General features: G+C 65.9%; 56 protein-coding genes and 4 pseudogenes (2 of these 60 only partly in view). 23 read left to right on the top strand and 37 right to left on the bottom strand.

The window, feature by feature from the left end:
- On the top strand, window positions 1-1,290 hold the 3' portion of the coding sequence (locus NP3_RS24935) for a GMC oxidoreductase (protein ID WP_063044025.1). 405 nt of this gene lie to the left of the window's left edge; 1,290 of the gene's 1,695 nt are visible here — the last part of the coding sequence; its start codon lies off the left edge, out of view; it ends in the stop codon at window positions 1,288-1,290.
- On the opposite strand, the pseudogene NP3_RS50645 reads toward NP3_RS24935, so the two are convergent.
- The 12 genes and pseudogenes from NP3_RS50645 to NP3_RS24880 all read right to left on the bottom strand — a co-directional run.
- Window positions 1,277-1,603, bottom strand: a pseudogene (locus tag NP3_RS50645) (acyl-CoA dehydrogenase family protein); the annotation flags it as partial. The gene NP3_RS24935 and the pseudogene NP3_RS50645 sit on opposite strands and share 14 nt — an antisense overlap.
- 15 nt (window positions 1,604-1,618) lie before the next feature.
- Window positions 1,619-2,164 (bottom strand): annotated as a pseudogene (locus tag NP3_RS50640) (phosphotransferase); the annotation flags it as partial.
- A 56-nt stretch (window positions 2,165-2,220) separates the two neighbouring features.
- Window positions 2,221-2,517, bottom strand: a complete 297-nt coding sequence (locus NP3_RS24925; protein WP_063044023.1) for a DUF6285 domain-containing protein — start codon at window positions 2,515-2,517, stop codon at window positions 2,221-2,223.
- A 126-nt stretch (window positions 2,518-2,643) separates the two neighbouring features.
- The gene (locus NP3_RS24920; protein ID WP_063044022.1) at window positions 2,644-3,864 is read right to left on the bottom strand and encodes a vWA domain-containing protein; all 1,221 of its coding nucleotides are present in this window, start codon (window positions 3,862-3,864) and stop codon (window positions 2,644-2,646) included.
- Window positions 3,861-4,505 carry an SRPBCC family protein gene (locus NP3_RS24915; RefSeq protein ID WP_063044021.1) on the bottom strand — a complete coding sequence of 215 codons (645 nt, stop codon included), beginning with the start codon at window positions 4,503-4,505 and terminating at the stop codon, window positions 3,861-3,863. Before NP3_RS24915 ends, NP3_RS24920 begins: the two co-directional genes overlap by 4 nt.
- A gap of 13 nt (window positions 4,506-4,518) precedes the next feature.
- The gene (locus tag NP3_RS24910) at window positions 4,519-5,406 is read right to left on the bottom strand and encodes an AAA family ATPase (protein WP_063044020.1); all 888 of its coding nucleotides are present in this window, start codon (window positions 5,404-5,406) and stop codon (window positions 4,519-4,521) included.
- Complete coding sequence (locus NP3_RS24905) at window positions 5,403-5,996, bottom strand: nucleotidyltransferase family protein (protein ID WP_063044019.1); 594 nt, start codon at window positions 5,994-5,996, stop codon at window positions 5,403-5,405. Before NP3_RS24905 ends, NP3_RS24910 begins: the two co-directional genes overlap by 4 nt.
- On the bottom strand, window positions 5,993-6,880 hold the full coding sequence (locus tag NP3_RS24900) for an XdhC family protein (protein ID WP_063044018.1): 888 nt from the start codon (window positions 6,878-6,880) through the stop codon (window positions 5,993-5,995). Before NP3_RS24900 ends, NP3_RS24905 begins: the two co-directional genes overlap by 4 nt.
- A 14-nt stretch (window positions 6,881-6,894) precedes the next feature.
- Window positions 6,895-9,285 carry an aerobic carbon-monoxide dehydrogenase large subunit gene (locus NP3_RS24895; RefSeq protein WP_063044017.1) on the bottom strand — a complete coding sequence of 797 codons (2,391 nt, stop codon included), beginning with the start codon at window positions 9,283-9,285 and terminating at the stop codon, window positions 6,895-6,897.
- Window positions 9,282-9,800, bottom strand: a complete 519-nt coding sequence (locus NP3_RS24890; RefSeq protein ID WP_063044016.1) for a (2Fe-2S)-binding protein — start codon at window positions 9,798-9,800, stop codon at window positions 9,282-9,284. Before NP3_RS24890 ends, NP3_RS24895 begins: the two co-directional genes overlap by 4 nt.
- Before the next feature lie 2 nt (window positions 9,801-9,802).
- Window positions 9,803-10,693 carry an FAD binding domain-containing protein gene (locus NP3_RS24885; protein ID WP_063044015.1) on the bottom strand — a complete coding sequence of 297 codons (891 nt, stop codon included), beginning with the start codon at window positions 10,691-10,693 and terminating at the stop codon, window positions 9,803-9,805.
- Between the two features lie 57 nt (window positions 10,694-10,750).
- A complete protein-coding gene (locus NP3_RS24880; RefSeq protein ID WP_063044014.1) occupies window positions 10,751-11,911 on the bottom strand; it encodes an XdhC family protein in 1,161 nt (386 codons plus the stop codon).
- A 64-nt stretch (window positions 11,912-11,975) separates the two neighbouring features.
- Between NP3_RS24880 and NP3_RS24875 the strand changes: the two genes are divergently transcribed.
- Window positions 11,976-12,932, top strand: coding sequence for a LysR family transcriptional regulator (locus NP3_RS24875; protein WP_063044013.1), 957 nt, complete (start codon window positions 11,976-11,978; stop codon window positions 12,930-12,932).
- Between the two features lie 9 nt (window positions 12,933-12,941).
- Here NP3_RS24875 and NP3_RS24870 read toward each other — a convergent pair whose 3' ends face one another.
- Both NP3_RS24870 and NP3_RS24865 read right to left on the bottom strand, forming a co-directional pair.
- Window positions 12,942-13,673, bottom strand: coding sequence for a cache domain-containing protein (locus tag NP3_RS24870; protein WP_063044012.1), 732 nt, complete (start codon window positions 13,671-13,673; stop codon window positions 12,942-12,944).
- A complete protein-coding gene (locus NP3_RS24865; protein ID WP_063044011.1) occupies window positions 13,657-14,391 on the bottom strand; it encodes a FadR/GntR family transcriptional regulator in 735 nt (244 codons plus the stop codon). Before NP3_RS24865 ends, NP3_RS24870 begins: the two co-directional genes overlap by 17 nt.
- A 200-nt stretch (window positions 14,392-14,591) precedes the next feature.
- Between NP3_RS24865 and NP3_RS24860 the strand changes: the two genes are divergently transcribed.
- A complete protein-coding gene (locus tag NP3_RS24860; protein WP_063044010.1) occupies window positions 14,592-14,858 on the top strand; it encodes a hypothetical protein in 267 nt (88 codons plus the stop codon).
- 174 nt (window positions 14,859-15,032) lie between these two features.
- Window positions 15,033-16,979: a glycoside hydrolase family 15 protein gene (locus NP3_RS24855; protein WP_063824895.1), complete on the top strand. Its 1,947-nt coding sequence runs from the start codon at window positions 15,033-15,035 to the stop codon at window positions 16,977-16,979.
- Between the two features lie 259 nt (window positions 16,980-17,238).
- Here NP3_RS24855 and NP3_RS51595 read toward each other — a convergent pair whose 3' ends face one another.
- The 4 genes from NP3_RS51595 to NP3_RS24840 all read right to left on the bottom strand — a co-directional run bounded on the left by NP3_RS51595 (window position 17,239) and on the right by NP3_RS24840 (window position 18,464).
- Window positions 17,239-17,403 (bottom strand): GNAT family N-acetyltransferase, encoded by a 165-nt coding sequence (locus NP3_RS51595; protein ID WP_084508931.1) that lies wholly within the window; start codon window positions 17,401-17,403, stop codon window positions 17,239-17,241.
- Window positions 17,404-17,421: 18 nt separating this feature from the next.
- A complete protein-coding gene (locus NP3_RS48225) occupies window positions 17,422-17,643 on the bottom strand; it encodes a hypothetical protein (protein ID WP_157124531.1) in 222 nt (73 codons plus the stop codon).
- A gap of 174 nt (window positions 17,644-17,817) precedes the next feature.
- Window positions 17,818-18,051, bottom strand: a complete 234-nt coding sequence (locus tag NP3_RS24845) for a hypothetical protein (RefSeq protein ID WP_157124530.1) — start codon at window positions 18,049-18,051, stop codon at window positions 17,818-17,820.
- A gap of 131 nt (window positions 18,052-18,182) precedes the next feature.
- Window positions 18,183-18,464, bottom strand: a complete 282-nt coding sequence (locus NP3_RS24840; protein ID WP_245721096.1) for a universal stress protein — start codon at window positions 18,462-18,464, stop codon at window positions 18,183-18,185.
- Window positions 18,465-18,559: 95 nt separating this feature from the next.
- On the opposite strand from NP3_RS24840, the pseudogene NP3_RS50635 reads away from it, so the two are divergent.
- A pseudogene (locus tag NP3_RS50635) lies at window positions 18,560-18,736 on the top strand (cbb3-type cytochrome c oxidase subunit I); the annotation flags it as partial.
- Window positions 18,737-18,777: 41 nt separating this feature from the next.
- Entirely contained in the window at window positions 18,778-19,104 is a 327-nt protein-coding gene (locus NP3_RS24835; RefSeq protein WP_063044006.1) for a cupin domain-containing protein, read from the top strand.
- Between the two features lie 85 nt (window positions 19,105-19,189).
- Here NP3_RS24835 and NP3_RS51590 read toward each other — a convergent pair whose 3' ends face one another.
- Window positions 19,190-19,438 carry a TraR/DksA C4-type zinc finger protein gene (locus tag NP3_RS51590; protein ID WP_373864785.1) on the bottom strand — a complete coding sequence of 83 codons (249 nt, stop codon included), beginning with the start codon at window positions 19,436-19,438 and terminating at the stop codon, window positions 19,190-19,192.
- Here NP3_RS51590 and NP3_RS24830 point away from each other — a divergent pair.
- The 3 genes from NP3_RS24830 (at window position 19,352) to NP3_RS24820 (ending at window position 22,770) form a co-directional block, all read left to right on the top strand.
- Window positions 19,352-19,600, top strand: a complete 249-nt coding sequence (locus NP3_RS24830) for a hypothetical protein (RefSeq protein ID WP_063044005.1) — start codon at window positions 19,352-19,354, stop codon at window positions 19,598-19,600. The two genes, NP3_RS51590 and NP3_RS24830, sit on opposite strands and share 87 nt — an antisense overlap.
- A gap of 484 nt (window positions 19,601-20,084) precedes the next feature.
- On the top strand, window positions 20,085-21,257 hold the full coding sequence (locus tag NP3_RS24825) for an aminoglycoside phosphotransferase family protein (RefSeq protein ID WP_063044004.1): 1,173 nt from the start codon (window positions 20,085-20,087) through the stop codon (window positions 21,255-21,257).
- 241 nt (window positions 21,258-21,498) lie between these two features.
- Window positions 21,499-22,770, top strand: a complete 1,272-nt coding sequence (locus NP3_RS24820; protein ID WP_063044003.1) for a cytochrome P450 family protein — start codon at window positions 21,499-21,501, stop codon at window positions 22,768-22,770.
- Between the two features lie 341 nt (window positions 22,771-23,111).
- On the opposite strand, the gene NP3_RS24815 is transcribed toward NP3_RS24820, so the two are convergent.
- Window positions 23,112-24,632 carry an alpha/beta fold hydrolase gene (locus tag NP3_RS24815; RefSeq protein ID WP_063044002.1) on the bottom strand — a complete coding sequence of 507 codons (1,521 nt, stop codon included), beginning with the start codon at window positions 24,630-24,632 and terminating at the stop codon, window positions 23,112-23,114.
- Between the two features lie 453 nt (window positions 24,633-25,085).
- Between NP3_RS24815 and NP3_RS24810 the strand changes: the two genes are divergently transcribed.
- Together NP3_RS24810 and NP3_RS51900 are read left to right on the top strand one after the other, a co-directional pair.
- Window positions 25,086-26,411, top strand: coding sequence for a lipase family protein (locus NP3_RS24810; protein ID WP_084508927.1), 1,326 nt, complete (start codon window positions 25,086-25,088; stop codon window positions 26,409-26,411).
- 604 nt (window positions 26,412-27,015) lie between these two features.
- A pseudogene (locus NP3_RS51900) lies at window positions 27,016-27,282 on the top strand (SNIPE associated domain-containing protein); the annotation flags it as partial.
- Here the strand turns inward: NP3_RS51900 and NP3_RS49260 are convergent.
- From NP3_RS49260 to NP3_RS24785, 4 genes are all read right to left on the bottom strand, one after another.
- Window positions 27,205-27,381: a hypothetical protein gene (locus tag NP3_RS49260; RefSeq protein ID WP_169814573.1), complete on the bottom strand. Its 177-nt coding sequence runs from the start codon at window positions 27,379-27,381 to the stop codon at window positions 27,205-27,207. The pseudogene NP3_RS51900 and the gene NP3_RS49260 overlap by 78 nt on opposite strands.
- Before the next feature lie 175 nt (window positions 27,382-27,556).
- A complete protein-coding gene (locus NP3_RS24795; protein ID WP_084508923.1) occupies window positions 27,557-29,185 on the bottom strand; it encodes a phospholipase D-like domain-containing protein in 1,629 nt (542 codons plus the stop codon).
- Window positions 29,186-29,195: 10 nt separating this feature from the next.
- A complete protein-coding gene (locus tag NP3_RS24790; protein WP_063044045.1) occupies window positions 29,196-31,841 on the bottom strand; it encodes a hypothetical protein in 2,646 nt (881 codons plus the stop codon).
- Between the two features lie 36 nt (window positions 31,842-31,877).
- Window positions 31,878-32,702, bottom strand: coding sequence for a hypothetical protein (locus NP3_RS24785; RefSeq protein WP_063043997.1), 825 nt, complete (start codon window positions 32,700-32,702; stop codon window positions 31,878-31,880).
- A 394-nt stretch (window positions 32,703-33,096) separates the two neighbouring features.
- Here NP3_RS24785 and NP3_RS24780 point away from each other — a divergent pair, with 394 nt between their 5' ends.
- The 6 genes from NP3_RS24780 to NP3_RS24755 all read left to right on the top strand — a co-directional run bounded on the left by NP3_RS24780 (window position 33,097) and on the right by NP3_RS24755 (window position 38,803).
- Window positions 33,097-33,330 (top strand): hypothetical protein, encoded by a 234-nt coding sequence (locus NP3_RS24780; RefSeq protein ID WP_063043996.1) that lies wholly within the window; start codon window positions 33,097-33,099, stop codon window positions 33,328-33,330.
- 453 nt (window positions 33,331-33,783) lie between these two features.
- A complete protein-coding gene (locus NP3_RS24775; protein WP_063043995.1) occupies window positions 33,784-35,937 on the top strand; it encodes a molybdopterin-dependent oxidoreductase in 2,154 nt (717 codons plus the stop codon).
- A gap of 617 nt (window positions 35,938-36,554) precedes the next feature.
- Window positions 36,555-37,466 (top strand): LysR family transcriptional regulator, encoded by a 912-nt coding sequence (locus NP3_RS24770; RefSeq protein ID WP_063043994.1) that lies wholly within the window; start codon window positions 36,555-36,557, stop codon window positions 37,464-37,466.
- A gap of 131 nt (window positions 37,467-37,597) precedes the next feature.
- Window positions 37,598-37,852: a hypothetical protein gene (locus tag NP3_RS24765; protein WP_063043993.1), complete on the top strand. Its 255-nt coding sequence runs from the start codon at window positions 37,598-37,600 to the stop codon at window positions 37,850-37,852.
- A 5-nt stretch (window positions 37,853-37,857) separates the two neighbouring features.
- Window positions 37,858-38,292: a hexameric tyrosine-coordinated heme protein gene (locus tag NP3_RS50630; protein ID WP_245721094.1), complete on the top strand. Its 435-nt coding sequence runs from the start codon at window positions 37,858-37,860 to the stop codon at window positions 38,290-38,292.
- Window positions 38,293-38,398: 106 nt separating this feature from the next.
- Window positions 38,399-38,803, top strand: a complete 405-nt coding sequence (locus NP3_RS24755; RefSeq protein ID WP_063043992.1) for a tautomerase family protein — start codon at window positions 38,399-38,401, stop codon at window positions 38,801-38,803.
- A gap of 177 nt (window positions 38,804-38,980) precedes the next feature.
- Here the strand turns inward: NP3_RS24755 and NP3_RS24750 are convergent, their stop codons facing one another.
- The 11 genes from NP3_RS24750 to NP3_RS24700 all read right to left on the bottom strand — a co-directional run bounded on the left by NP3_RS24750 (window position 38,981) and on the right by NP3_RS24700 (window position 48,102).
- On the bottom strand, window positions 38,981-39,259 hold the full coding sequence (locus NP3_RS24750) for a hypothetical protein (RefSeq protein WP_063043991.1): 279 nt from the start codon (window positions 39,257-39,259) through the stop codon (window positions 38,981-38,983).
- Between the two features lie 87 nt (window positions 39,260-39,346).
- On the bottom strand, window positions 39,347-39,499 hold the full coding sequence (locus NP3_RS48220; RefSeq protein WP_157124528.1) for a hypothetical protein: 153 nt from the start codon (window positions 39,497-39,499) through the stop codon (window positions 39,347-39,349).
- Between the two features lie 55 nt (window positions 39,500-39,554).
- Window positions 39,555-40,529 carry an adenylate/guanylate cyclase domain-containing protein gene (locus NP3_RS24745; protein WP_063043990.1) on the bottom strand — a complete coding sequence of 325 codons (975 nt, stop codon included), beginning with the start codon at window positions 40,527-40,529 and terminating at the stop codon, window positions 39,555-39,557.
- Window positions 40,530-40,668: 139 nt separating this feature from the next.
- Window positions 40,669-40,848, bottom strand: a complete 180-nt coding sequence (locus NP3_RS24740; RefSeq protein ID WP_063043989.1) for a hypothetical protein — start codon at window positions 40,846-40,848, stop codon at window positions 40,669-40,671.
- A 30-nt stretch (window positions 40,849-40,878) separates the two neighbouring features.
- Entirely contained in the window at window positions 40,879-41,379 is a 501-nt protein-coding gene (locus tag NP3_RS24735; protein ID WP_063043988.1) for a hypothetical protein, read from the bottom strand.
- Window positions 41,376-41,996 carry a TetR/AcrR family transcriptional regulator gene (locus NP3_RS24730; protein ID WP_063043987.1) on the bottom strand — a complete coding sequence of 207 codons (621 nt, stop codon included), beginning with the start codon at window positions 41,994-41,996 and terminating at the stop codon, window positions 41,376-41,378. Before NP3_RS24730 ends, NP3_RS24735 begins: the two co-directional genes overlap by 4 nt.
- 455 nt (window positions 41,997-42,451) lie before the next feature.
- Entirely contained in the window at window positions 42,452-42,838 is a 387-nt protein-coding gene (locus NP3_RS24720) for a hypothetical protein (protein ID WP_063043985.1), read from the bottom strand.
- Between the two features lie 188 nt (window positions 42,839-43,026).
- Window positions 43,027-45,315 carry a molybdopterin-dependent oxidoreductase gene (locus NP3_RS24715; RefSeq protein WP_084508917.1) on the bottom strand — a complete coding sequence of 763 codons (2,289 nt, stop codon included), beginning with the start codon at window positions 45,313-45,315 and terminating at the stop codon, window positions 43,027-43,029.
- A gap of 58 nt (window positions 45,316-45,373) precedes the next feature.
- Window positions 45,374-46,345 (bottom strand): enoyl-CoA hydratase/isomerase family protein, encoded by a 972-nt coding sequence (locus NP3_RS51185; protein ID WP_063824900.1) that lies wholly within the window; start codon window positions 46,343-46,345, stop codon window positions 45,374-45,376.
- 199 nt (window positions 46,346-46,544) lie between these two features.
- Window positions 46,545-47,168 (bottom strand): TetR/AcrR family transcriptional regulator, encoded by a 624-nt coding sequence (locus NP3_RS24705; protein ID WP_245721093.1) that lies wholly within the window; start codon window positions 47,166-47,168, stop codon window positions 46,545-46,547.
- A gap of 43 nt (window positions 47,169-47,211) precedes the next feature.
- Complete coding sequence (locus NP3_RS24700; protein WP_063043982.1) at window positions 47,212-48,102, bottom strand: alpha/beta fold hydrolase; 891 nt, start codon at window positions 48,100-48,102, stop codon at window positions 47,212-47,214.
- Window positions 48,103-48,239: 137 nt separating this feature from the next.
- On the opposite strand from NP3_RS24700, the gene NP3_RS24695 reads away from it, so the two are divergent.
- Window positions 48,240-50,099 carry a Na+/H+ antiporter gene (locus NP3_RS24695; protein WP_063043981.1) on the top strand — a complete coding sequence of 620 codons (1,860 nt, stop codon included), beginning with the start codon at window positions 48,240-48,242 and terminating at the stop codon, window positions 50,097-50,099.
- Here the strand turns inward: NP3_RS24695 and NP3_RS24690 are convergent.
- Window positions 50,088-50,645 (bottom strand): TetR/AcrR family transcriptional regulator, encoded by a 558-nt coding sequence (locus NP3_RS24690; protein ID WP_063043980.1) that lies wholly within the window; start codon window positions 50,643-50,645, stop codon window positions 50,088-50,090. The genes NP3_RS24695 and NP3_RS24690 overlap by 12 nt on opposite strands.
- Before the next feature lie 219 nt (window positions 50,646-50,864).
- Between NP3_RS24690 and NP3_RS24685 the strand changes: the two genes are divergently transcribed.
- The 3 genes from NP3_RS24685 to NP3_RS24675 are packed head-to-tail and all read left to right on the top strand — an operon-like array spanning window position 50,865 to window position 52,979.
- Window positions 50,865-51,479, top strand: coding sequence for a TetR/AcrR family transcriptional regulator (locus NP3_RS24685; protein WP_063043979.1), 615 nt, complete (start codon window positions 50,865-50,867; stop codon window positions 51,477-51,479).
- Window positions 51,480-51,499: 20 nt separating this feature from the next.
- Complete coding sequence (locus NP3_RS24680; protein ID WP_063043978.1) at window positions 51,500-52,159, top strand: enoyl-CoA hydratase-related protein; 660 nt, start codon at window positions 51,500-51,502, stop codon at window positions 52,157-52,159.
- A gap of 37 nt (window positions 52,160-52,196) precedes the next feature.
- Complete coding sequence (locus NP3_RS24675; RefSeq protein WP_063043977.1) at window positions 52,197-52,979, top strand: crotonase/enoyl-CoA hydratase family protein; 783 nt, start codon at window positions 52,197-52,199, stop codon at window positions 52,977-52,979.
- A 91-nt stretch (window positions 52,980-53,070) separates the two neighbouring features.
- On the opposite strand, the gene NP3_RS24670 is transcribed toward NP3_RS24675, so the two are convergent.
- Window positions 53,071-53,796, bottom strand: a complete 726-nt coding sequence (locus NP3_RS24670; protein ID WP_063043976.1) for a dienelactone hydrolase family protein — start codon at window positions 53,794-53,796, stop codon at window positions 53,071-53,073.
- Window positions 53,797-53,974: 178 nt separating this feature from the next.
- Between NP3_RS24670 and NP3_RS24665 the strand changes: the two genes are divergently transcribed.
- Together NP3_RS24665 and NP3_RS24660 are read left to right on the top strand one after the other, a co-directional pair.
- Window positions 53,975-55,144 (top strand): lipase family protein, encoded by a 1,170-nt coding sequence (locus NP3_RS24665; protein WP_063043975.1) that lies wholly within the window; start codon window positions 53,975-53,977, stop codon window positions 55,142-55,144.
- Window positions 55,145-55,802: 658 nt separating this feature from the next.
- Window positions 55,803-56,656 carry the 5' portion of a methyltransferase gene (locus NP3_RS24660; protein WP_063043974.1) on the top strand. 301 nt of this gene lie beyond the right edge of the window, so 854 of the gene's 1,155 nt are visible here — the first part of the coding sequence; the start codon lies at window positions 55,803-55,805; the stop codon falls past the right edge of the window.

The raw sequence follows: 56,656 nt of genomic DNA, 5'->3' as shown, positions 1-56,656 counted from the left end.
CCGTCGGATCGGGTGCTGCGGGAGGTCGCCGAGGATATGGGTATCGGCGATACCTACCGTCGTACGCCGGTCGGGGTGTTGTTCGCGGATAAGGACACTCGGCCCGGAGCCGCGGTGGCGGATCCGTTCTTCGGTGGTATCGGACCTGAGCGGCGCTCGTGTACGCATTGTGGTGAGTGCATGACCGGGTGTCGGCATGGCGCGAAGAACACCTTGGTGAAGAACTATCTGTATCTGGCGGAGCAGGCGGGCGCGACCGTGCATCCGTTGACGACCGCGGTGTCGGTGCGGCCACTGTCCGGTGGCGGGTATGCGGTCGATACCGTGCGCACCGGGCGCTGGGTTCGCAAGGCGAAGCAGACCTTCACCGCAGATCAGGTGGTGTTCTCCGCGGCCGCGCTCGGCACCCAGCAGCTGCTGCACAATCTGCGGGATCGCGGTGTGCTGCCGAATATTTCGCTGCGCCTGGGCCATCTGGCGCGAACGAATTCCGAGGCGGTACTGGCGGCGCGAACACGAGACAAGGATTCGGATTTCACCAAGGGTGTCGCTATCACCTCCTCGATCCATCCCAACGCCTACACCCATGTGGAGCCGGTGCGTTACGGCAAGGGCAGTAACTTCATGGGTCTGTTGACGACGGTGCTGGTCGATGGGCAGGAGGGTAAGCGGCGCTGGGTGCTCGGTCTGCGGGAGATGGTGCGGTATCGGCGGGATCTGCTGCGCATGCACAATCCGGCGCACTGGTCCGAGCGGATGATCGGGCTGCTGGTCATGCAGAACGTCGACAATTCGATCATCACCTACAACAAGCGTGGTCTGTTCGGTAAGCGGATGACCACCAAACCCGGTGCGGGACAAGCGCCTCCGGCGTGGATTCCGGAGGGCAACGAGGTCACCCGGCGGGTGGCCGAGAAGATCAACGGCATTGCGCAGGGCTCGTGGACCGAGATGGCCAATATCCCGATCACCGGCCACTTCATCGGTGGCTGCGCGATCGGCGACTCCCCCGATACCGGTGTGGTCGACCCGTATCAGCGGCTCTACGGCTACGAGGGCCTGCACATCGTGGACGGTTCGACGATTTCGGCGAATCTCGGGGTGAACCCGTCGCTGACCATTACCGCGCAGGCCGAGCGCGCGATGTCGTTGTGGCCGAACAAGGGTGAACAGGATCAGCGTCCGCCGTTGGGTGCGCCGTATCGGCGGATCGATGCGATCGTGCCGAAGAATCCGGTGGTGCCGGAGTCGGCGCCGGGCGCGCTTCGGTTGCCGATTACTCCGGTCTGACGCCTTTGGGTTCGCGTTGGCGCATGAATCCGAAGAGATAGCCCGCGATGCGGCGCATCTGGATTTCTTCGGTGCCCTCGGTGATGCGGTAGCGGCGGTGGTGGCGGTAGATGTGTTCGAACGGGGTGTGGCGGGAGTAGCCGAGGCCGCCGTGGATCTGCATGGCGCGGTCGGCGGCTTCGCAGCACAGCCGGTTGGCCCAGTAGTTGCACATGGAGACTTGTTCGGAGACGGCGAAGGTGCCGTAGCGATCCATGGACCAGGCGGTTTTGTGGATGAGGGCGCGCAGCATTTCGCATTGGGTGTGCAGTTCGTTGCGCAGGTCGGTGTGCAGCAGGCTGCGGTGTTCGGGTGTTGACGGCAGGCGGTTGACCAGCCAGCGCAGGGCCAGGGTGAATACGGGGCGGTCACCGCGCAGGGTGCGCACGCCGGTGATGAGTTCGGTGAGCAGCTGTTCGGCCGGATTTCCGGTCGGCGCGCCGGGCAACTCGGGTGGGGCGAGTTGCGGGTCGATGGTGTGCGGGGTGGCCATGGCCGCACCGACCTGTTCGGCTACCCGGTCGCCGATTGCTTCGGCGTGTACCAGTCGTAAGACCTTGCGTGGCACGGTCTCTCCGTCGATGCGTTCGGACACCAGAAACGGTGCGTCGGTGTATCCGGCGTCGGTGCAGACCGCGACCACCGGCGGTACCGGTACGCCGTGCGCGCGGGCCAGTTCGCGCACCGCGGCCTCGACGGTGACCGGTGCCAGTTCGATCGCGTTCGGCACGAAGGTGGCGACCAAACGCAGGGTGTGAGTGCTTGTTTCGGCATCGAATGCGACGTTGGTTCGACGGGCGCCGGTCGATAACCCGCTGATATTCGAAACCTGCACCGGTTGGCCGAATTCCGTGCGCAGGAAGCGGGCGAGCCCCGCCGCCGGATCCGAGGTCACGCGTCCTCCCAAGCGTCGTATCCGGGTTTGGCGATCCGCAGATCCGCCCGTGCGACCTCGACCAGGGCCTGCCGGAGCGCCGCATCGTCGCCGTCGGGTACCGCTGCCAGCAGATCCCGCTCCTGTTGCGCGCCGTCGTCACCGAGTTCGAGCTCCCGTTGCACGATCCGCGCGATATTGGCGCCGACTCGCGCCTGGTGCCGCAATGCCGGATCGAGGGCGGGCAGCAGTGTGTCTTCGAGGAGTTCGGCGAGTGCTGCCAGCAGCTCGGCGGCCGAGGGTCGATATTGCATCGTTACGAAATCCGTTCGTGCATAACAACTTCCGAAGTCTCGATCGAGGCCGTCCGCCCGCCACGTACCGGGCTGAAGCCGGGTCCGGCGGCGTGGAGGAAGACTATCGCTGTTTCTTCCGCCGTGTCACCGATGCGTGTGCGTGGACAGGTTGTCATTCGCTGATGCCAGGGCTTGCAGGAACTCGTGCATGCCCGCCAGCGTGTGCGCGGGCATCATGATGTCGCAGTAGGGCAGGGCCGCTGCCATCGCACCGGTGGTCGGCTGGAATCGGGAGTCGCCCGCACGGGGATTGAGCCAGATCACGCGCCAGGCCCGGCGTCGGATCCGGGCCATCGCCCGGGCGAGGACATCGGGGGTGTCGCTGTCCCAGCCGTCCGATGCGATGACGACGACGGCGCCGCGCACCGCGTTGCCGGACGGATTCGCGAGCAGCGTGCCGAGGCACTGTCCGATATGTGTGCCGCCGTAGCGGTCGACCACCTTGTCGTTGGCCCTGGCCACCGCGACCTCCGGGGAACGGTGCGCCAACACCGAGGTCAGCCTGGTCAGCGAGGTGGAGAAGGCGAACACCTCGGGGCGATCGGGTGTGCGGTGCTGCATCGCGGCTCGCATCAGGTGTAGGTAGATCGTCGAATACGGTCGCATGGAGCGGCTGACGTCGCAGATCATGACGATTCGGCGTGGGCGGCGACGGGGACGGGTGCGGACCAGGACCGCAGACTCCCAGCCGGTGCGGCGGGAGTTGTGCATCGTCGCCCGGAAGTCGATCCGCTTGCCGTGTGGATGGTTTTCATACCGCCTGCTGCGGCGCCGCGGCCAGTGCGCCGACGCCTGCTCGAGCCAGGCACCGACCGTGCGCAGATCGTCCGGGTCGAAGTGGTCGAACGGTTCCTGTGCTCGTGCCGCGAATCTGCTCGGCAGTACGTCGGGCAGCGTCACATCCGTGTCGGTCGATCGGTCGGCGCCGGTCGCTGATTGCAGTGTCGCCCAAGGGACTGCACCGCCTTGCCGACTCTGTCCCCGACCGCTCGTACCCGGCGCCGACATGTGTTCGGTCGGCAATCCGTGTGTTCGGCTCGGCGGGTCCACACCCAGCACCGCGTCGGCGAATACCGTGGCGAAGACCGCGTCGAAGGCGGCGAGATCCTGCATGCGATCGACGAGTGTGAGTCGCGCGGCCCAGTAGAGTTCGGTGCGCGACCACGGCGGCATGCGGCGCAAGGCCTGTACGAACAGCGCGGGCCCGCTCGGTGCGACCGCGACGCCGCCACTGCGCAGCCGGGCGACCACGGCGACGGCGAATGCGGCCAGATCGACCCCGCGCAGCATGACTGCGCGTGTCATCGCTTCCCGCGTATCTGTCTGCGTACCAGGATGATTGCGAGCACGGCCGCGAGTCCGAGCGCGATCGCGGGCGCATATTTCTTGAGCATCGTGGGCCCGACGAGATCGACGAGGTCCAGTGGTGCCGGTTCGGGTTGTGTGACCGGCTGCGGCCGCGTCTCTGCGCTGTCCGGTCCGACTACCGCGGCGGCCGAATCGCTCGCCGCGAGTTTCGCTTCGAGGGATGTCACGAATTGACCGAGGAGTTTCTCGGATACCTGCTGCAGCACCCCGCTGCCGAGTTGGGCGAGCTTGCCGACGATCTTGAGGTCGGTGTCCACGGTGACGCGGGTCTTGCCGCCGTCTTCGCGCAGTTGTGTGGTGATGGTCGCCGCCGCGTTTCCGGATCCGCGTGAATCGCGGCCGGTGCCGTTGATGACGGCGCGATGGTCGTGTTCGTCGCGCTCGACGAAATTCGCTTTCCCGGTGAATTCGCTGGTCACCGGGCCGACTTTGACCTTCAGTTTGCCGAGGAACTCCTCGCCCTGCCAGCCGACCATTTGGGCGCCGGGCATGAGCGGGACCACTTGTTCGAGGTCGGTCAGCACCTGCCATGCCTGCTCGACGGGTGCGTTGACGGTGAATTCGTTGGCGATCTTCATCGCGGTGTCCCTCTCATCCGGTGGCCAGGCTTCGGGTGTATTCGACGAATGCCGTGTGGACGGTGGCGCGGTCGTCGGGTGTCTTCGCCAGTGCGCTGAGCGCGGCGACCGCCTCCGGTGCGGTGAGATCGGCGACGTCGAGTGTTGCCAGCGCGGCGATCCAGTCGATGGTTTCGGCCACGCCGGGCGGCTTGTCGAGGTCGAGTTCGCGGGCGCGGCCCACGAATCCGGTGGCGTGTTCGATCAGCGCGTCGGTTGCCCCGGGCACGGTGCGTCGCACGATCGCCACCGCGCGAGTCGGCTCCGGGTAGTCGATCCAGTGGTAGAGGCAGCGCCGCCGCAGCGCATCGTGCAGGTCGCGACTGCGGTTGGAGGTCAGCACCGCCAGTGGCGGGTGTTCGGCGACGAAGGTCCCGAGTTCGGGAACGGTCACCGTGGCCTCACCGAGGAATTCGAGTAGCAGCGCTTCGAATTCGTCATCGGCACGGTCGATTTCGTCGATCAACAGCACCGGGGGCGTCGGACCGCGATATCGGGCACAGCGCAGGATCGGGCGGTCGACCAGGAATGCCTCGGTGAACAGGTCGGCTTCGGTGAGGTCGGCGCCGCGCGCCTCGGCGAGCCGGATGCTGAGCAGTTGACGCTGGTAGTTCCAGTCGTACAGTGCTTCGCTCACGGTGAGTCCCTCGTAGCACTGCAGGCGGATCAATGGTGCTCCGAGCACGGTGGCCAGGGTCTTGGCCGCCGTCGTCTTGCCGACTCCCGGTTCGCCTTCCAGCAGCAGCGGCCGACCCAACGTGGTGGCCAGATAGAAGGCGGCGGCGGTTCCGGTGTCGAGCAGGTAGTCGTCGGCGTCGAATCGCCGGACCACGTCCTCGATATCGTCGAACGGCGACATCATGGCGATGTGGCGGCGCGCAGGCGCTCGTAGTCGTCCCAGGTGTCCACATCCAAGGGCATCGGCGCGTCGACGTCGAGTGCAGACACCGGGACGCGCCCGGACTCGATGATCTTCCACACGGCTTTGTCGCCGTGCAATCGGGCCAACTCCCCGAATACGCGGCGATTCAGCCAGAATGGATGCCCGACACCGTCGCGGTAGCGACAGACCGTTATCGCCGTGGACGTTGCCTCGGCGACCAGTCGCTCGACGGTCGCCGCCGACACACCCGGTTGATCCCCGAGCATCAGCACCATTCCGGCAGCATCGGGGTGTACCACGTTCAGGGCCGAACGCAACGACGACGAACAGCCCGAACCGAAGTCCTCTGCCATGACCACCTGCAGCCCGGCGAGATCGAGTTGCTGCCGGATCGCCGCGGCCGCGCCGCCGAGGGTGACGATGATCTGGTCGAAAGCACAGGAACGCACCACCTCGAGGGTGGCGCCGAGAACCGTCGTATTCCGGTACGGCAGTAGCTGTTTCGCAGTGCCGAGGCGCCGTGAGGCTCCCGCGGCGAGTACGACTCCGGTGACGGACCCGATTGTCATGAGCCCGTCTTCGCGAAGGAGGTGCGGCAGCCGGAGCTGCAGAACCAGTGCTCGACATCGCCGATGGTGAGATGCGGTGTGTCCGGTCCGACCGTCACGGTCATGCCGCACACCGGATCGAGCGCCTCGACCGCGACAGCCACCGTGCGGGGTGTCACGGCCAAACCGTCTTTGCGGATCGCCTGGATTACTTGCGCGACAATCGAGACGGCGATTTCCGCGGAGGTCTTGGCGCCGATCGGCAAACCCACCGGGGTGCGCACCCGCGCTCGCTCGGCGTCGGTCAATTCGAGTTCGTCGAGAATCGATGCCCCCCGAACCCTGCTGGCCACCAACCCGACATAGCCCAGACCCGCATCGAGCGCGGCACGGATCAGCTCGGCTTCGGGGCCACCGTGACTGGCGATCACCATCGCCGTCGTATCGGCCAGCGACTCCGGCGAGTCGGCTCCGGCGACACTGCGCTGCACCCCGAATCCGACCAGTTCGCACATCTCGGCCAGGGCGTCGGCGATGGGTGTCGCGCCGCAGATGCGCACCAACGGCGCCGGGATCTGCGGCTCGAGGAATATCTCCAACGCTCCGCCGGACAGGCACGGATTCACCACGACCGCCGCGCCGGGCGCTTCGGGAAACTGCAGATCGCCGTCGGGCAGTACGCGCAGCAGCACACTCTCGTGCGACTGCAGGGCACCCAGCGCCGCCTTGCGGACCGAGTTCTGGGCGCACTGGCCGCCGACGAACCCTTCGATCGTCCCGTCCTGCAACAGGATCGCCTCGTCCCCGGCGTGCGCCGAGGTCGGTTGCTGCGCGCGCACGACGGTCGCGTGCACGAACGGAGTCCGGGTGCGGACCAGCTGCTGTGCGCGCGCGCTCATCTTCATCGGTGATCACCCACTCAGATAGGCGGTGTGGCCCGCCCCTGCATCGCTTCCCACACCCGCGACGGCGTCAACGGCATGTCGGCGTGGCGAACTCCGAACGGCGCCAACGCATCCACCACGGCGTTGACCACCGCCGCGGGCGATCCGACCGTGGCCGATTCGCCGATGCCTTTCGCGCCGATCGGGTGATGCGGCGATGGGGTGACGGTGTAGCCGGTCTCCAGATGCGGAACTTCGAGTGCGGTCGGGATGAGGTAGTCCATCAGGGATCCGCTCAGGCAGTTGCCGTCCTCGTCGAAGGCCATGATCTGCATCAGCGCCATGCCGATGCCCTCGGTGATGCCGCCGTGCACCTGACCCTCGATGATCATCGGATTGATCCGGGTGCCGCAGTCGTCGACGGCGAGGAAGCGCCGCACCTTTACCACGGCTGTTCCCGGGTCGATGTCGACGACGCAGAAGTACGCACCATACGGGTAGGTGAGATTCTCCGGGTTGTAGCAGATCTGCGCGTCGAGTCCGCCCTCGATGCCTTCGGGCAGATCTCCGGCGCCGTGTGCTCGCATCGCGATCTGCTGGATCGTGACCGCCGCGGACGGATCACCCTTGACGTGGAAGGAGCCCTTCTCCCACTCGAGGTCGGCGATGGAGACCTCGAGCATGCCGGATGCGATGATCCGCGCCTTGTCGCGCACCTTGCGCGCCACCAGTGCGGCAGCGGCGCCCGAGACCGGTGTCGACCGGCTGCCGTAGGTGCCCAGGCCGAACGGAGTCTGATCGGTATCGCCGTGCACCACGTCGATATCCTCGGGCGGGATGCCGAGTTCTTCGGCGACGATCTGGGCGAAGGTCGTCTCGTGGCCCTGCCCCTGGGTCTGCACCGCGATGCGCACAACGGCTTTGCCGGTTGGGTGGATGCGCAGCTCGCACCCGTCGGCCATCCCGAGTCCGAGGATGTCCATATCCTTGCGCGGACCCGCGCCGACGGCCTCGGTGAAGAAGGACATTCCGATGCCCATCAGCTCGCCGCGGGCGCGCTTGTCCTGCTGCTCCTTTCGCAAGGTGTCGTAGCCGATCATCTCCATCGCCAGGCGCATGGTCTTCTCGTAGTCGCCGGAGTCATAGACCCAGCCGGTCTTGGAGGTGTACGGGAACTGTTCGGGGCGAAGGAGATTGCGCAGCCGCAGCTCGGCCGGATCCATCTTCAGTTCGCAGGCGAGGCAATCGACCAGCCGCTCGACGAAGTAGACGGCCTCGGTGATCCGGAACGAGCACGCGTAGGCGACGCCGCCGGGGGCCTTGTTCGTGTAGACCGCGGTCATCTTGCAGTAGGCGGCCTCGATGTCGTAGCTACCGGTGAAGACGCCGAAGAAACCGGCCGGATACTTCAATGGCGCGGCGGTGCCGTTGAAGGCGCCGTGATCGGCGAGCACGGTCGAGCGGATGGCCAGGATCTTGCCTTCGGCGGTGGCGGCGATCTCGCCGACCATGATGTAGTCGCGAGCGAATCCGGTGCTGGTGAGGTTCTCGCTGCGATCCTCCATCCACTTCACCGGTTTGCCCAGCAACAGCGACCCGACGATGGCGCACACGTATCCCGGATAGATGGGCACTTTGTTGCCGAACCCGCCGCCGATATCGGGTGAGATCACCCGGATCTTGTGCTCGGGCAGCCCGGCCACCAACGCGTAGAGCGTGCGGTGGGCATGCGGCGCCTGGCTGGTCGACCACAGGGTGAGCTTGCCCGTCACGGGATCGAGATCCGCGACGGCGCCGCAGGTTTCCATCGGAGCGGGATGCACGCGCGGATAGACGATCTCCTGTTTTACGACGACGTCGGCGCGCGCGAACACCGCCTCGGTCGCGGCGGCGTCGCCGGTCTCCCAGTCGAAGCAGTGGTTGTCGCGCTTGCCCTCGAGATCGTCGCGGATCACCGGCATCCCGGGCGCCAACGCGGTCCGGGCGTCGATCACCGGATCGAGCATCTCGTACTCGACGTTGATGAGCTCCAACGCATCACGGGCGGAGTAGCGGTCCTCGGCGACGACGAAGGCCACCTCCTGGCCCTGGAACCGGACCTTGTCGGTCGCCAGCACCGCCTGCACATCGTTGGACAGCGTCGGCATCCAGGCCAGTCCCTTCGCCGCCAGATCCGCACCCGTGACCACCGCCCTGACCTTCGGATGTGCCTGCGCCGCGGAGACATCGACGCTCACGATCCGCGCGTGCGCGAACGGGGAACGCAGGATCGCCAAATGCAGCATGCCGGGCAGTGAGACGTCGTCGACGTAATTGCCGTGTCCGCGAATGAACCGCGGATCCTCCTTGCGCAGCATCCTGCCGTGACCGCACGGCTTGTGGTCGTTGTCGACACGGTCTTCGGGCCGGGACTCGACGGCGGTCATGACGTGCTCGCTACCGGTGTCGGCGCGGCGGCGGGTTCGGGCTCGACCGCTTCGCCGCGTTGTTCGGCCGCGGCCCACTGGATCGACCGCACGATGGTGGTGTATCCGGTGCAGCGGCAGATCTGGCCCGAGATCGCCTCGCGGATGGTCTGCTCGTCGGGATCCGGGTTGCGGTCGAGCAGGGCGCGGGCGGTGATCATCATGGCGGGCGTGCAGAATCCGCACTGCAACCCGTGGCACTGCATGAATCCTTCTTGTACGGGATCGAGTCGGCCGTCCACCTCGAGCCCCTCGACGGTGCGCACCGCACGACCACCGGCCATGACGGCCAGCATCGTGCACGACTTCACCGGTTCGCCGTCGACCTGCACTACACAGGCGCCGCAGTTGCTGGTGTCACAGCCCCAGTGGGTTCCGGTGAGCCGCAACTGATCTCGCAGGAAATGCACGAGCAGGGTGCGTGGCTCGACCTGCGCGGTCACCGGTTCGCCGTTGACGGTCATGGTTACCTGCATAGCTAATTCCCTTCCGGTGCAGGGTGATTCAGTACGCGCTCGACCGCGGTGCGCAGCACGCGAATCGTCAGTTCGGACGCGAGATGGCGTTTGTAGTCCGCGCTGCCACGCGCATCGGAGACGGGTGAGCACGCCGCGCCCGCCCGGCGGCCCACCTCGGCGAAGACCTCCTCGGTGGGCGGCTCACCGATGAGCACGTCCACCGAGGAGGCCAGCGCCGCCGGATCGGGGTCGACCGCGGTCAGACCGATCCGTGCGGCCGCTATCGCCTCCCCGCGCAGGGTCACCGTCGCGCCGGCCGCGGCGATCGCCCAGTCGCCGACGCGACGCGCCACCTTCGCGTAGGCGCTCGATGTCCGATGTCGCAGCGGGATTCGGATCTCGATCAGCAGTTCGTTGTGCGACATGGCGGGTTCATACGGGCCGACCAGGAAGTCGTCCATCGCGATTTCCCGGTCGCCGGACGGTCCGCGCACCAGGCAGGTGGCGCCGAGGACCGTGCAGACCGTGCACAGATCTTCGGCGGGATCGGCCTGGCACAGCGAGCCACCGATCGTGCCGCGGTTGCGTACGATCGGGTCGGCGATCACGCGCTCGGCGTCACGGAAGATCGGGCACACCGTGGCGAGGTCGTCGGATTCCAGTACATGCCGATGCCGGACCATCGCGCCGATGCGCACCAGGGTCGGATCTGTGACGATGTAACCGAGTTCGGCGGCCAGGTCGTTGATGTCGATGAGATATTCCGGATTGGCCAGGCGCAGCTTCATCATCGGCAGCAGGCTGTGCCCGCCCGCGACGATGCGCGCCTCCTCGCCGAGCCGGTCCAGTAGTCCGATGGCGTGATCCACGCCCGTTGCGCGCTCGTATTCGAATGGCCCAGGAACTTGCATGTGATCGACCTCACATCAGTGGGAATGAGCCAAGCCTCGGCCCCGCTGATGCAGCCGTCAAGACCGATTTAAGGAATCACTTAATTCGCTGTTCGCGCTGGTCGTGTGGTGGATCCGGCCGCCGGTTCCGCTCAGTGCGCCGCCGTGTCCGCCCCAGCGTCGCGCGATGATCTCGGCCGCGATGGACACGGCCGTCTCTTCCGGTGTCCGCCCACCCAGATCCAGTCCGATCGGGCTGGCGAGGCGGGTGAGTTGTTCGTCGGTGAGTCCTGCCTGCCGCAACCGGCCCAGCCGCTCGTCGTGCGTTCGGCGCGACCCCATGGCACCGACATAGCCGATCTGCGGCGCGCGCAGTGCCACCTCGAGCAGCGGCACGTCGAACTTGGGATCGTGGGTCAGTACGCAGACGACGGTTCGCGAGTCGACCGCGCCCGCCGCGATCTGCGCGGCCAGATAGCGGTGCGGCCAGTCGACGACGACCTCGTCGGCGGTCGGGAACCGGGCGGAGGTGGCGAAGACCGGTCGCGCGTCGCATACCGTCACCCGGTAGCCGAGGAATGATCCCTGCTGGGCGACGGCGGCGGCGAAATCGATCGCCCCGAACACCAGCATCCGCGGTTGCCGGGCATAACTGGCGACGAAAACACCCATGCCCTCGCCGCGGCGCTGCCCGTCCGGACCATAGGACAGCACTTCGGTGCGGCCCGCCGCGAGCAGCCCGCGCGCGTCATCGATGACCGCATCGTCTGCGCGCGCCGACCCCAGCGTGCCGTGCGCATCACTCGGCCGGATCAGGAGCCGACGCCCTACCCGGGCGGTGTCGGGGTGTTCGATGACGGTCGCGATCGCGACCGGCCGGTGCTCGGCGACGTCCGCGGCGACCGCACCGAGTTCCGGGAACGTCTGCCGCGAGATCGCTTCGACGAAGATATCGATGATGCCGCCGCAGGTGAGACCGACAGCGAATGCGTCCTCGTCGGACAGGCCGTACCGCTGCAGCACCGGAGAACCGGTGCGGATGACGTCGGTGGCGAGTTCGTAGACCGCGCCTTCGACACAGCCACCGGAAACCGAACCGCCGACCGTTCCGTCCGGGGCGACGACCATGGCCGCACCAGGCGGTCGCGGCGACGAACGGAAGGTCCGCACGACCGTCGCGACCCCAGCCGTGCCCCCGGCGTTCCATGTTGTCATCAGATCCGTGAGCACGTCCTGCATAATGCGTCCTCCAGACGCGATGCAGCCGTCGGCGCTGCGTACACCTCCAAAGTAGACTCGGATTGTGACACCCGCCCAGCTTCGGGCCTACTCGACCGTGGTGCGGCTCGGCTCGGTCCGTGCGGCGGCCACCGAGCTGGGGATGTCGGATGCCGGTGTCTCGACCCACATCGCCCAGCTGCGCAAGGAACTCGACGACCCGCTGTTCACCCGCGTGGCATCGGGTCTGGCCTTCACCCCCGGCGGGCTGCGCTTGGCCAGCCGGGCGATCGAGATTCTCGGACTGCAACGCCAGACCGCCATCGAGGTGAGCGAGGCGGCGCACGGTCGGCGGCTGCTGCGTATCGCGGCATCGAGCGCGTTCGCCGAACATGCCGCGCCCGGCCTCATCGACCTGTTCGCGGCGCGGGCGAAGGATCTGTCGGTGGAGCTGAGTGTGCATCCCACCAGCCGGTTCCGCAGCCTGATCGAGACCCGTGCGGTGGATATCGCGCTGGGGCCCGGGCACCACGGCACCGACTCGACCATCACCGCACGGCCGTTCCTGAAGTATCAGATCATTGCGGTCGCGCGCCCCGACAGCCCACTGGCCGACATCGCACCGCATCCGGCGCTGCTGCGGGAACAGCAGTGGATGCTGGGCCCCAGCGCAGGCAATGTCGACGGGCACATCGCGACGATGCTGCGCGAATTGGCCATTCCCGAATCACACCAGCGGATCTTCCAGAGCGACGCCGCCGCCCTCGAAGAGGTCCGCTGCACCGGGGGCGTCACCCTGACGATCGGCTTCGCCGTCTCCTCCGACCTCGCGACCGGTCGGTTGCGCCACATCAAGGGGCCCGGTCTTCAGGTATCCGATGAGTGGTGCGCGACCACCCTGCCACCCGACACCCGCCACCCCGCTGTGTCGGAGCTGCTGCGGTTCATCACCACCCCCCGATGCACCCAGGCGATGATCCGCGGGTCCGGTGTCGGGGTCACCCGGTTCCGCCCGAAAGTGCATGTGACGCTGTGGAGTTGAACGCGGGGGTCAGTGGGATCCCGTGGATCCGAGCGGCCGCAACGACCACGGCATCGCCTCGATCGGGACTGTCGCAGCGGAGCTGTCCATCCGGCTCGTCTTGGATCCGGTCGTGAATTCGGGATCGGTCCCCATGATGACGCGGCCTTCATTGTTGACCAGCACCACCCGCTGACCGAATGCTTGGAATCGCGCAAGCAAGACCTCCTCGATCGCGGCAACCGGCACATCGGCACCGGCGATTCCCAGGAATGTTCCCGATGTGATCGTGACCGGTGTCGAGAATGTGCAGACGTACTCATCGGTGCAGGCGTAATCGAGGTGTGGCCCCTGTACCCATCGCCGACCCTGGTCGCGCGGAACGGTGAACCAGTCCATTTTGGTGTAGTCGTAGAAGTATTCGCTACCGGGATTCAATTCCAGCACCAGGCGTTGCGCGGTGGGAAGCCACCATTCGAGATGCCGGGGGTGATCCGCCAGAACGCTGTCGGCCATCACTGCGCCTGCGCCGTTGAACATTTCTCCGCGCGACTCGAGTTCGGCGAGGATGGTTTCGCGCAGCGGTGCCAGATCCCTTGCCCGGGGAGCGGACCGCAACTTTTCGGTGAGCTCAGCCCACAGGGTTGTCAGCGCGGTCCCGATGGTTGCCAGCGATAGGTAGACCTCGTCAGCCAGTTTTGTGACGGAATCAGCGAGCGACTCGATGGTCGCGGGGGCCGGAAAGTTATCGGTGTCCCTCACTGAGCTCCAAGCGCAAAGCAACAAGGCGGCGGATGCGTGATTCCGTATGCGATTCTGCCAGTTCTCTGGCCCGGGCATCGTCTTCTTGTTCGATCGCGTCCACCACCTCACGATGGGCGGTCGCCTCGACCGCAGGGTCCAGCTTCAGCCCCGGCAGCCAGAGCAAGGCGGACAGCTCTGCCTGCAGACCGACCTCGGCACGGGTCAGCCGGGTGGACTGCGCGCACACCGCCATCTCGATGTGAAAGCGGCTGTCGGCCTGGCGGGCCGAGACAAGGTCGGAGCTGTCCTTCAGCCGGTCGGCCAGGGCGCGGAGTCCGGCGATATCGGCCCGCAAGCTGCGGCGCGCGGCGAACACGGCAACCGCCCCGGTGACGGCGAAGTGCTCGTCGCCCAGGTCGCGCAGCTCCTGAACGCTCATCTGCTGCAGCCGCGCCAGCGAGGTGGTCTCGAAGACCTCCGCCGAAGCGCTGATGAAGCTGCCACCCCCGCGCCCGCGCTTGGTGTGCACGATGCCCTGCTGCCGAAGTACGACCAGTGCCTCCCGCAGGGTCATCGTCGATACACCCAACTGGTTGGCGAGGTCGGTCTCGCTCGGCAATTGCTGGCCGTCGGCCATCACACCGAGACTGATCGCGGCAGACAGCCGCTGCACTACGGCCTCGGTTTTCGGACCACCGCCCTCGAGCGGTGAGAGCACAGCGCCGAGCGCGGTCAATCCGGCCCTCTTCTGGTGGGACAACACGACTCCTGGAGTGACGGGACCTGACACAATTCTACTCATTTAACAATTGAAATATGAACTATAAAGTTTTATGTAAAGCTCTTGAACTATGAAATCTAATGTCTTAGGTTAAAGGCACTGCCCCGCCTGGACACCTCGACGCGCCGACGTCACGATCGAAACAGGAATTTCCCATGTCCGAGAGCCCGACCTGCCATACGGAAGTCGACGGACTGTGTGTGACGTGGCGCATGGTTCAGCATCATGTGATCGCGATTGTCGCCGTGCACAAAGCATCCGACGCTTCGCCGGTGGCATCCTTCTGCCCCAGCAGCTACCCGGATCTCGCGCGAGCGCGAGAACTGCTTCCGGAACTGGCGAGGCTGTGGGATGCGGTCCGCCGCGAATTCTGGACGAAACTGATCCCGCCGCTGGGGGCCGGACAGCGGGCATTGACATAACCTCGCCGAGCACCGTCGTCGCGGCGCATACTCAGCCTGAACCGCATTTGGAAACGCCACCTCACTCATGTCCCGATCCGCTCGCCGTCCAGTGCGGCAGGAAGGTGTTCGCCAGGCGATTGCGTGGGAATAGCCAGGTCAGAGTTCAGCGCCGAGACGACGATGGAGCGCCCCATGGACGACCACAGCGAACCCATGCCGCGGCCGACGGCCTTCCCGCGCATCGACGACTACGGTTTCATCTCCGACTGCGAGGTCACCGCACTCATCGCCCCCAGCGGAGCAGTCGAATGGATGTGTCTGCCCCGCATGGACTCCCCCAGTGTCTTCGCGGCCATGCTCGATCGTTCCGCCGGTTCGTTCCGGTTCGCCCCCGCCGACTACATGGTGCCCACCGATCGCCGCTACGTTCCCGGCACAATGGTGATGGAGACGAGTTGGCGCAGTGGCGAAGGGTGGGCGACGGTCCGCGATGTGCTGCTGGTCGGGCCCTGGCGACACCAGATACCCGGCCGTAGCGCCCACTGCCGAACCCCCACCGACTACGACGCCGAGCACATTCTGCTGCGGACGGTGCACTGTGAGACCGGGCAAATCCAGTTCGTGCTCGACTGCCAGCCGTCCTTCGACTACGGCAGGCATCGCGCGCGTTGGGAGTACCTCGACAGTTACTACACCGCGCAGGCCGGTGCCGACGGGATCGATCTGCAGCTGACGCTGAGCACCGACATGCGCTTGGGGCTGGAAGGCACGCATGCGCTGGCCCGCACCCTGCTCAAGGCGGGCGACACCCGCTTTTGCGCGCTCTCCTGGGGCAGTCGTGACGCGCCCCGCGCCGTCGACGAGGCCGACGCACGGCTGCTGCGGACCATCCATCATTGGCGGCACTGGCTGGCCGGTGGGCGGTTTCCGGACCATCCCTGGGCTGCCCAGCTCACCCGCAGCGCGCTGACCCTCAAGGGGCTGACCTTCGCGCCCACCGGCGCCATCAGCGCCGCCGCCACCACGTCATTGCCCGAAACGCCAGGCGGACAACGCAATTGGGACTATCGCTACTCGTGGATACGCGACTCCGCCTTCGCGCTGTGGGGTCTGTACACGCTGGGCTTCAGCTGGGAGGCCAACGACTTCTTCTCCTACATCATCGGCTTGACCGAAGACGTGCGGGACATGCAGATCGTCTACGGCATCGGCGGCGAAAGCGACCTCACCGAGCAGACCCTCACCCACCTGCGCGGCTACGAAAATGCCCGCCCCGTGCGCATCGGCAACGGCGCGTACCGGCAACGCCAGCACGATGTGTGGGGCGCTGCGCTGGACGCGGTCTACCTCTACGCGCGCAACCAGGACCGAATCGACGCCCGAGCCTGGCTGGTGCTGAGCCGGGCGGTCAAAAGCGCTCTCACCTACTGGCGCGAGCCCGACCACGGCATATGGGAAGTACGCGGGGAGCCCCAGCATTTCACCTCCAGCAAGGTGATGTGCTGGGTTGCCGCCGATCGTGGCGCCCGGCTGGCTCGCATCCACCAGGACTTCGAACGCGCGCGTCGCTGGCAAAAGGCCGCAGACGAAATCCACGCCGACATTTGCGCGCATGCCCTCGATTCCCGGCAGGTGTTCACCCAGTACTACGGCAGCACGGCGCTGGATGCTTCGACCCTGCTCATCCCGCTGGTTCGTTTCCTGCCCCCCGACGACGACCGGGTACGCAACACGGTGCTGGCCATCGCCGACGAACTGACCGAAGACGGCCTCGTATTGCGCTACCGCGTCGGTGAAACCGACGATGGCTGCGCGGGGGAAGAAGGCGCCTTCACGATCTGCTCGTTCTGGCTGGTCTCGGCGCTGTCGGAGATCGGCGAGAAGACACGAGCCAAACAGCTGTGCGAGAAACTGCTCGCCTACGCCAGCCCCCTGGGCCTCTACGCCGAGGAGATCGACCCCCGAACCGGTCGGCACTGGGGCAACTTCCCCCAGGCATTCACCCACCTCGCCCTGATCAACGCCGTCATGCACGTCATTCAGGACGAACAAGCGATATTGCGGCAGGCGCTCGGCGGGGAATCGATCGCCCCACGACTCGACGATGCATCGTTCACACTCGGATACATGCACCGCTGACCCTGATCCTGCGGCCGGGTGCTCCGCGCGGGTCCGCGCGCGACGATCGCACCCGAAATGTCAGCAGCCGCAACGCCGCTGGTCCGTGAGCATCGGCCCGCAGACCGGCCTCGGCGCGAAATCTATTCGCGCATAACGACTTCCGAAGGTTTCGATCGATACCCGGTGTGGCGGACCGGCGGGCCGTGATCAACGCTACGGCAACCGATCCCGCGCGCACGGACGAACCGGCAGGGCGCCACCGGATGTCCACCACCGGTCACGCCAGCTGGATCGCTCGGGTGTTGGAATCGCGGACATGCAATCCGAGCCAGTCGACACCGGCTTCGGCGGCGGCCCACTCATACAGCTCTGCGCACAAGCAATCGGCCACACCTCGGCCGCGGTGGAATGAGTCACCATAGGTGCCCCACACTGCTGACATTCTCCGAGTGGGTGCTGGCTACTCGTGTGGTTCGACGTCCAGGACGTACTCGAGGCCGCTGATTTGGTCGATGAGATCTTGTGGAGAGGAGATGACGACACGGTCGGCGCCGCATAGTTGGACGACTTCAGCGTCGGTGGTGGCGAGCCAGTCGAAGAACTCTGTACGCACCCCGCGCGGCATCGCGCTTTCGCCGAGCAGGTATGGATCGAGACGGACGAGGTAGGTGCGGGTGCACATGGCACTCTCCTTCGCGGCCCCATCGCTGGACAGAAGCCCGGCGCCTGAGCTGCCGCAAGACGGGATGGTGGTCCGGGGCCTGCCGAACATCCGGCTGTGGCTGTCCGTGGTTCCAGTGTCGCTCATATGCCGGGTTGTCGTGAGCAGCCGGTAGGGAGATGAAACCGGATGCGATCACCGCGGTGACGGTCCCATCGCGCGGGCGGGTGTGGACGCCGCCGATGCGGCGGCGGATCTGGATTCCAAGCTCGCCCCGGCGGCCGGATCGATGCCCGTCCCGGCCCGGATGTGGATGTGCTGATGCACGTGCTGGCAGGTGCGGGCACGCTGACCACCGAAGCCGGGGAGCACGACCTCACTCCGGAGGGCGCTGGTGTGGCTGCCGCGCCGGTCGCAGCGAGCGTTCACCGCCGGCCCCGATCCGGCCAGGCGATGCCACCACCGGGTGGACTGGCCGACGACCACGATGTCGGCGCCGTGCTCGGCGGCGAGGCGGGCCAGCTCGACGCCGGGGTCTCTACGGCTGGTGAAGGTCCACGTCAGAGCGAGGCCGTCGAGGATCTCTGCGGCCGCGGCGTGAGCGTCGGCGGTGGCGAGTGCGGCGACGGTGTCACGCCGACGGTAGCCACAGCGGATATCGAGGCGGTCGCGGTGAGTTCGTTGACGTGGATGACGTGCAGGGTGGCGTGTAGGCGGCACGCGACTCCGACGGCGTAGGCGAGGGCGTGCTCGGCGGACGGGGAGGCATCGAACCCGACGACGATCACCGGGATGCGGGTGTCTTCGCGCTGCTCGCGGCGTGGCTGGGTTAGCTCGGCCATCAGTGTCATCTCAGCGCCCGCCGCCCGGCGTGGATGTCGGGCGCGGGAGTGGGCGTCGAGGGTGCGCAGGGCGATGGTGCAGTGGACGAAGGCGGCACCGGCGCGCATCCGGTGCCGTGTTGCTCCCGTTCTTCTCGCTGATGTCATTTCTGATCGCGGTGCCGACCGGGGTGAAAGTTCTTCAACTGGATCGGCACCGTGTGGAAGGACAACTGACCTTCGAAACACCCATGCTGTGGGGGCCGGGATTCATCACTACCTTCCTGTTCGGTGTCACTGGTGATCGACTGCTTGATGTGGAAAGGATGGGTCGATGGAGAAGTTCTCGTTGGATGCGACGGCTCGCGAGCAGTTGGAGCGTGCCAGGTCGTTATCGGCGCGGCGCAGCGCCACCACGGTATACGGCGGGCATGAGCATCGGCTGCGGCAGACCGTGATCGCGATGGCGGCGGGCACATCGACCGCCGAGCACGAAAACCCAGGCGAGGCAACGGTGATCGTGCTGCGCGGCCGGGTCCGGTTGCACGGCCCGCAGGCCGTGTGGGAGGGCCGCAGCGGTGATCTGCTCGTCGTGCCACAGGCCCGGCATGGCCTCGAAGCTGTCGAAGACAGCGCGGTGCTGCTGACGGTCGCGAAGTAGCCGCCCACCGGCCCGGCCAGCTGGACGAGCGGTATCGGGGCGCTGCGGGAGCCCGATGTGGGGCTGTCGTCGCCGCCGGGCACGCTCACGCAAGCGCGAGGGTTTCCTGTCGCGCCGAAAGGTCACCTCGAGCTGCTCGGGAAGCCGTTCGAGGTAACTGTCCGTGCCGCGGGCGAGAACCGTTTACGGCGGGCAGATGCCGTCGGCAATCCAGGCACCATTGCGTAGTGGGAATGGCTTGCAGTAGGTGGATCGGGATCTCGGTGTGACAGCCGCGGCAGCGGCCATAACAGCCTGCGGTGATGAGGGTGAAGGTTTCATCGATGTCGGCCAACGCGTGTCGCGCGGCCGCAGCCAGTTTTTTGGCGACCTCATGCCTGGCGGTATCAGCCGCGTCGGTGGGCTCGGCGGCGCGATCGATCTCGGCTTCGAGTTCGGCCAGTTGCTGCACGCGAAAGCGGCGTTGCTGGTTCAGTCTGGCTCGCAGCGCCGGTAGGCGGTCGGAAAGGCGTTGGGGTGTGGGTCATCACAGCGCCGACGACAGGGTACTCGCCGGGCTCGGCGTCGACACACAGCATCCGCCATCATCATCTGCGTCCGACGCATCGAACCCTCGGAGATGGCTACGCCAGAGGCTATTTCAGTCGCCGATCGACTAGTGACGCACCGCCGCCGATACCAGCCGTGCACAGGCGGAACGCACCGGTCATCGCGTACTGGTGAGATCGGGCTCTGTGCCCTGGGTACGGCTTCGGGAATTCACTTGCGGGTCGGGCTGGGGTCAGGAACCCCCGTGGCCCGTGGTGACCGAACTCGACTGGGTGGGCCGCGCCGGCCCGGAAATCGAGCCCGCCGCGCCTCGCGGCAATCATGTTGCACTACAACCATTTCGAGGATCTGGGTTACTGTCCTGCGGACCCGTGTGCTGGTGATCCAGCTGCTCGGGCGGTCATGTCGTACTCCGGAATCGAGGCAAGCGAATGAACCACAAGCTCTGGTTGCTCGGACGGTCTGTCACGGTCGGCACTCACATTCTCGGTGAGAAGTTGTTTCGGCCGAAAGCCCGTGACATCGAGGACGTCCCGGTGTCCGGTGAGACGCTGACCCCGCAGTGGCTGACGGCCGTCCTGTGCCGCGATGTCCCCGATGCCGAGGTGCTGTCGTTCGAAACCTCGAACGGCAGCCGCGGAACATCCACTCGTGTCGCGATTCGTGTCGAGTACAACGAGGCGGGCAAGCAGGCGAGCTTGCCGACCGATCTCTTCGCGAAGACCACGACGGCCTTCTCCCAACGCATCCTGCTCGGTGGCGGGAAGATGATCGACGGCGAAACCCGGTTCTTCAGGGATTTTCGCCCCCGGGCCGACATCGAAGCGCCGCTCGGCTACTGGGGCGCAGCCGATTCGGCGTCCTGGCGATCGATCGCCCTGATGGAAGACATCGTCTCGACCCGTGGTGCGCAGTTCATCGAGCCGACCACCCCGATCGCCCGTGACCAAATCGAAGATCTGGTGCGCAATCTCGCTCGGCTGCACCGCACCTTCTGGAACCATCCGTCGATCACCGACCTCAAGACCACTAGCGAGGCACTCCAGGCATACCTTGCCGCCATCGACATGAAAAAACGTTGCGAGGTCGGTCTGCGTCGGGCCGCGCAGGTGATACCCGAGGTTCTGCACGGCCAGAGCGAACGACTGTGGGCCGGTGTCGAGCGAGCGATCGACAAGGCGACCAACGAGCTGCCCCAGACCCTGCTGCACGGCGACCCGCACATCGGACAGACATACCGAACCGGCACGGGGCGAATGGGATTCGTCGACTGGCAGGTCGTGATGCGGGGCGGCTGGGCGCACGACTTCGCCTACACCGTCAACTCCGGATGCGAGCCCGAGGACCGGCGTGCCTGGGACCGGGAACTGTTGGCGGCCTACCTGGACGAACTCGGACCGCTCGGCGGCCAGGCGCCATCCTTCGACGACGCATGGCTGGCCTACCGGCAGCAGTCCATGTTCGCGTACGCGGCCTGGGCGTTCACCATCGGCAGGGCGGCCTATCAACCCGAGATGCAGCCTGTGGAGACCTGCTTGACGCTTTTGAAGCGCATCACCACGGCCATCGGTGATCACGATTCGTTGCAGGCCCTCGGCGTCTGACACCGAGTTGCCTCCACCCGATCAGGTGGCGTCGCGGCCGGGTGGAGGCCCGGCCGTGTATCGGAGCGAAAAGCACACTGCGAGGTCGATTTTCGTACGTGTTGATGATTGCCGTCCATGGGCGCTATACCATCGACCGGCTCCGGCGCAGACCCGATAACTCGCTGCAGTGCAGTGTCTGGGCAGGGAGCAAGTACTTCAGCAGTCAAGTAGCGCATACGAATCCGTTTGGAGTTTGCCCTTGAGTTCGCCGCAATCCCAGGCTCCGGCACAGTCGTGCCCAGTCGTCCACGGCTCGCCGACCGATTCCGACGACCCGGGGGTGCCCATGTACTCCCCCGAATTCGCCGCCGATCCACATCACGCCTATAGCGAAATGCGCAGGCGCTACGGATCTTTGGCGCCGGTCGAGTTGGCACCCGGCGTACCGGCCACCTTGGTGATCGGCTACGGCACCGCGGTCCGGATCCTCAATGATCCCGAACACTTCCCTGCCGACCCACGGGCCTGGCAGCAGAGTGTTCCCGCGGACTGTCCGATTCTTCCTCTCCTGGAGTGGCGGCCCATGGCCAGTCGCAGCACCGGGACCGAGTTCACCCGCTACCGAGGGGCGATTACCGCCAGCATCGACGAGATCGACCTGTATGCCCTGCACGCGGTCGTGGAGCAGCTCGCATTCCCGCTGATCAACTCCTTCTGCCAGGACGGGTCCGCCGACCTGATCCGCCAGTACGTGTTCCCGCTGGTATTCCAAGTGGTGAACTACCTGCTCGGCTGCCCGCCGGAGATCGGCGGGCAGGTGGCCGCCGGTACGGCCGCGCTACTCGAGGGCGTCGACGCCGAGAAGGGCAACCAAATGCTCGGCGAGGCGCTGATGAGTCTCGTGGCACTCAAACGTGCCGAGCCCCAACGCGACATCACCTCGGTGCTGCTCCAGCACCCCGCACAACTGGACGACATCGAGGCCTCGCACCACGTATCACAGGTCTATGGCACCGGAATCGAATTCGAGCTCAACCTGATCGCGAACACCCTGCTGCTGATCCTCACCGACGAGCGCTTCGGCGAAAGCTTCCTCGGCGGCAACCTGTCCTCCCGCGATGCGCTCGACGAGGTCTTGTTCAACGACCCGCCACTGGCGAACCTGCTGATCACCTACCCCCGCCACCCGATCCTGATCGACGACGTGTGGCTGCCCGCCCACCAGCCCGTCGTCATCAGCATGGCCGCCTGTAACAACGACCCCGCGATCCGCACCGGTGATCTGACCGGCAACCGCTCCCACCTTGCCTGGGGGCTGGGCCCGCACGCCTGCCCCGCGCGTCCCCTGGCCTACCTGATCGCGCAAGAGGCCATCGACCAACTTCTCGACGCACTGCCGGAGATCCAACTCGACCTGGCGGGTCAGGCACCCAACTGGCGACCAGGCCCCTTCCACCGGGCGCTGACCGAACTGCCAGTCACCTTCCCACCCACCGCTCCATTGAAATACCACGATCAGTCCCCACACTGACAATGGGATAACCGCGAAACGAGTCCTTACCGCTTTCCGGACCGAGCTGTCCGGTAGCACGCTCGGGTTTTGACGAGGTGTTCCCGACAGGCCCACGCCGCGGCATGCTCGGCCGGCGTGAGGGGCATCAGATCCCGTTCGCTTTCCCAGGCGTCGTCGAAGCGACCCCGATCGGTGAACTATATTGCGCGGCAGGCACTATCGACGATCACGGTCGCGTGTCGGATCGTTCGGCGCTCAAACACCTCACCTGGGATGCGGGTCAGGCGCTCGGGTTCGACGGCGATGATCAGTTCACCGCGGCCCGTCGAGTGGATCGCGCCGCTCGGCGCTGCGGGCGATCAGTCGGGAAGATGGTTGGAGTCGCGTTGGCAGGTGAGGTCGGTATCGGGAAGGGTGCCGTCACGGAAGTAGGTGTTGACGACGTCGTTCACGCAGTGGCTCAGGTCGGAGCCGAGGACGCCGTGAACGCGGGTGTCTGCCAGTGTGATCATTCGTGACGCTGTCAGGTCCTGGTGCAGCCCAAGGCCTTGCTGGTAGGCGGTGCGGGTGTCGCGGGTCGCCTGCAGGATCAGGGCTGGTGTCGAGTTGTGCACGGCGGTGGGGGGCTCGACCGGGTCCGGCCAGAACGCGCAGGCGGTGATGTTGTTGGCGAACGCACCGAACACCGGTTGGGTCGCCCGGACGCTTTCGATATTGCGGCGATACCAGGCCAGATCTCGGGGTGCGGCCTTGTCGCCGCACAGGACCGCGGCCATGCCCGAGGCATCTAGCGGAACGGGACCGTTGATCTTCGCTTTCAGCTGCTCCATGTCGATGGGCAGCCCGGACACTGCGTCGGATACGGTCCGCACGAGCTCGGCGAGGTTGGTGTTCTTCTTCGGATTCGACAACAGCGACAGCAGCATCATCGGAACGGTGTGCTCGTCGATGAGATAGCCGTTGCCGATGACCGGATGGGTGGCGGCACGTCGGATCATGTCCTCGACAAAGGCTCGGACCTGCGGTCCGCTGGTACCGAAGTGGTAGTCGGCATCGTGGCGGGCCGCCCAGATCGCCCAGTCGTCGAGCCCGGCCTCGTTTACCGCACCCATGTCCTGGTACGTGCCGATCCAGTAGCGATCCGGGTCGATGGCGCTGTCCAGCACGATCCGGTCAACGTGCCCAGGGAACATCTGCGTGTACACCGCGCCCAGGTAGGTGCCGTAGGAGTCGCCGTAATAGTTGAGCTCGTGTTCACCGAATGCACTTCGGATGACATCCATGTCGCGGGCGGTATTGCGGGTGGTGATGGACCGAGCCTTCTCGGGGTCGGGTGCCACGCAGGAAGCCGCGAGCGCGGCGGCCAGGGTGGCGTCGCGCGCATAGCCGAAGGCGTCGAAGCCGGCCGAGAACAACATGGTGGGCAGCGGCAGCGCACAACTCATTCGGTCCGATCGGCCGATACCACGCGGGTCCATGCCGATCAGGTCGTACCGGGCACGGACATCCGGTGTCAGCCGATCCCGGAGGTCGGCGATCATGCTCAGGCCCGGACCGCCGGGACCGCCGGGGTTGGACAGCATGATCCCGCGTCTGAGTTCAGGGTCGGTGGCCGGGATACGCGAGATCGCTACGGTCAGCGTGCGCGATTCCGGTCGGTTGTAGTCGAGCGGTACGACAACGCCCGCGCACTGAGCCCCCGCGCTGTCGAGCGCCGCGTCGTTACACGGCTTCCAGTCCAGCTGCTGGTGATAGAACGACTCCAGCCCACCCGGGATGTCATCGACCGGATCGGCGCTCGCCGGTCCCACGGGCAAGGTGGCGAATGCAGCTGCCGATATGACCCCGACAACGAGCCATCGAATCCATGTTATCGGCATCGCATCTCCTGCCCACGACCTCCGTGTACGCATCCCTGATTCCGCCGCACAGCCATTTTCGGGGTCTCGAACGAGCACCATACTGGCGTTTGCTGAAACCGGCTCGGCGAGGCAGCGATTTCCCCGAGCCTCACCCATGCTTTCCCCGGTCAGATCGATGTTGTGCCTCCGACATCAGATTTTGCGAGGCGCGCCGACGTGCACAAATCACAGACTGGTTGCGATAGCGTCGAATGCCAAGCAATTGCCCGCCATATCGTGAGCAAACACCCGTATCGGCTATGTCCGGGAGAGCTTTTTTTCTGCTTTCTGGGCGGCCGCAACATTTGTTGAAAACTTTATAACTGTAGATATGAAATCGTTATGCTACCGTGATCCAAACCCTCAGTGGAGTGACCGGTTGGTGCGGGCACAGAGTGCCTGCGCGTCGGATAGTTGGACGCGGGAGGCGTGATGGAATCCGGGCATCTGTTGTCGACGTATCGGGAAAATGCCTGCCGCGCAACGTGTTCAGCTACCGGTGCGCCTGGTCTGCCGGTCGACGGCGCGCCCTGGCAACCAGTGATGTGGTGGCGGATCGGTCTGCGATGGTTTGCGCCCCTCACGCTCGCCATGATCATGCTGGCGGCAGCGTTGTCTATGCCGGTCGCGCGAGCCGCGGTGCTGTCTCCTGGTGACGATCCCTTCTATGCCGCACCCCCCGATCTCGCGTCACATCCGAACGGCGCGGTGCTCGGGGCCCGGACGATCCCACTGCTCGGTCTGCCGATACCTGTGGCGGCGTGGCAATTGCGTTATCGCACAACCGATTCCGAAGAGCATCCGCAGCTGGATGTGACCACGGTGCTGGTGCCGCCGGTGCCCTGGAACGGGCCACGGCCGGTGTTGTCGTACCAGGTACCCGAGAACAGTCTGGACACCCGGTGCGCGCCGTCGGCCACGCTGCGCGGCGGAAGCGACAGCAACATGGCGAGCGCCATGCAGGATGCGCCGTTCATCGCGGACGCATTGCTGCGGGGATGGGCCGTCGTGGTCAGCGATTACGAAGGGCCGCAGTCCCGGCTCTTCGACGGCGTGACATCCGGGCGTGGAGTCCTGGACGGAATCCGGGCCGCACTGTCGTTCCCGCCAGCCGGCATCGATGCCTCGAGCCCGATCGGCGCCTGGGGATACTCGAGTGGAGCCTTCGCCACGCTGTGGGCCACGCAGTTGCGTCAGGAATATGCACCAGACGTGCGATTCGTCGGCACCAGCGCCGGCGGAATCCCCACCGATATCCCGGCCGTGGCACAACGCGCCGACGGTGCCGTGGGGGCGATACTGATTCTGCTCGGGCTGGCCCGCAATGAACCCGACTCCAGGTTGGCCGACTTGCTGAACGACCGGGGCCGCCGCGCGCTGCTCGCCGCAGACACCTCCTCCTGCGGGGCGGATCTGGCTCAGGAATACTCCGACATCCACGTCGACGACTTGGCCGCCGTGCCGAATCTGTTGGCGCAGCCCGCTTTCCGCAACGCCGCCATGCCCAATGAACTCGGCCGTACCACCCCCGACACCCCGCTGTACCTGTACCACAGCGTCGCCGACGAGAAGATCCCCGTCGCCGGCTACACCGCCCTCGTCGATGCCTACTGCGCTCAGGGCGCCACCCTCACCGCGATCCACTCGCTGTTCCCGACGCACATCGGAGCCGCGGCAGGCGAAGCCTTCGGCGGCATGAACTTCCTCGCCGACCGCTTCGCCGGCACCCCAAAAGCCTCGGGGTGTGTGGTGCAGTAAGCGCCGGCCCACCAGGCCGAGTGCAATGCCCGCCGCCGTCGGCGGCAGGTATCAGAGCTGGTCGGGATGAGCTGGAGCTGGTTACGGGCAAGCCGGCCGCGACGAAACTCAGGTCTGCTTTGATGCCGCTAGGGTGACGGCTTTAGCACCAACATCAACGACCGAGCCCGCGAGCGCCCCGGTGTTTTCGCCGGGTACTACTGATGGCGAGACAGTAGTGCCTGATCGCCAGTCGCGCGGAGACAATCGGCGTTCTGCTTCCAGTCGACATCACCGACCAGACCCAGCGGAACGGTGGGCAGGCCTCGAAGGTCCCGCTGTTCGGTGCCCGTGCGCACGCGAAGAAGCAGTCGCAGGAGCTGTCGGACGCGCTCGCCGAAAACCAAAGGCTACGAGCGCAATTGGCGAGTACCGGAGGGTTCGAGATCGCCGAACTACAACAGCTGCGGACCAGTACGCAGCGCAGGCCGCTGACGAGCAGGCGCTGCTGGACAGCCTGCGCACGCAGGTGATCAACATTCGAGAACAGTCGGTACTTCAGGAGATCGGCATCTACGAATACCGTCACCCTCTGTCCGACTCAGTCGCCTACCGTGACGAGCTCATGCAACTACAAGGTCAGATCAAGGACATGGCGCGCCGCGACGGCGGCGCGATCGAGGCCTTGAAAACATGGGTGGTCGAGGGGTCGGTCACCGATGGCCGCAAGATGATCCGCGAATACTCGATGCTGATGCTGCGCGCGTACAACGCCGAGGCCGACAACCTCGTCCGAAGCCTCAAGCCCTACAAGCTATCCTGCGCGCTGGAACGCCTCGACAAGATCGCTTTCACGCTGGAGCGGTTCGGCAAGACGATGCAGTTGCGCGTGGCCCCCAAATATCATCAGTTCCGCCGCCGCGAGCTGGAAATGACCGCCGATCATCTCCGCAGCTTGCGCGAGCGTATCCGCCCGCACCGGCCCCAGCACCACTACAAGAATGCCTCAAACCGGCCGGACAGAATCCCAGAAACGAAAGACCGGACAGTTTGCGATCCCTGGATGCGGGCACACGCCGACACATGCTTCCCGCCTGCGATTCGCGCACCCCGCAAACGGGGTGCGCGAGTCGCAATCGAGAGGCACAGGCTCGCCGTCGACACCCTCACGGGAGGCGTGCGTCCGGGTCTATCAGGCGATTCCACGCCGTTTCGTACGCCTGCATCTCGCTCGCGTCCGGCAGAAACCTGCCGCCGAGGTCCGGTTCGGGCTCCATCGCGTCGCTTTTCTCGACCATTGCGCTCCCGGGCGGGGTGGTCCACAGCGGCAGACCTTTCCGCCAGTCGAACACGTCGGCATGCGGCACGCCCAAGTGCTTGTGCCAGAGTCCGATCCGGAGTCTTCTGGCGAACCCGTGTCCGGTGGCGTGCACGTTCGCGTCGTCCGCGATTCCCGCCACAATCTCCGTATTGAGCGTGTATCCGCGGTTCTCGCAGTTGGCCGAGCCGACGACGGCGTACTCGTCGTCGAATATCCACGTCTTCGAGTGGGCGTAGGACCCGCACGACTTTTGCCGCTCCCGGTCGGGCGGTTTCTTGAGAATGTACATCCCCCACTTCTTTCCGGTGCTGTCGACTTTTCGCAGATCCTCACGGAAGCGGTTGCGCTCGGCGATCAGCATCTTGTAGTCGGAGCTCGCGGCGCCCGACCCGTTCATGAGAATCAGCAGGAACTCGAAATCTTGCTGTCCGACTTTGTCCAGCAGCGCTTTTCGAGCCATGCGGCTGATCATGTACTGATCCTCGAGGTAGATGAAGCGCTGCGCCGTGGCGATGCCGTGTTGGATCAAATCCCACGCGGTATAGACGCCGTCCGGTGCGAATCGATAGCCTGCCGAGGTCGGGAAGGCCGCGGGCTTGGGATACGTCCGCCCGATGGCAGCCCACCGTCCGGGCGCACGCGGCACACGGTCCGGAATGGTGACGCTCGGCAGCGCCCGCCGCGGGGTCGGCGGCGGGAACGACGGGCTCACCGGCGCCCCCAGCTTGCGGTCCAATACCTCGTGTTCCGGATGGTCCAACCACCGTTCCTCGAAAACCTTCAGGCAGTCGCGCGCCGCGGGACCGGTGACGCGCAGATGCACGTCGTGCCACGGTTCACCGAGATCGGCGTTCACGGTGCTTCTGGTGTGAGCGATGTCCATGCCGCCGAGAAAGGCGATCAGGCCGCGCTCGCCCTGCACCACGATGAGCTTCTGGTGATGCGTCGCCGGTTGGGCGTGTTTCGCGTCCAGAATGGATGCGCCGTGCGGCAGCGTGTTGAGGAAATGGTGCGTGCCCGGGTTGTCCACCGGGACGCTGATCGACACGTTCCCGGTGATGCGCGCCACCACTCCGTCCCACAGCATGGCTCGGACCTGAACTTTGGGCCTCGCCAGGTAGTCCTGCAAGGTCTTTCCGCCGACCAGTTCGGTCTTCAGCTCGCAGTTCCAGCCGAGAATGTAGACGCGGTGGTCCGCGGTCGACGCGGTCTCCAACGCGGCCGCCAGGTCTCGGAAGAAGCAAGTCCCGTAGATGTACGCGATCACCTCGTTTCCGGGAGCGGGCGGAAGGCTTCTCGGAAACCACGACGCGGGCGTGCGGCCGCGCACCGCGAGTGCGACGTGGCCGCCGGGCTTGTCCTGGGCCACGTCCACATCCGGGCGCAGCCGCGGCAGCGCCGCCATCGCGGCCGCGTCTCCGGAACAGGAAGTGAATACCGGCGGAGGCGGCGGGGCTGCCTTGGGTGTCGCCATCCGAGCCTCCTCACGCGATCTCGGTCAGGTCGCTCGTCACCGCGATGTCGGTGCCCGAGGACGGGGTGTACTCGTTCCACTCCGCGATCAACTCGCCCTTCTCCCCCGGCTGCACGATGGGGAACGGCGTGGCGGCCGTTCCGGTGTGTGCCTTGTCGAGGGCGCCGACCACGATGTGTCTGCCGTCAACGGGAACGGCGGTGACGGTCTGGACCTCCTGACGGTGGTCGAGGCCGTCGACCACGTCGATCACGACCTTGGCGCCCACGACGAACCCGGCGCTGGTGTCGACCGGGATGCTGACCGGGCCTGCGCTGGGACCGATCACGGTCGAGCAGTTGGCGAACACCGCGTCCTGCAACCTGGCGGCGTTCTTACCCGGATTGGCGGGCGCGATTCCGGGATAGTTGCGGTCGTCGTATGCGGCTATCTCCTGGGCTATGGACCAGTGCACGGAGTCGCCGGGATCATTCGGGTCGTCGATCAGGCCCCGTTCGACGAAGTTGGCCCAGCGGGTCTCCCAGCCCTTGCGAATGGTCAATACCACTCGCGCGCTGCCCGCCCGCAGGAACGCCTGCCTGTTCGGGTCCGGGTGCTCGATGTCGCGAATGAACGGCCAGCTCTCGGGCAGATCCCAGAAGTACGAGTAGAGGAACGTGGTGACGTTCTCCCACTCGATGGCCTGGTTGACGAACCGCACCCGGTCCTCGTACTGCTGCACGACGCTCCACAGCGCGGAGTCGGGGCCGACCACTCCGCTGTCGAAGGCGGTGCCGTGCGCCAGGTCGACCTTGGCGTCGGCGAACGCCTTGGCCACGTCGGCAGGCATGGTCGGGAACTTGCCGCCGAGCAGGTAGCGCAGCACCCCTTTCATGATTTCGTCGTTCTCGCCGCGGCGCAGCGTGAGCGTGTCGACGCCGTTCAATTTGTCTTCCAGCGCGGTGATCCTGTTCGCGATGTCCTGCTGAGCGGCGTAGTAGCGGGCCTGCGCGGCGTTGTGCAGCGCATTCCAGACATCGCCCACCCAACGGTCGTGCGTCTCCTCGGTCCGCCGCAGGTTGAGTTTGAAATACGCTTGGCCCTGGGAGAATCCGGAGTAGAAGAAGGTGAACTTCTGCGGGCCGCGGGCGCCCTGCATGAACGGCGCCGCCGGATTCCACAGATCCTTCAAGTCGAAGGTCTTGCCCACGTCGTCGCCGTGAACGTCCTGGTTTCCCGCCGTGCCGTACACATAGAACCGGCGGTCATGGCCGACATAGCCCAACATCACCTGCAGCGCGATGTTGTCGATCTCGTAATCGGGATCGTTGAGGTTGAACGGGACCTCTTTGAAAAACCACCCCGTGTCGCCGTCATCGTCGGCTCCCCGGAAATTGTCCTGGACGAACTGCTCGGCCGTCGGGCTCTTGGGCGCGGGGAGGAAAACTCCGTACTGTTCGCCGAGCAGTACGTATTTGGGCTTGTAGATCGGATTCCCCGCCGAGTCCTTGCCCACTTCCACCAGTGCGTCGGAGATGTCGTCGTGGAGCACATTGAACACGAAGGGGCCCTGTTGTTTCTTCAACCAGTCCAGCTCCGTGTAGGCGGCGCGCAGGGACGCGGCAGGCTCGGGCAGCACGATGTCGTAGGTCGCCCGCAGACCGTAGCGGTACAGCCGCACTTGCCACTTGCGCATCATGCTGAAGTAGTCGATCCGGATGGGGGCGGTTGAGCTGGGGTTCTTCAGCTTCCGCGTGGTGGTCTGCTCGGTCCCGGTCACGGTGGTGGTGGAGATGGTGACCTTGTGCTCCTGTTTGGAGCGTGTCGAGGCCTTCTGGGTCAGGGCGGTGGCGTGCTTGCGGCTCTCGGTGGCCGATTGCGACTCCTTACCCTGCCCGCCGTAACTCGACGTCACCGACCCGGAGATCACCGGGATGCCGCCCTGCACGGTGCCGGTGATGTTGAACTGGTTCGCATGCTCCTGCTGCGAGGTGGTCGACTGGGCCAGTTCCGTGTTGTCGGTCACCCCGGTCTCGCTCAGATTTTCCAGCGAATCGGTGACGATCGAGGTGAATTCCTTGTGGGTGACCGACCACTCCTTCTGCGTGACGGCCGTCTCTTCTTGCGGCGCAAGCGGTATCGTCGCAATCAGCTCGCCTCGCTCGATGCCCGCGGGCGACATCTCCAGACGCTCCAGGTTCATCATCCCGAACCTCGGGACCGACGTGTTGACCTCCAGCCCTTTGACCGCCACCAGCGCGCGGTGCAGCGCACGGCTCGCCTCGCCGGACGGGTCCTGTTGCACGCGGTCGCGCCGCAGCGACACCACCGCCTGTCCGAACGCCCGCAACCGCTCCAGCGGAACCTCGGCGAGCGCATGGACGTCCGGGGCAAGCCCTGGCTCGCGCCGGGCGAAGTCGGCCAACAGCGGCCGCGGCAACTGCGCGGCAGGCTCGCCTTCGCCCGGCGACAGCGCCGTTGTGGCCATGCCTGCGGCACTGTCGATTTCCTCAGGGGTCAATGCGAGCTGGTTGAGGAAGCCCTGCTTGGTGATCGCCTGGCCGACCATCGGCGTCTCGATCTCCAGCGGCACCAGCGTCGCCTTGTACAGGCTGCGCGCCGCATGACCGAGAACCGGAGAGGTTGCGGCAGGGGCGGTTTCAATGTCGTGCTTCATGTGATCCTCCATGAGTGTCGTGAGCCCGATCAGTCGTTACTTCTTCTCCAGCTCCTGAACGGCGTCCACCACCTCGGCCAGCGCGTCGACCGGAGTGAGATTCTGCCCTGCGCTGTTGGTGCCAAGCTGTTTCCAGCCGGCGCCCTCCGGGCCGCGCAGCTGGACCCAGATGTCGCGCGTCTTGTCGAGCAGCTCACGCTGCTCCGCCTCGTTCAACACGGACATGAATTCCTCCTCCACTCCGACGCCGCACTGTGCGGCGAAGTCCTCCGGCGACAGCCCGTTTGCGGCGTTCATGTCGCAGTTCCCAAACGGCGCACACCCTTCGGGCAGGCCGCCGCCGTACCCCCGGCCGTCCGTGTACTGATGGGCTATCTGCCCTGGCAAGTTGGGATTCGCGCCGTAACCCGCGCCGATCACCCGCAGGCCGTCGGGCCGCTGCGGCCACATCGAGAACAAGTCGCCGCGGTTGGCGTAGCCGATGACGCGGCGCCGGTCGCCCAGCCAGTCCGCCAATTGCCAATAGGCCCTGTTGATCCCGTCCGACTGGTCGCCGCCCGGATTTCCGCCCGACTCCACGTCGATCATCGCGATCATCCGCGGATGCGGCCCGCCCGCGCGGATCACCATGTCCCGGTGCGTGTTCGCGGTGTACAGCCAATTCGGGCGCCAGTAGAAGTAGACGATGAAACAGGCCAGCCTGCCCTCGTCCGCCGCCCGAGACGCCCACGCGTAGTTGGCCGCGAAATTCGGGTCTCGGAAAGTTCCGTCGTTCGACCGGAAGCTCAGAATGCGGTGCGGGTACGAGTCGTCGACCGGAACCTGGAAGTACGAGACGTCCGCGAAAAGACTGTCACCCATCTGCTGACTCCTTGCTTTTCGGAGCGATCCCCACTTCGGGGATCCGCGCCTTGTGCAAGTAGTCTTCGGCCGCGGCGTCTCACCAACGTTTCACCAAGATTTCACGGCTGCCTTGCGACTGACGATCTGAAGATTCGGCGTCTCGCCGAGAGACCCGCCAGCGTCGCAAGGGCGACGGCGGCCGCAGTGACGGCGGTCGGCAGAATCATGGTTCGTGGCGTATGTCGGCTCGCGGCGCGAACGCCCCGCCGCCGTGTCGAGGCACCGTCACGCCCAGTTCGTTTGGTGCGGTGGCAGGCCGGTATGCGTCGTCGCTGGGTGCTCAGCACGATAGGCGCCGACGTGTCGGCGCCTATCGGTAACCTCTTGCGCGAGACGACCTTCGGGGGCATAGGTGATCGAATCCCTGTTCGATGACGATAGCGATGCTGAGGACGATGCGTTCATTGGGCAGGTACAGGCGCTGATCGCGCCGGTGGCAGCGAATGCGGGGGCGGTTATCGACCAGCCCGGATTGCTCGAGGTGGCCAAGCTCCGGATCAGCCGGTGGTCTCCCCCGGCTTGGGCGTCCCAGCGCGTCGAACCGCACGTGGAACTTCTTCACCTCACGGGCCTAGCCAAGCACTAACTGCGGTGAACACCGTGGCGATTGCAATACAGGAGCCGGGTTCTTCCCCTTCGTCGGCTGGATGCCGGGCCAACCAGGTCAACCAGGTCAACCAGGCGCAGGAACCATGGGAGGGAGCGGTGGAGACGCATCCGGTGGGAGGTGGAGGCGACGGAGGCGGCAACCCGATTCCCAGTTTCGACCGCCCCGCTCACACCCGCGGCGCCGGTGCCGCCAGCACATCGGTGCGGCGCGCAATTCCAAACCGGTGGAAGGGAATTCGGCTGAGAGATTTCGGTCGGCCGTGATACCGCAGCGCTGGCTGGAACCTGACCACGGCCTGCGCCTGCACGCCTGGATCCTTCAGCGACTGAGTCGCACATCCGGGTGTGTTATTGGCGTTCGGCCGATAAGCTCGCCACAAGGGCTGGAGCCGGACTCCGGCAGTGTTGGACCTATGCGGAGTGAAGACTCATGAGCGCGACCACGATTGCCCGCCAGTGCACCTTGTGTGAAGCCCATTGCGGAATCCGGGTAACCGTCGAGGACGAACGGGTAACCCGGATCGAAGGCAATCCCGACGATGTACTTTCCGCCGGGTATATCTGCCCGAAGGCGATGGCGATGGGCGGGCTGCATCACGACCCGGACCGGCTGCGTACTCCGTTGCGCCGGGTGGGTGACCGGTTCGAACCGGTCGGCTGGGATGAGGCGTTTCGGGAGATCGGGCAGCGGCTGCGCCGGATCCGCCGCGAGCACGGTGCCAGCGCTGTCGGGATGTACCTGGGTAATCCGGCCGCGCACAGTTCCTCGGTCGTCTATGGTGCGCTGCTTCGAGTGGCGCTGATGACTCGCAACTTCTACTCCGCGTCCTCAATCGACCAGTTCCCGCAGGAATTCGTGGCGTGGCGGATGTTCGGCGCGAACGTGCTGATGCCGGTGGTCGATATCGATCGCACGCACCGGTTGGTGATCATGGGTGCCAATCCGGCGGTGTCGAACGGGTCGGTGAGCACCATGCCGGGCGCGAAGCTGCGCATCCAGAAGGTGCGTCGTCGCGGCGGCAAGGTAGTGGTGATCGACCCGCGGCGCACCGAGACCGCGCGGCTGGCCGATGAGCATGTCGCGGTCGCGCCCGGCGGCGACCCATATCTGCTGTTGGGGATGCTGCATGTGCTGGTAACCGAAAAGCTGTGCGACGAAGACCGGATTCGTGCGCAGTGCACCGGATGGGACGAATTGTGCGCGCTGGTCGCCGATTTCACGCCCGAGCGGGCGGCAGCACATGCGGGGGTGGACGCGGAGACGATTCGGCGGTTGGCACGCGAGCACGTGGCCGCACCCTCGGCGGCGCTGTATGCCCGGATCGGGGTGTGTCAGCAGGTGACGGGGACTTTGACGCACTGGCTGGTGAACACCATCAATGCGGTCACCGGGAACCTGGACCGGCCAGGCGGGCAGATGTTCGCCAAACCGGCAGTGGATGCGGCACCGTTCGGGCGTTTCGTGTCGATGGGACACGGTGCGTGGACTGATAGCTCGGGCCGGTTCAAGTCTTTCCGGTCGGAGCTGCCGGTGGCGGTGCTCGCCGATGAAATGGAGCAAGGCCACATTAAGGCGATGATCACCTATGCGGGCAACCCGGTACTGTCCACGCCACAGCGCGGTCGGCTCGGTGCTGCGCTGGACGGGCTGGAGTGCGTGGTGGCCGTGGACCTTTATCTGACCGAGACCGCGAGACATGCCGATTTTGTGCTTCCGCCGGTCTCGCCGCTCGAGCACGCTGATCTGGATTTGGTGTTGGCGGCGTTCAGTGTGCGCAACAACGTCCGCTTCAGTGAGCGGGTCTTCGAGCCACCGACCGGTGCGCTGGAGGACTGGGAGATCCTGGCCCGCTTGATCACCGAGGTGCTGCCGCTGCCAGCGCGGTCGATCACCAGCCGGGTGCTCAACGGTGTGTTCGATCAACTGAGCCCGCTGCGGATGGCGATGGCCGCGATCGCCGCCGGCCCGTACGGAGTGCTGCGGCGCGGCTGGAACGGTTTGACCTTCGCCAAGGTGAAGGCGACGCCGGGCGGTATCGACCTGGGCCCGCTGCGACCGCGGTTGCGTTCGCTGATCGCAACCAAGGACCGCAAGGTGCAGTTGGCGCCGCAGGATTTCCTGATCAGCGCACGGACTTTGATCGACGACACCCTCGATGGGCTGGTACCGACAAAAGCGCCCGAGGGCTTCGATCTTCGGCTGATCGGGCGACGGCACCTGCGCAGCAACAACTCCTGGCTGCACAACCTCCCGCCAATGGTGAAAGGCCGCGACCGATGCACCGCGCTCATGCATCCAGCCGATGCCGCCGAACGCGGTCTGTCCGACGGTGAACCGGTAACTGTGACTTCACCGATGGGTTCGATCGTCGTGCCCCTCGAGGTGAGCGACGACATCCGCAGCGGTACGATCGCGATCCCACACGGCTGGGGACATCAGGACCCCGGTGTCGGCTGGCAGGTGGCCGCACAGCTGCCGGGTGCCAATGTGAACCTGCTGCACGATCCCTCGCTCACCGACACCTTCACCGGCTGTTCCGCGGTCAACAACACGTGGGTGTCAGTGACCCCAGCCCGCACCTAACCCGCACTCGTGGACGCAGATTCGACCCAGCACATCAGTTGACCGGGCGCCACAGCGACCTTGCTGGCCGCGTCCCGGTCGGTCTCGACACCGCCCGGTGTGAGCGCGGCGTGCAGTCTATCGGAGCGAAGTCGAGCTGGTAGTGCACCGACCGGGCACACGCGGACGACGGGACCATCTGCGCCCCGACTCTCTCGCCAAACCGGAGCGGTGGGGTGCGCGTCGGATCAGTTAATCGAAAGCTCAATGGCACAGGCGGCCGCGTCCTGCTCACCGGCCACAGCACCGCGCCGCAACCTCGAACCACACGGCCACGCCGAACCCGCCTCGACAGCATCGTCATCGATGAAGCCGCGCTGATGTCGGCGTGGGGCCGCATATTTATGCCTACCCTGACAACGCTGGAGTTCAGGATGGTGTGGAGCTGAGTTGTGGTCGCGCCGCACGAGTCGGATGATGGTTCCAGCGGCGTTGACGTCGGCGAATGGGCCGCGTCGACCAGGAGCGATTCCGCGCGCGTGCCGGGGGTGACGGCTCATCGATCGTGGGGATCAGCTGTTCGAGGCCGATATTGCGCAGGTAACCTCTCTACTACCTCACTAAGCGCAGGGATCATCATGGAACTTTCCGACCTGCGGATCTTCTTGGCGGTGTCCCGAACGAGCGGCATCACCAGAGCCGCACAGGAATTGCACACGGTGCAGTCGAACATCAGCGCCCGGATCAATGCCCTGGAGAAGGAACTCGGCGTTTCTCTCTTCCGCAGGCACGCCAGGGGTGTAGCGCTGACGAACGCCGGGGAGCGGTTGCTTCCCTATGCCGAGCGTATCGACAGGCTCATGGATGAGGCACGATGCGCGGTAGATGACGAGGCCGATCCCAGCGGGTCGCTGCGAGTGGGTGCGATGGAGACGACGGCGGGGCTGAGGCTTCCGGCGGTACTGTCCGCCTTCGCCGACAACCACCCTCGGGTGGACCTTTCGCTGACGACCGGACCGACCGACGACCTGGTCCAGGCGGTTCTCGACTACCACCTCGAGGGTGCTCTGGTGGCCGGCCCGGTGCAACTGGACGAACTCGTCGAAACCGAAGTCTTTGTCGAGGAGTTGGTGATCGTCACCGCTGGGCGGGTCACAGTACTCGACACTGTGTTGCGCAGTCCTAAGATCCTGGTCTTTCGGGCCGGCTGTTCGTATCGCAGGCGTTTGGAGAATATCTTGCTGGCTCGTGGCGCGGTCGGGGTGCGTTGCCTGGAATTCGGCACACTCGAGGGAATTCTCGGCTGCGTCGCGGCCGGAATGGGCATCACTCTGCTGCCTGCAGGGGTGGTGGAACAGAGCGTCTCGCGGGAGCTGGTTCGCGTACATCGGCTTCCTGAAGCCGAACGGTGGGCGGGAACCGTCTTCGTTCGACGGGCCGATGTTCTTCCCTCGCCCGCCGTTTCGCGCTTCCTCGAGCACTTGCGCGCGGCGAGCCAGGCTCCGAACTTGCGGATTGTCGGGGGCGGGACCTCAGCGGCGCAGCAATAGTTCTCTCATCCAGATGGCACCCATCACAAACAATCGTTGGATCTGAAACCACAGCGGCCTTACGGTTCTTCCAGCACCGCTTCCCCGGGCGTAACCAGCGGGGTAAGAACCGATCGAAAGAGACTTCGCTGTTGCAGACCCGCCTCACCCGCGCCTTCGACCTCGGGTATCCGATCGTGCTCGCACCCATGGATACGGCGTCCGGCGCCCGTTTCGATGTCGCCACCATGATCGTAGGCGAGGTCGCTGGACTGATTCACGGCATCGCACCCGCTGGCGATATCGTCCGTCGTACGACGGAGGAGGCGGCCGAACTGCTGGTGCCGCCCGGGACCCGAGCAGGCCACGATCGTCTCGTGACCTTCGAACGGGTTTCAGCTCGCTAGCGACGGTGAACCAGTGGGCCGGCACCGGCTACCGCCGCATCGGCACCGACCGCGTCGCCCTCGTCGTCACCCACCTCCGGGAGTCGATCACCACCACCCCGCGCCGCCAGTTTCTGGTTCGGCCGCACACGACACCACCTGAGCTCCGCTCCCACCCACGCAAAATCGAACCGAAAGGAACATCCATCATGGCCGACACCTGGCTTCCCACCCTGATCACCGCTGGACCCGAGGAAGGGTTCCAACTCGCAATGACCCTGTCCCGCAAAGTCATCGGGCTCACTCAGCCCGATGCCGAAGTTCGTCGTGGTCTACGTCCGGTGTACTCCGAGGACGCGGAAAGCCTCATCGCCACCTCCCAGGTCGTGGCCACCAACTTCCAGACCATCGCCGCGGCGAACAATTACTGGCGGGACCCAGCCCAGTCGGTGAGCGACTGACCCGGACGATTCTTCAGCTGCACCATGGGTGACCTGCACCCAGCCGGTGCTCCTGACCGAACCCGCGCCGCCACAACGGTTGTCACGACCCGATAGGAGCCCTACCGTGCCCCTGGTACGCATCGACCTCATCCGCGGACGCCGCCCCGAGGACATCCGGGCCATCGCCGACGCCATCCAGCAATCTCTCGTCGATGTTCTGAAGATTCCCGAGCGCGACCGATTCCAGATCATCACCCAACACGATCCGGACGAGATCGTCGCCCTCGATGCCGGGCTCGGCTTCGAGCGCACCCCCGGCACCGTCGTCGTTCACGTCTTCACCCAGCGCGGCCGCAGCACGCAGGACAAGCAACATCTGTACCGGACACTGGCCGACCAACTCGCCCGCGTCGGTGTCGACGGCAAGGACCTGTTCATCAGCTACTTCGAAAACGGCCCTGACGACTGGTCTTTCGCCGACGGCCGCGCCCAGTACATCGAGGGCGACCTCCCGATCCCCGGACGTTGACCCCACAGCCGGGTGATCACAGCAAGCCCGCCCTGCTCGTGCATACTTCCCGGAGCGCACAGCCGCGGCCGGTGTCGGCGAAGTGATTATTCGGCCTTGCTGCGGGGAGACTGCGACATCCAGCCCGACTTGGATGTCCTCGAGGTCGGCCGGGATGTTCCAGCGACCCCGACAAGCTCAGCCGCGCGGCGCACGTGGTGGCGATCGAGTTCCAGGAGTTCGCGCACGTCCCGCTGCGAGAGAACGCAACTCCGTATTGAGCAACATCCTGACGGCGACGGCGAGCGAGGTCCATGACGGTTCATCGGCCAGCCGGATCAGCCCTGCGGCCACCAGGAAATCGGTCAACACCGGGAGCGTGGGCTGGATCCGACGCAGGCGCATCCCGACGCACGCGGCGGCGAGCAACCCGAGCAGCGTCACCAGCACGGCCGCTTGGTTCAGCACCGCTGTCATAACGTTTTCGCCTGGCTACCGGTCGGTGTCTGGCCGGGGCCCGGCTCGACATCGTCGCGCTCCTCGACGAGTTCCTTGCCCAGCACGTCATTCAGGACGGATCGCGTCTTCTTCCTGATCAGGCTGGTCAAGTTTGCGCGAGCCGCTGACGCCGAGGATCTGCCCGGTGACGTAGCCGACTTCCTCAGAAATGACGAACCCCGGCGGGATCGTTTTGACCATGATGCCGACCGATGTCATCCGCGCTCACGGTATGGCTGTAATTCGTTGCTCCGCATGCGTTGTGACGGCGATCTCACGCGCCCGGCCGCTGCCGGATGAGCAGGGCCGGAGCGACCGCCCCGATGCCGCGGATATCACGGGACGCCATCCGACGCACGCCGAAACCGGGATGCCCGTCGAGGGCGTCGGCCACCTCGGGGGCGACGAGCACGCTGCCGGGCTCGGCAAGCGCGGTGAGCCGGCTGGCCAGATTCACCGTCGTACCGAACACGTCGCCCAGATGCCTGACCACCGGGCCGTACGCCAAACCCACTCGTAGCCCGGCGATATCGGCGTCGGCTGCGAACGCCGACACCAGTCGCGTGGCGATGTCGGCTACCACCGTAGCGTTTTCGGATAGGAACAGAACCTCGTCACCGAGCATCTTGACCACCTGCCCCCCGCATTCGGAGATGATCTCGGTGGCCCGGTATTCGAAGCGCGTGACGATCCGGGTCAGCGCGCTGTCGGAGCGCAACCGACTCAGTTCGGTGAAACCGACAATATCGGCGAATCCGATTGCCGCCGACTCTGTCTCATTTTCGGCAGCGCCATCCGATCCCGGCAATGCCGCGTCCAGTTGACGCCGCCAGAGTTGGCCGAGGACCCGCTGTACTTCGGGTATCCGCTCGGCCAGCGCCGCCGCCGGATCCAGCGAACCGGCAGTGCCGTGGCGTAGTCGCTGGTCGGCGACGATCTCCACCTGCAACCGCACCAGATGGGCGATGGCTCGGCTCAGCATGCGGGTCAGCCGCAGCGAATCCGGTTCGTCGATGATGCCTTCATCGACGTAACCCGCCATCAGACGCAGCATTTCGACATCGGAGGAAGTGAAATCCACCGTCGCGTCACCCACCGGCGGGTAGCCCAGTGCGCGCCAATATCGGAGAGCGCGCGGCAGCGAAACCCCGGCGGCGGCCGCCGCCTCCCGCGCAGTAAAACACCGACGTTCTCCCAGTAACGAAGGAACCAGTGCGCCCACATCGGCACCATCACTCAGCGCGGACAATACGATCCAACCTTTCCCGAGTGGGCCACCGTCGAACAGACACGGCCACAGCCGACGCCGAGCCCGGAAACACCGGACTCGCGGCCGATGCCCGATGGCGTAGTTGCCGACAATGCCGATCGGAATGTCCAGGTGGTTGCTATACCGTCGGCATCCGAGTCGCGCCGACCTCGGCAATGATCAACTCGCGCAACTCTTCCCGATGATTCAGCAGAGCCGTGTTCAACTGCCCGAGGTAACGGATACAGAAACCGACGTCGGTGGCCCGCGCGGCCGTGTCGAAGGCGCGACGTACGTGGTTGATGGCGGCTCTGAGCACAGGACCTGTCCCCCCGATCTTGCGGCGGGCTCAGACCGCCGGAACCAGATCGCAGGCCCGCACCGACGACCACAGGGTGCTGCGGAATAGCTCAGAGGTGTCGGCCAGATCGGCCGACTGCGCGGCGGCGCGCAGCGCTTGGGCTTTGAAAGTTCTCGCCGCATTGCTCACTTCGTGGCGGACCACGCGCAACTGCGAGTCGATCGCCGCCGGACAATTCCCCCACAGCGTGACCTCGGTACGCCCCCTGCCCAGCACCTCGAACAGCCCCTCACGCACCCGGTCATCGGATTCGAGCAATTCCCCTGCCACCGCGACTGCCTGCGGAACCGGGGTGCCTACCCGCGCAGACAATGCCGTCTCCAGGTCGAATGCGTCGGTCCCCAGGATTCGCAATGGCCGAACATGGTCGGAGTCGGAAACCAGCACCGTGACCTCCCACCCAGCCAGTACTCGATCGCAGAGCCACCCCCCGGCGTAGCGGATCACATCGACCGTGCTGGGTGCGAGGACGCACAGCCGGTACCTCATGGGATAGCGACGGGCGCGAGCTCGCGAGCCAGCGAGCGTGTGTACCCCCGGAATGCTTCTATTAATGGAATCGAGGGGTCGAGCAGCCATGTAGTTTCCATTCCGTTGAGAAAAGCGATGATCTCGACGGCCTTGACGGCGGGATCGAGGTCGGTGCGGTACCAACCGGCGCGCTGGCCGAGCCGGATGGTCGTGGTGAGGGATTCGACCGCCGCGCGGTACCGGTTCTGCAACCGTTCATGCAGCGGCGCGCCCGGGTCCAGGTTCTCGATGAGCAGGACCGTATACGAGCCGATCAGCTCCGGCGATCGTTGGAATCGGTCGGCCACCCCGTTGAGTACCTCGATGAGGTCGGCCTCGCGATCCCAGTGCAGGTCGTCGTCGTTGTCGCGGCTGTCGAGCACCTCGTGTAGCAGCTGCGACTTGGATTCGAAGTGATGCAACAATCCCGCCGTCGTGACCCCGGCTTCCCGGGCGATCTGGGCGAGTGATGTGTTGCGCCACCCATTGCGCGCGAGCAGCCGTTGTGCGACCGCGAGGATACGCGCCTTCCGGTCCTCCCCCTTGGCGAGCAACGAGTCGTATCGCCGTGGGGTGAGGGGCTGTTGACCGGACACCGAACTCCTTCGTTCAAACCTACTGAGCACACAGTAGGTTGGATTCCTGGAAGTGACAAGGGCCACAATGAGGAACCTCGGGATTGCCCGAAACCACCGGCTGTGACGGCGACATGCTCGACGTCGGATCACTCGGCCAAGTCGCGATTTCGTCCTAAATGGCCACATTGCCGTCCTGTGCTCGCTCTGCTCGGAACTGCGATATCGAGAGCAGAAGCCGTGCGGACCACCTCCGCGGTGATGCTGGATACGAATCTGTGGTCGTCTATCGGCGATGATCGGGCATCAGCGGAGTTCGACGACGGTGGCGACCGCTGCGGGTGCTGCCATTGCCTGGCTGTCCCGGCCGGGAGTCTGCCGATCACGTGGGCCCACGGCCACTCCACGGCGCGAGTCGACCCTCGCGTGGACCTAGGCGGATGCGGTCACACCTCGGTGCACGCCGCCGAGACCGATCAGGGGGTTTGAACCGTGACCCGGTAGCCGAGGCGGAGTTCTCGGGCGGGGTGGGCGGCGGCGGTGAGGTGGAGCCAGCGGTGCAGGCCGGCGCGCGGGTCCGGGACGTAGGCCGCCTGGGTGTGGGTGATGCCGAACGGGAAGTTTCCGGATGCCGCGGTGGCGGTGGCGGTCATCAGATGCATCTCCGCCCACAGGTGCGGTTCGGGCGCGTCTTCGGGCAGGGGACGGGTGTTCGGAAGGAAGAAGCCGAACGGTTCGGCGGGGGCTCCGGAGGTGTGGATGAGCGTGCCGGTGACGAATAGTCGCACCGTCCCGGTATGCACCACACAGTTGGGTGTCAGGGGCAGGGGCGGGGCAGGTTGCAGCTCGAGCCGGAAAACCATGGGCCGACTGTACGGTGTCGCCATGTGCGCGAAAAGCACTGGAGCGTCACGAAGTTCGGTTGCTCACAGGCCCAGCCGCACGCAGATCGGTATCAGCGCCGACATGTGTGCCGTAATTGTCCGATCTGGGCGAATCTGTTCGATCGCACGGAAATGATGCGATCACCGCGTGGCTCGTCCACGAAAAGCTACACCTCGCGCAGCGGTTCGATACGGGCCGGAACATGCTTGTGCCACGGTGTTCCGGCGATCGCATCGCGCCAACCGGCATCGGTGAGCTCATTCGCGGCCACACCGGTGCGGGTGCCATCGGGCAGGTCCAGGCCAAGCCCGTTGGGCAGCGAGGCATGCCCGGGCCGCATGCGGTCGTTGATCTCTACCGCGGCCACGGCGCTGCCGCGCCGGGTGGTGATGCGGGCGCGCTCACCGCTGGTGAGACCGAGGGCGGTGGCATCGTCGGGACTGAGGCGCAGCGCGCCCTCCGGATCGCGGCGACGCCAGCTGTTGTCGCGGAAAATGGTATTGGCAGTGAAGGATCGCCGTTCCCCGGCCGACAGGACAAAGGGGAATTCGGGACTGGTGTGCGTGGCGGGCGTGGCCGGGAGTTGGCGCAGCGCGTGCAGCAATTCCGGGATCGCCAACGGGATGCGCGGGTGTGGCACATAGTCCCAGGCGTCCGGATAGTCATCGACGGTGAAGGTGACTCCGGAGCGGCCCGCGAGGATGGCGTCGAACAGCGCATCGGCATCGAGGTGACCCGCTCGACGCATTGCGGCCGGATGCACCTTCGCGACGCGCTGCGCGAGCGCCCACAACACAGCGGCCGAGCGCGCACCATCGGGCAGGGTCGGGCCGAGGGTTTCATAGAGCAGGTAGGGGGCGAGTCCGCCGATCTTCTTGTTCATCGCCAACAATGCGGCAAAGACCAATGCGTAGGGGCGGCGGCCGAGTTTCGCGGCGGTCCGCAGCACCGTCAGCTCGGCACGACCGACGACGCCGAGTTCACGAAGCAGGCGCGCGTAGATCTCGGGTTCGGGCAATGTGCCGGGGAGCGGTTCGAGTACCGGCGCGCGCAGATGGAAGGTGTTGTGCGGGAACTCCAGATTGAAGAAGGTGGCCTCCCACTTCTCGAACTGGCTGGCCGCGGGCAGCACATAGTCGGCGTGGCGTGCGGTTTCGGTGAACGCGACATCGATGACCACCACCAGATCCAGTGCGTCCAGTGCGGCGCGGAAGGCGGTCGAATCGGCGAGTGAATGTGCCGGATTCGCGGATTCGATGATCATCGCCCGGAACCGGTCGGGGTGATCGGTGCGGATTTCCTCGGCGATCGAGTTGCACGACAGCATGCCGCCGAGGATCGGTGCGCCGGTCACCGGGCTGCGTTTGATGTCACGGCTGTAGTTCGCCAACGGCGCCATCCACGAATGTGGTTGCATGGCACCGGGTTTGGCGAAGTTTCCGGTGAGCAGCCAGAGCAGCTTGTTCAAATAGGAGATCAGGGTGCTGTTGGGGCTCTGCTGGACACCCAGGTCCTCATAGGTGGCCACACTGCTCGCGGTGCCGATCCGATGGGCGGCGGAGCGCAGCGATTCCACTGGCACACCGCAGGTTTCGGCATAAGACGCGATATCGATATCGCGCAGCACCGCGATGACGGCCTCGACCTGGTCGGCGTGTTCGGTGAGGAATGCGTGATCGAGCAGATCGTCTTGCACCAGCACGGCGAGCATCGCGGCCAGGCACCACGCGTCGGTGCCGGGGCGGACCTGCAGGTGGATATCGGCGAGATCGGCGGTTTCGGTGCGCACCGGATCGAGCACGATCATGGTGCGGGCCGGATCCTTGGCGATCTGCTGCAGGACGGTGCGGGCACGCGGCACACCGTGTGACTGCCAGGGATTCTTGCCGAGGAAGACAGAAACCTCGGCACGTTCGAAATCGCCGGTGGTGTGGCCGCCGGTCAAATGCGCGTCGACCCAGCCCTCGCCGGTCTTCTCCTGGGCGAGCGCGGTCGAGCGATAGCGACTGCCCAGTGCCCGGCGTAGGGCGCCGCTGTAGGCGCCACCCAGGTGGTTGCCCTGTCCCCCGCCGCCGTAGAAGAAGATCTTGTCGCCGCCATAGGTGGACTTGACCGCGGTGAGTCGGGCGGCGACCTCGGAAATCGCGGTATCCCAGTCGATTTCGGTGAAACTGCCATCGGCTTCGCGGCGCAGGGGGGTGGTCAGGCGGGTGCCGCCGTTCTGGTAGTGGTCCAGGCGCAGCGCCTTGTTGCAGGTGTATCCGGCCGAGGCGACGTGGTCCTTGTCGCCGCGGATCTTGGCGAAGCTGCGGCCGTCGAGCTGGATCAGCAGGCCGCAGTTGTTCTCACACAGGATGCATGCGGTCTTATGCCATTCCTGTTGTGCCGCGGCATCATTGCGTCCAGGTCGCGCGCTGTTGCCGACTCGGCTGCCTTGCTGCGCGGCGGTACTCATCGATGCTCCTCCGAGTTGTCGTCGACGGAAGCGAAACCGCCGGTCGAAATATGGATGCTCAACTGGTCTGGTCGACGCGAGTGCCGTCGATCCACGCCTTCGGCTCGGCCAGAAACGGTGTGTCGCCGAGCCGATCGAGATCGTCGAAGAAGGCGTCCTGGGTGCGAGTGGCCGCCTTACTGCTGCCGGTGGACAGGAATGCGGCGAGTTCGTGATTCAGACTGCGCGACAACGACCTCTCCGTGCCGAAATAGATGGCGCGCTTGAGCTCGCTGATGACGACCGGATTGCGCGCGGCCAGACGCGTCGCGGTGGCCTCGGTTTCAACGAGTAACTCGTTCTCGGAGGTCAGCCGGTGCACCAGGCCCAGACGCAGGCCCTGCTGTGCGCTGAGCGGTCCACCTTCGAGGGTCAACTCGATCGCCTTTGCCGCGCCGATCAGTCGCGGCAGGCGCTGGGTTCCGCCGCCGCCCGGAATGAGATTGGCGATCGATTCGATCTGACCGAGTTTGACGTGCTCGGCATCGGCGGCGTACCGGATATCGCAGGCGAGGGCGATCTCATGCCCGCCGCCGAGGGCCGGGCCATTGATGGCGGCCAGATAGACCACGCGAGATCGGTTCATCCGCAGGGTCGTTCGCTTCCAGCGGTAACCCCACACCATGCCGGTCCCGAGACCGCCCCCGAAACGCTCCAGCACATGGGCCGCACCCGGTACCCGCAGGCTCGTGTTGAGCACCGGGATCAGCGGCGCCACCGCGCGGGCCGGGATGAACGGATGCGGCATCGCGAGCATGCCGGTCAGCGCGCTCGGATCCGCGTGGGTGAGGAACCGCCCGGGCAGACCGCCCGTGAGCACGATCGCGCCGACCGTGTCGTCGGTATCGGCCGCCGCGGTGAGCAGGTCCAGATCCCGTACGACGGCGGGTGTGACGAAGTTCAGCGGCGGTGCGACGATGGTCGCGGTGAGCACTCTCCCGTTCCGGGCCAGGTCGATCGTCTCCAAGTCGAGCTCGGCTGTTCGCGACATCGGCGTCTCCTCGGGTTCGTGGTGGGCGCGGTGGAAGCTGCACCCGACGCTGATTATGGTCCTCACCATAATCGGGATGTCAAGGGCACGCCCTGTCGAACACGGTCGGCCGCATACCCAGAAAGACGGCTCCGAGCGGGCATTCTCCGCAGGGGCGAACTGCCGAATGTCACCGGAAAAGACCCGGATCGATCAGGCGCTACGCGGAAGCGCTGATGGCGTTCGTCAGCTGAACTTGCAATTCGTGGACGGTGTCCTCGAGCGGAGTGATGGCACGCTCGACGCGACACAGCGCGATCGCCCCCTCGACAGCGGCGACGGTGAGAGTGGCCATGCGCCGCGACCGCACCGGGTCGAGGCCGTGACGGCTGAGCATATCGGTGAGCGCGGCATTCCAGCGGGCGAAGACGGCGGCGGCAGATGCCGCGAATTCCGGTGCGTCGTCGTTGGTTTCGACGGCGACCGCGAAGATCGGGCAGCCCGCGCGGTAGTCGCTGTCGACGAGGGTCCGTCGCCACAGTGCGACGAACATATCCAGTGCGGTCTCCGGATCGTTCTCGCGGGTGATCGTTTCGATGAATTCCGACATCGAACCACCGGCCGCGGTGAGCGCGTCGGTGATCAGGTGGGTGCGACCGCCGGGAAAGTGGTGATAGACCGACCCGCGAGGCGCACCGGTATCGGCCAGCACCCGGTCCACACTGGTGGCGCTCGCGCCATGGATGCGCAGGGATTCGATCGTGCCCGCGATCATCCTCCGGCGCGCGTCACGCTGCTGTGGGCGCGCCGGAGCCTCCTTATTCGTGCGGCGTGTCGCTGCCATGTAGCCATAGTATGGGACGCCCCATAACACCGGGGGTGTTCGTCTACCGCACGCGGCTGGCGTGGAAATCCAGCACCGCGGCCAAGGTCTCCCTGGGGGCTTCGAACTGGGGATAGTGCCCGACCTTCGGCAACTCGACCACATCCGGATCCGGGATCAGTTCGCGATAGCGGCGCACCATGTGCGCACCCGATACCGGATCGAGCAGACCGTCGATCAGCCGGACCGGAACCGGTGTGTCGACCAGGGCGCCCACCCAGCGCGCCCGGTTCGCCTTGCGCTCACCCATATAGCGAATCAGCTTGTGCCCGTTGCTCTTCCCGTGCTTGCTACACCACAGGATCCAGTACTGATCGAGCTCGTGGGAACTGGGTCGGGTGTCGGGACCGAAGACCCCGGCAAGGCTGCGACGGAACACCCGCTCGGTACCCAGCACCCCGAGCAGCGGTCCCAGCGGACTCGCCAGCAACTTCTGCACCGGTCGCGCACGGTGGGTCTCAGGGAACAGTCCGCCGTTGAGCAGGCATACCGATTCGATCACCAGGGAATCGTCGCCGTCGGCGCGGCGCTGCGCGTCGCGGGCCAGCAACTCCTGGGCGACAGTGTCGCCGTAATCGTGGGCCAGGATGTGCGTCCGGGAAATCCCCTGCTCACGCAGCAGATTCTCGTGGATATCGGCCTGATCGGCGATCCGGTAATCGTAATTGCGGGGTTTGGCCGACCAGCCGAAGCCGATCATATCCGGGGCAATGAGCCGCGCGAACCGCTCACGCAGACCCGGCCATACCGCGTGCCAGTCCCAGGACGCGGTGGGGAAACCGTGGATGCAGAGCAGATTTCCGGCACCGTCGCCGCTGCTGTCCTGCCAGAAGATCTGATGGCCGCGGTGGGTGTGGCGCCGACCGCTCGCCCGCCAGGACGCAAACTCTTCCATGTCTACCTCCTTCGTGCCGACAACTATTGCGCGCGAACGCTACCGCCACAGCCATTCGGGGGAACCGAACCACACTGTCCGTGTCACGTACCGCATGGTCTTTTCGAGCCGGGTGTTTGCTCTGCGAGAATGCCACAGTGCATGTCGCGATCGGCCTCGTTGTTCTAGTCGCCTCGGCGGCGTCGCTCGCGGCGCTCGCGCGACGGTTCGGGATATCCGAACCGCTGGTGTTGACGCTGGCCGGGGTGGTCGCGTCGTATTTGCCGCACGTTCCCGAGGTCCATCCGGATCCCGAGGTCATCCTGCTGGGTTTCCTGCCGCCGCTGCTCTACACCTCGGCGATTCGCACCTCCCTGGTCGACTTCCGGGCCAATGCGCGCACCATCGCGCTGCTGTCGGTGGGTCTGGTGCTGTTCAGCACGTTCGCGGTCGCGGCGGTGGTGTGGTGGCTGTTGCCGGTACCGTTCGCGGTGGCGGTGGCACTGGGTGCGGTGGTCGCACCGACGGACGCGGTGGCCGCGACCGGCATCGCGCGACGCATCGGGATGCCGCGCCGGATCGTCACGATCCTCGAAGACGAGTCGATGTTCAACGACGCGACCGCGCTGGTGACGGTGCGCACCGCGATCGCGGCGGCCGCGGGCACGGTGTCGGTGTGGAAGGCCGGTGGTGACTTCCTGCTGGCAGCGGGCGGCGGCGCGGCGGTGGGCATCGTGGTCGCCTATCTGCTGGCGATGCTGCGGCGGCGGATCACCGATCCGGTGCTGGACACCACGCTGTCGTTCCTGGCGCCGTTCGTCGCCTATCTGCCCGCCGAGGGGATCGAAGCCTCCGGTGTGATCGCGGTGGTGACCTGCGGCATGGTACTGGGGCACGGTGCACCGGCGTGGCAGAGCGCCGCCTCCCGGATCGCCGAACGCACCAACTGGCGCACCATCCAATTCATTCTGGAAAGCGTCGTCTTCCTGATGATCGGGCTGCAGATGCGCGCCATCATCGAAGGCGCGTGGGACAGCAACCTCGATCACCGCACCCTGATCGTTGCGGCGGTGGCGGTCATGTTGGCGGCGATGCTGTCGCGGCCGCTGTGGGTGTTCCCGGTCGCGTTGCTCTCGCGCAAGCTCGGATTGTCGAATGCCGATGTGCCGCTGAGCCATCCGGTGGTGGTGTCGTGGGCGGGCATGCGCGGGGTGGTCACCCTGGCGGCGGTGCTGCTGCTGCCCGCCGACACCCCGCAACTGCCGGTGCTCAAACTGCTCGCCCTCGTCGTGGTCGCGGGAACGCTACTGCTGCAGGGGACTTCGCTGCCGTGGGTGGTTCGGCGGCTGCATGTGCGCGGCCCGAGTCGCGCGGAAAACGCACTGCAGAAGGCGAATCTGCTGCAGCAGGCGACCTCGGCCGGACTGGCCGAGCTGGAAAAGCACATCACCCCCGACACACCGCCCGGTGTCGTCGAGACACTGCGTGATCGGGTCACCTGGAAGACCAACGCGGCCTGGGAACGACTGGGCCGCTCGGAATCGGAACTGGCGACACCGACCGCCGAATATCGTCGGCTGCGGCTGGAAATGCTGCGCGCGGAACGGGAAACAGTACTGCGCGTGCGGGATTCGGGCACCGCGGACTACGAGATCCTGCAGTACGTGCTCTCGCGGCTCGATCTCGAGGAATCGATGATCGACCGCTTCGACGAAACCGAAGAGGAACGCGTCGAACCGCTCGCCGCCCCGGTGGCGGCCGACAGCTGCGCGCATCTCGAGTCCGCGCCGCTGGTGCGTGAGCCCACCGAACCCGACGAGTGCAAGGAATGCATCGCCGAGGGGTACGCCTGGGTGCATCTGCGAATGTGCCTGTCCTGCGGGCACATCGCCTGCTGTGACTCCTCGGTGGGCAATCACGCGACCAAGCATTATGCCGCTACCGGACATCCGGTGATGCGCAGTGTGGAGCCCGGTGAGGCGTGGCGGTGGTGCTATGTGGACGAGCTACTCGGCTGAGCGGCGGGCGTGAGAGTAGATCAACCGCGCGTACTGGGCCAGCAGCTGGTCCAGTGAAATGTCCTCCCCGCCCGCGGCGATCTGCTGGTAGCCGATCAGCATCGACATGCCGAGTGCGGTGACCACCGCGGTGGTCTCCTCATCGCCCACAACGCCTTTGATCGCCTTGTGCACGGTGCGGCGGCGTGATTCGTCGACCCGCTTGAGTGCCAGATTGACCGATTCGTCATTACCGGCCCAGGCCCGGATCGCGGCCTCGGCGGCGTGGTGCAGGCCCGCGGCGAGGTCGGACATGGCGCGGATGTCGTCGTCGGGATTGCCCTGGTTGAATTTCAGTGTGCGCAGGATGATGACCTGGCGGTTCTCCCAATGCTCGAGCAGCGCGTCCACGAAGCCCTGCCAGCTGCCGAAATGATGGTAGAACGAGCCGCTGGTGACACCGAGGCGGCGGCACAGCACGCCGATATTGAGGCCCTTGAAGCCGAGTTCGGCCAAGACCTCCAGAGCGGTGTCGAAGTACTGCTCCTTGGTGACCACTCGTGACATTCGCAGGCGCCGTTTCTGTTCGTGCGGGCAAGGCGGGAGGACCAGACAGTACCTCATCGTATGTCCGTCGCGCCGAAACGTAACGAAGTCCGCGCATTGCGGTAACCGCGCCGTGAAAGTACCCGTGACCGGGCGAAACATGCAGTGGCGTAGCGGAAGAGGGGTTTGCCGGGATGCTGCCGCTTCATTACAGAGCAATTGCTCTGTTATAGTCGTGGCATGCCCCGCCCACGGACCCACGACCCCGACACCGTGCTCGATGCCGCGGAGTCGCTGGCGGTGCGCTCGGGTCCGGCGGCGGTCACCATCCGGGCCGTCGCGGCGGCCACCGGCGTGTCCAACGGCGCGATCTATCACACCTTCGGCTCGCGCGCGGAACTACTCGGACGCAGCTGGTTACGGGCGGCCGGGCGGTTTCTGCGGATGCAGACCGAGTCGGTCGAGGCGCATCTGTCCGCGAACGACGACACCTCGGGCGCGCTCGAGGCGGTAGTGGCCGCCGCCGAGACGCCGGTGGAGTTCGCGCGGCGATACCCGGATTCCTCGAAACTGCTGCTGACCGTCTCACGTGACGAACTGCTCGGCGACGAACTGCCCGAACAGATCGTCGCCGAACTCGCCGGAACCGATGACGCGCTGGTGCGACTGCTCATCCGGCTCGCACGCGCCCTGTGGGGCCGCGGTGACGCCGCCGCGGTCGATGTGATCACCACCTGCGTCGTCGATTTGCCGACCGGCATCCTGCTGCGTCGCGACCGGATCGCCGAACCCATTGCCCGCGAACACCTTCGCGCCGCCGTGCGCGCGGTGCTCGCGGTCGGCCCACCCGAATAACACCCGAAGTAAGGAACAACATGAGCACACTGAGTTACCACGAAAAGATCGCCGTCCTGGACCTCGGTGATGACGAAAATCGTTTCACCCCAGACTTTCTCGACGCGGTCGACGCCCACCTCGACACCGCACTCGCCGAGGAGGCGCACGGTCTGGTGACCACCGCGAGCGGCAAGTTCTACTCCAACGGCCTCGACGTGGACTGGCTGGTCGCCAACGGTGACCGCACCCAGTGGTACATCGGCCGGGTGCAGGCCTTGTTCGCCCGCGTGCTCACCCTGCCCATACCCACCGCTGCCGCACTGCCCGGGCACGCTTTCGGCGCCGGCGCCATGCTCGCCCTCGCCCACGACTACCGGGTGATGCGCGCCGACCGCGGTTTCTTCTGTCTGCCCGAGGTCGATATCCGCATTCCCTTCACACCGGGTATGGCCGCGCTGATCCAGTCCAAGCTGCCCCCCAAGGCCGCGGTGGCCTCGATGACCACCGGTCGCCGCTTCGGCGGAATCGATGCCTCAGCGCTGGATATCGTCGACGCCACCGCGGGCGAAGCCGCGGTCGCCACCGCCGCCATCGCAATGCTCGCCCCACTCGGCGGTAAGGATCCCGCGACGCTGGGCGCGATCAAGAACACCATGTTCGGGCCGGTCGTCGCCAAGCTGACCGAATCCAGCTCCTAGACGGTAGGTTCGGCACACATCAACAGCGGAGCCCGACATGACCGAGGCCGCCGTCCTGCAACGCCAGGGCCATATCGCGATCATCACGCTGAACCGGCCCGAGGCGATGAACGCGGTGAACTCCGCGCTCTCGATCGCCGTCGGTGCGGCACTCGAGGAGGTTGCGGCCGATCGGGACCTGCGGGCCGCGGTGATCACCGGGGCCGGTCGCGCGTTCTGTGCGGGCGCGGACCTCAAGCAACTGGCTCGCGGCAACGGAATTCACGACCCGGACCATCCGGAGTACGGATTCGCCGGGCTGGTCCAGCATTTCATCGACAAACCGCTCATCGCCGCGGTCAACGGATTCGCCCTGGGCGGTGGCACCGAAATCGTCTTGGCGTGTGATCTCGCGGTGATGAGCGCCGATGCCGAACTCGGACTGCCCGAGGTCACCCGGGGGTTGTTCGCCGCCGCGGGTGGCGTGCTGCGGCTGCCGCGTCAGATCCCACCCAAGATCGCTCACGAGATGGTGCTCACCGGAGCGCCGATCGATGCCGCGGCCGCCGCGCACTGGGGGTTGGTCAACCGGGTCGTCCCGGCCGATCAGGTGCTGCCCACCGCGATAGAGCTCGCCGAGACGATCGCTGCCAACGCGCCGCTGTCGGTGCGCGCGTCCAAGCGAATCATGCACCGCGGCAACGAATTCGGCTCCGATTGGGATGCGCGGATGTGGGAGATGAGTTTCCGGGAGGCGGGACCGATCTTCGCGAGCAAGGACGCGCTGGAAGGGCCGCGCGCGTTCGCGGAGAAGCGTGCGCCGCGGTGGCGCGGGGAATGACGGCGGAGGTTTTCGCGGGAAGTCATCTCGGGCGGTAGGGCTGCGGAAGTCGTGGTCGGCCCCTCGGGGTGCGGCATACCCCGAGGCCGCGCTACCCGGATTCGCCCGCCACAGTTGAATCCGGCGTATCCGTGAGGTGCTTGTCGAAGAACGCGAAGATGCGATGCCAGGCATCGCGGGTGGCCTCGGCGTCGTAGCCGAGACCGGCGACCCGCAGGACCGGGTCGATGCCGAAGACGTTGGCGAAGCCGTGCATGGTGCCCGGGTAGGTCTTGATGTCGTGCTCGACGCCGAGATCGGTCAGCACACGATCGAGTTTGCGGCCCGCGCCCAGAAGTGAGGGATCGAGCTGGGCATAGCTGGCCACCACCGGGCATGCGCCCTCGAGTTGGGCGCGGTAGTCGCCGTAGAGGCCCGGATAGAACGGTGCGGCCGCGTCGAAACCCATTGGCGCGGTGAGCAATGCGAAGCCACCGCCCATGCAGAAGCCGATGACCGCCGTCTTGCCGGTGCAGTCGCGATCGACGACCAGGCGGTCGCGGGCGGCGAGGATCTCCCGGATCGCGGGGCTGGCGCCGGTGAAGATCAGCGACCGCATCACCGCCCGGATGCAGCGCACCCGGCCATTGGCGAACAGGTTCGGGGCGATCGTGAGATAGCCGTAGTCGGCGAGCATTTCGACATTGCTGCGGATATCCGGACCGAAGCCGACACCGTCGTGCAGCACCACGACTCCGGGCCACGGACCGTCCCCGGTCGGGCGGGCCAGGATCGCTTCGAGAGCGCCGTCCGGTGCGTCGAGCTCGATGGTGTCCATGTCAGCAATGTAGGCGACTGTCCCAGACGTGTACAGCTATTGCGTGGCGAGCCGCTATCGCGCGAGAGGAATTTCGGAGTTGATCGTGAAATGCGCGGTGTCGCGGCCCCGGTTGGTTTAACCTCGGCCAACGCGGTGTCCCCGGTCAGCGCGTTGTCGAACGAAAGGTGACTTGTTCATGTTTCGGCTGCCGTGGCGCGCCCTCTCCGTCGCGACCACCCTGGCGCTCACCATATTCGCGGCCTCGCCCCTGGTCGCGGCCGACAGCGGTGACTACGCGAAATACGATCCCGACCCGACCGGCGACGCCTACCTCGATCAGCATTTCAATACCGACGGGCTGTCCAACGGCGCGATCCTGTCGTCGCGATCGGTGCAGATTCTGCCGCCGCTGGCCGCCACCAACGACTTCGCTGCCTGGCAGGTGTGGTTCAAATCCACTGCCGCCGACGGCACTTCGATCGCCGCGCTCACCACGATCATGAAACCGAAGACATGGAACGGCCGCGTCGTCAGCAATGACTACGCCATCGACAGCGTCGGACTGCAATGCAATCCGTCCTACCAGCTGACCCATTCGGTCTCCATCGAGGCTCCCGACATCACCCGCCAGCTGCTCGGGCACGGTTACGCGGTCGTGATGACCGACTACCAAGGCCCCAAGATGGCCTACGCACACGGGCCCACCCAGGCTCGCGAGGTGCTCGACGGAATCCGTGCCGCACTACAGTTTCCGGCGGCCGGACTCGCGGGCAGCCCCACCACGATGATCGGCTACAGCGGCGGCGCGATCGCCACCGTATGGGCCGCGCAGCTGCAGCCCACCTATGCCCCCGAACTGCGGATCCTCGGCGCCGCCGCCGGTGGCACACCCGCCGACCTGAGCCTGCTGCGCAAAACGATGGACGGGAAACCGCCCGCCGGGGCGCTGTATCTGATGGCGGCGCTCGGGGTGGCCCGAGCCACGCCCGAGGCCTTCGACCTGCTCAACGACTTGGGCGTGCGGACCGCGCAGGAGAACAAGAACCTCTGCTCCAATGCCGCCCTGCTCGGCGCCGTACCGGTGGCGCTGCGCACGCTGACCAAGGTCGACCCGTACCCGACCGAAGTCGTCCAGCGGATCTACCGCGAAACCAAGGCCGGTGGGCTGACCCCGACGATGCCGATCTACCTGTGGCACGGCCTGTTCGACGAATGGATTCCCGTCACCGGCGCACAGGCGCTACAGCAACAGTGGAAGAGCGCTGGGGTGGACGTGTCACTGACGCTGCTGCCGTGCGACCACGTCACCTGCGCGTTCACACCCGGGGCAATCGACCGGATCGACAAGTGGATGGGCGTCGCCTGACCGCGGTCCGACGTTTCCGGCACCCGGGAGCAGATTCGACTTCGGTGCACCACCGCGCGTGTGCTCGGTGGCATCCGCGAGCGTGCGAAGAATCAACAGCCGCAACGGATCCCGGAGCGTCGATCCGCCAGCTCTCCGCGCGACCGCCTTCGCCGAAATCGGCTCAGCAGTCGATATTTTGGCCGCAGCCAGCCATCGCCACCAGCGAACGCAGATGTCAGCGGCGTGAGATCGCGCTCGGTCAATAGCCGGGCGGAGCTGCGGCCGAGACGGGCCGAGTTGTCGGAAGTCCTGCGGCGGAAGTTGCTTCGGTACACATTCGGCTCCCGGCACGTCGACGACATCGACCCCGCGAAGCAGGCCCGGCTCACATCGATCCCACCGATACCGATCGGGGCTTGCGGTGGCGGAGCACCTCGTGAGGGTCCGTTGTACGGACCCCGTGCGTGGTGTCGGTCGCTCATGTGCGAATCTCGAGGTGTCGACTCAGGGAAAGGGCTACTCATGATGCTCGGTATGGTCCTCGGCGACTTCGGTGCTCGCGCTTCGACGCGGGACCGCTAGTCCGTCCTCACAGCCCCGGCTGCCTCAGGCCGTCTCCCGCTCCTCGTCGAAGTGCTCTCCGTGCCAACGCACGTCCGATCACGAGGAGCACCCCATGTCGACCATTCACTGGACCGAAGCAGATACCGACCACAGCGCGCAGTGGCATTCCGAAAGCGCGGCCGCGGCGCCCGCGCAGATCACCATCGCCGATGACCGTATGCGTGCCGATACCGCCTACCGCCTGGCCTGCCAGGGGACGGCGCTGCTGTGGCGCGGCGATTTTCACAACGCCCGTCAGCTGTTGCGGGCACTGAGCCGCCGCATCGATCGCAAACCCGTGCCGGTGGGCGCGGGACCGGCCGAATCCTTTCACCTCTATCGGCGCGCTCGTGGGCAGCGGGCACGGGTGTTGGGCAGGCTGATCGTGCAATTGGAGCCGGACCATTCCCTGGCATTGCGCCGTGCCCCCGATGTTCGGCAGGCGTGCACCGAGATATACGGGTCCACGCATGCGCCGATGGTGATCGCGTTGACCGAACTACTCGGAGCGATCGGAGCGCACGAGTGGCGTGAAAACGGTGTCGTGGTACCGGCTCTCGGTACGCGGATCCACCCGCACTACGGGGTGTTCTCCCCCGTGCGCGGCGAATACGTCGATCTGGTCGCCGCGGCACCGCTGCCGGTCAGGCATCACACCGCGTTCGACCTCGGTACCGGAACCGGCGTGCTCGCGGCGGTGCTGGCTCGCCGCGGCATCGGCCACATCGTCGCCACCGATATCAATCCGCGCGCACTCGCCTGCGCCCGCGACAATATCGACCGTCTCGGGCTCACGAACCGCATCGATGTCCAGGGCCCAGGCCTGTACCCCGACGGCCGCGCACACCTGATCGTCTGCAACCCGCCGTGGCTCCCGGTCCGTCCGACCTCCACCGTCGAACAAGGCGTCTACGACCCGGAAAGCAC

Origin of the sequence: Nocardia pseudovaccinii NBRC 100343, from assembly GCF_001613225.1 — a bacterium.
GTDB lineage: Bacteria > Actinomycetota > Actinomycetes > Mycobacteriales > Mycobacteriaceae > Nocardia > Nocardia pseudovaccinii.
Note: the sequence above shows the minus strand (reverse complement) of the source record. Positions and strands in the feature narration are given on the sequence as shown.

Coding starts and splice junctions, on each gene's coding strand:
- NP3_RS24685 (WP_063043979.1), top strand. CDS start 50,865: ATGCCCCGCCCACGGACCCACGACCCCGACACCGTGCTCGATGCCGCG.
- NP3_RS24915 (WP_063044021.1), bottom strand. CDS start 4,505: ATGAAGATCGCCAACGAATTCACCGTCAACGCACCCGTCGAGCAGGCA.
- NP3_RS51595 (WP_084508931.1), bottom strand. CDS start 17,403: ATGTCAGCAGTGTGGGGCACCTATGGTGACTCATTCCACCGCGGCCGA.
- NP3_RS24835 (WP_063044006.1), top strand. CDS start 18,778: ATGGAGAAGTTCTCGTTGGATGCGACGGCTCGCGAGCAGTTGGAGCGT.
- NP3_RS24775 (WP_063043995.1), top strand. CDS start 33,784: ATGAGCGCGACCACGATTGCCCGCCAGTGCACCTTGTGTGAAGCCCAT.
- NP3_RS24700 (WP_063043982.1), bottom strand. CDS start 48,102: ATGGAAGAGTTTGCGTCCTGGCGGGCGAGCGGTCGGCGCCACACCCAC.
- NP3_RS24670 (WP_063043976.1), bottom strand. CDS start 53,796: ATGGACACCATCGAGCTCGACGCACCGGACGGCGCTCTCGAAGCGATC.
- NP3_RS48220 (WP_157124528.1), bottom strand. CDS start 39,499: ATGACATCGGTCGGCATCATGGTCAAAACGATCCCGCCGGGGTTCGTC.
- NP3_RS24815 (WP_063044002.1), bottom strand. CDS start 24,632: ATGCCGATAACATGGATTCGATGGCTCGTTGTCGGGGTCATATCGGCA.
- NP3_RS24715 (WP_084508917.1), bottom strand. CDS start 45,315: ATGAGTACCGCCGCGCAGCAAGGCAGCCGAGTCGGCAACAGCGCGCGA.
- NP3_RS24810 (WP_084508927.1), top strand. CDS start 25,086: ATGGAATCCGGGCATCTGTTGTCGACGTATCGGGAAAATGCCTGCCGC.
- NP3_RS24925 (WP_063044023.1), bottom strand. CDS start 2,517: ATGCAATATCGACCCTCGGCCGCCGAGCTGCTGGCAGCACTCGCCGAA.
- NP3_RS24885 (WP_063044015.1), bottom strand. CDS start 10,693: ATGCAAGTTCCTGGGCCATTCGAATACGAGCGCGCAACGGGCGTGGAT.
- NP3_RS24750 (WP_063043991.1), bottom strand. CDS start 39,259: ATGACAGCGGTGCTGAACCAAGCGGCCGTGCTGGTGACGCTGCTCGGG.
- NP3_RS24770 (WP_063043994.1), top strand. CDS start 36,555: ATGGAACTTTCCGACCTGCGGATCTTCTTGGCGGTGTCCCGAACGAGC.
- NP3_RS24890 (WP_063044016.1), bottom strand. CDS start 9,800: ATGCAGGTAACCATGACCGTCAACGGCGAACCGGTGACCGCGCAGGTC.
- NP3_RS24680 (WP_063043978.1), top strand. CDS start 51,500: ATGAGCACACTGAGTTACCACGAAAAGATCGCCGTCCTGGACCTCGGT.
- NP3_RS24690 (WP_063043980.1), bottom strand. CDS start 50,645: ATGTCACGAGTGGTCACCAAGGAGCAGTACTTCGACACCGCTCTGGAG.
- NP3_RS24880 (WP_063044014.1), bottom strand. CDS start 11,911: ATGCAGGACGTGCTCACGGATCTGATGACAACATGGAACGCCGGGGGC.
- NP3_RS24795 (WP_084508923.1), bottom strand. CDS start 29,185: ATGGCGACACCCAAGGCAGCCCCGCCGCCTCCGCCGGTATTCACTTCC.
- NP3_RS24665 (WP_063043975.1), top strand. CDS start 53,975: ATGTTTCGGCTGCCGTGGCGCGCCCTCTCCGTCGCGACCACCCTGGCG.
- NP3_RS51185 (WP_063824900.1), bottom strand. CDS start 46,345: ATGTCGCGAACAGCCGAGCTCGACTTGGAGACGATCGACCTGGCCCGG.
- NP3_RS24905 (WP_063044019.1), bottom strand. CDS start 5,996: ATGACAATCGGGTCCGTCACCGGAGTCGTACTCGCCGCGGGAGCCTCA.
- NP3_RS24735 (WP_063043988.1), bottom strand. CDS start 41,379: ATGAGGTACCGGCTGTGCGTCCTCGCACCCAGCACGGTCGATGTGATC.
- NP3_RS24855 (WP_063824895.1), top strand. CDS start 15,033: ATGGACGACCACAGCGAACCCATGCCGCGGCCGACGGCCTTCCCGCGC.
- NP3_RS24860 (WP_063044010.1), top strand. CDS start 14,592: ATGTCCGAGAGCCCGACCTGCCATACGGAAGTCGACGGACTGTGTGTG.
- NP3_RS24920 (WP_063044022.1), bottom strand. CDS start 3,864: ATGACACGCGCAGTCATGCTGCGCGGGGTCGATCTGGCCGCATTCGCC.
- NP3_RS24705 (WP_245721093.1), bottom strand. CDS start 47,168: ATGGCAGCGACACGCCGCACGAATAAGGAGGCTCCGGCGCGCCCACAG.
- NP3_RS24720 (WP_063043985.1), bottom strand. CDS start 42,838: ATGGTTTTCCGGCTCGAGCTGCAACCTGCCCCGCCCCTGCCCCTGACA.
- NP3_RS24785 (WP_063043997.1), bottom strand. CDS start 32,702: ATGGGTGACAGTCTTTTCGCGGACGTCTCGTACTTCCAGGTTCCGGTC.
- NP3_RS24825 (WP_063044004.1), top strand. CDS start 20,085: ATGAACCACAAGCTCTGGTTGCTCGGACGGTCTGTCACGGTCGGCACT.
- NP3_RS24910 (WP_063044020.1), bottom strand. CDS start 5,406: ATGATGTCGCCGTTCGACGATATCGAGGACGTGGTCCGGCGATTCGAC.
- NP3_RS24790 (WP_063044045.1), bottom strand. CDS start 31,841: ATGAAGCACGACATTGAAACCGCCCCTGCCGCAACCTCTCCGGTTCTC.
- NP3_RS24900 (WP_063044018.1), bottom strand. CDS start 6,880: ATGAAGATGAGCGCGCGCGCACAGCAGCTGGTCCGCACCCGGACTCCG.
- NP3_RS24895 (WP_063044017.1), bottom strand. CDS start 9,285: ATGACCGCCGTCGAGTCCCGGCCCGAAGACCGTGTCGACAACGACCAC.
- NP3_RS24840 (WP_245721096.1), bottom strand. CDS start 18,464: ATGGCCGAGCTAACCCAGCCACGCCGCGAGCAGCGCGAAGACACCCGC.
- NP3_RS24675 (WP_063043977.1), top strand. CDS start 52,197: ATGACCGAGGCCGCCGTCCTGCAACGCCAGGGCCATATCGCGATCATC.
- NP3_RS48225 (WP_157124531.1), bottom strand. CDS start 17,643: ATGTGCACCCGCACCTACCTCGTCCGTCTCGATCCATACCTGCTCGGC.